Annotated in this window: 50 protein-coding genes and 6 pseudogenes; 31 read left to right on the top strand and 25 right to left on the bottom strand. The window is 70.6% G+C overall.

Annotation, left to right across the window (positions count from 1 at the left end):
- From ACFYOB_RS37655 to ACFYOB_RS37640, 4 genes and pseudogenes are all read right to left on the bottom strand, one after another.
- Positions 1-245: pseudogene (locus ACFYOB_RS37655) on the bottom strand (sulfate ABC transporter substrate-binding protein); the annotation flags it as partial.
- Positions 246-502: 257 nt separating this feature from the next.
- Positions 503-574 (bottom strand): putative leader peptide, encoded by a 72-nt coding sequence (locus tag ACFYOB_RS37650; protein ID WP_353962829.1) that lies wholly within the window; start codon positions 572-574, stop codon positions 503-505.
- A 162-nt stretch (positions 575-736) separates the two neighbouring features.
- Complete coding sequence (locus tag ACFYOB_RS37645) at positions 737-1,195, bottom strand: RrF2 family transcriptional regulator (protein ID WP_388568514.1); 459 nt, start codon at positions 1,193-1,195, stop codon at positions 737-739.
- A gap of 128 nt (positions 1,196-1,323) precedes the next feature.
- Positions 1,324-2,526, bottom strand: coding sequence for an acyl-CoA dehydrogenase (locus ACFYOB_RS37640; RefSeq protein WP_388568511.1), 1,203 nt, complete (start codon positions 2,524-2,526; stop codon positions 1,324-1,326).
- A 765-nt stretch (positions 2,527-3,291) separates the two neighbouring features.
- Between ACFYOB_RS37640 and ACFYOB_RS37635 the strand changes: the two genes are divergently transcribed.
- On the top strand, positions 3,292-3,843 hold the full coding sequence (locus tag ACFYOB_RS37635; RefSeq protein ID WP_388568509.1) for a winged helix-turn-helix domain-containing protein: 552 nt from the start codon (positions 3,292-3,294) through the stop codon (positions 3,841-3,843).
- Between the two features lie 44 nt (positions 3,844-3,887).
- Here ACFYOB_RS37635 and ACFYOB_RS37630 read toward each other — a convergent pair whose 3' ends face one another.
- Positions 3,888-4,457 carry a helix-turn-helix domain-containing protein gene (locus ACFYOB_RS37630; protein WP_388568506.1) on the bottom strand — a complete coding sequence of 190 codons (570 nt, stop codon included), beginning with the start codon at positions 4,455-4,457 and terminating at the stop codon, positions 3,888-3,890.
- Positions 4,458-4,596: 139 nt separating this feature from the next.
- On the opposite strand from ACFYOB_RS37630, the gene ACFYOB_RS37625 reads away from it, so the two are divergent.
- The 11 genes and pseudogenes from ACFYOB_RS37625 to ACFYOB_RS37575 all read left to right on the top strand — a co-directional run bounded on the left by ACFYOB_RS37625 (position 4,597) and on the right by ACFYOB_RS37575 (position 16,833).
- Positions 4,597-5,376: an ABC transporter permease gene (locus ACFYOB_RS37625; protein ID WP_388568503.1), complete on the top strand. Its 780-nt coding sequence runs from the start codon at positions 4,597-4,599 to the stop codon at positions 5,374-5,376.
- Positions 5,373-6,089: an ABC transporter ATP-binding protein gene (locus tag ACFYOB_RS37620; RefSeq protein ID WP_388568501.1), complete on the top strand. Its 717-nt coding sequence runs from the start codon at positions 5,373-5,375 to the stop codon at positions 6,087-6,089. Before ACFYOB_RS37625 ends, ACFYOB_RS37620 begins: the two co-directional genes overlap by 4 nt.
- 55 nt (positions 6,090-6,144) lie before the next feature.
- Complete coding sequence (locus tag ACFYOB_RS37615) at positions 6,145-7,140, top strand: ABC transporter substrate-binding protein (protein WP_388568498.1); 996 nt, start codon at positions 6,145-6,147, stop codon at positions 7,138-7,140.
- Positions 7,141-7,166: 26 nt separating this feature from the next.
- Positions 7,167-8,276 (top strand): aryl-sulfate sulfotransferase, encoded by a 1,110-nt coding sequence (locus tag ACFYOB_RS37610; protein WP_388568495.1) that lies wholly within the window; start codon positions 7,167-7,169, stop codon positions 8,274-8,276.
- Between the two features lie 159 nt (positions 8,277-8,435).
- Positions 8,436-8,915 (top strand): annotated as a pseudogene (locus tag ACFYOB_RS37605) (ABC transporter permease subunit); the annotation flags it as partial.
- Positions 8,905-9,558 (top strand): annotated as a pseudogene (locus ACFYOB_RS37600) (GNAT family N-acetyltransferase); the annotation flags it as partial. The pseudogenes ACFYOB_RS37605 and ACFYOB_RS37600, both read left to right, overlap by 11 nt.
- Positions 9,559-9,710: 152 nt before the next feature.
- Positions 9,711-10,934, top strand: coding sequence for an LLM class flavin-dependent oxidoreductase (locus ACFYOB_RS37595; protein ID WP_388568493.1), 1,224 nt, complete (start codon positions 9,711-9,713; stop codon positions 10,932-10,934).
- Positions 10,935-10,957: 23 nt separating this feature from the next.
- Entirely contained in the window at positions 10,958-12,340 is a 1,383-nt protein-coding gene (locus tag ACFYOB_RS37590) for an NtaA/DmoA family FMN-dependent monooxygenase (RefSeq protein ID WP_388568490.1), read from the top strand.
- Complete coding sequence (locus ACFYOB_RS37585; RefSeq protein WP_388568488.1) at positions 12,337-13,383, top strand: LLM class flavin-dependent oxidoreductase; 1,047 nt, start codon at positions 12,337-12,339, stop codon at positions 13,381-13,383. Before ACFYOB_RS37590 ends, ACFYOB_RS37585 begins: the two co-directional genes overlap by 4 nt.
- A gap of 10 nt (positions 13,384-13,393) precedes the next feature.
- On the top strand, positions 13,394-14,542 hold the full coding sequence (locus tag ACFYOB_RS37580; protein WP_388568486.1) for an LLM class flavin-dependent oxidoreductase: 1,149 nt from the start codon (positions 13,394-13,396) through the stop codon (positions 14,540-14,542).
- A 74-nt stretch (positions 14,543-14,616) separates the two neighbouring features.
- Complete coding sequence (locus ACFYOB_RS37575) at positions 14,617-16,833, top strand: sulfatase-like hydrolase/transferase (RefSeq protein WP_388568484.1); 2,217 nt, start codon at positions 14,617-14,619, stop codon at positions 16,831-16,833.
- A gap of 12 nt (positions 16,834-16,845) precedes the next feature.
- Here ACFYOB_RS37575 and ACFYOB_RS37570 read toward each other — a convergent pair whose 3' ends face one another.
- From ACFYOB_RS37570 to ACFYOB_RS37540, 7 genes are all read right to left on the bottom strand, one after another.
- The gene (locus tag ACFYOB_RS37570) at positions 16,846-17,424 is read right to left on the bottom strand and encodes a hypothetical protein (RefSeq protein ID WP_388568482.1); all 579 of its coding nucleotides are present in this window, start codon (positions 17,422-17,424) and stop codon (positions 16,846-16,848) included.
- A 17-nt stretch (positions 17,425-17,441) separates the two neighbouring features.
- Positions 17,442-18,356: a zinc metalloprotease HtpX gene (gene htpX / locus ACFYOB_RS37565; RefSeq protein WP_388568480.1), complete on the bottom strand. Its 915-nt coding sequence runs from the start codon at positions 18,354-18,356 to the stop codon at positions 17,442-17,444.
- 5 nt (positions 18,357-18,361) lie between these two features.
- A complete protein-coding gene (locus tag ACFYOB_RS37560) occupies positions 18,362-18,640 on the bottom strand; it encodes a hypothetical protein (protein ID WP_388568478.1) in 279 nt (92 codons plus the stop codon).
- Positions 18,641-18,785: 145 nt separating this feature from the next.
- Positions 18,786-19,637 (bottom strand): sulfurtransferase, encoded by an 852-nt coding sequence (locus tag ACFYOB_RS37555; protein WP_388568476.1) that lies wholly within the window; start codon positions 19,635-19,637, stop codon positions 18,786-18,788.
- Between the two features lie 29 nt (positions 19,638-19,666).
- Entirely contained in the window at positions 19,667-21,019 is a 1,353-nt protein-coding gene (locus ACFYOB_RS37550) for a rhodanese-like domain-containing protein (protein WP_388568474.1), read from the bottom strand.
- Positions 21,016-22,131, bottom strand: coding sequence for a sulfite oxidase (locus ACFYOB_RS37545; RefSeq protein ID WP_388568471.1), 1,116 nt, complete (start codon positions 22,129-22,131; stop codon positions 21,016-21,018). The genes ACFYOB_RS37550 and ACFYOB_RS37545 overlap by 4 nt, the downstream gene beginning before the upstream one ends.
- Positions 22,132-22,286: 155 nt before the next feature.
- A complete protein-coding gene (locus tag ACFYOB_RS37540; RefSeq protein ID WP_388568468.1) occupies positions 22,287-22,415 on the bottom strand; it encodes a hypothetical protein in 129 nt (42 codons plus the stop codon).
- Between the two features lie 261 nt (positions 22,416-22,676).
- Here ACFYOB_RS37540 and ACFYOB_RS37535 point away from each other — a divergent pair, with 261 nt between their 5' ends.
- The 3 genes and pseudogenes from ACFYOB_RS37535 (at position 22,677) to ACFYOB_RS37525 (ending at position 25,544) form a co-directional block, all read left to right on the top strand.
- Entirely contained in the window at positions 22,677-23,681 is a 1,005-nt protein-coding gene (locus ACFYOB_RS37535; protein WP_388568465.1) for a BtrH N-terminal domain-containing protein, read from the top strand.
- A gap of 639 nt (positions 23,682-24,320) precedes the next feature.
- Complete coding sequence (locus ACFYOB_RS37530; protein WP_388568463.1) at positions 24,321-25,151, top strand: hypothetical protein; 831 nt, start codon at positions 24,321-24,323, stop codon at positions 25,149-25,151.
- Positions 25,148-25,544: pseudogene (locus tag ACFYOB_RS37525) on the top strand (SixA phosphatase family protein). Before ACFYOB_RS37530 ends, ACFYOB_RS37525 begins: the two are co-directional and overlap by 4 nt.
- A 20-nt stretch (positions 25,545-25,564) precedes the next feature.
- On the opposite strand, the gene ACFYOB_RS37520 reads toward ACFYOB_RS37525, so the two are convergent.
- From ACFYOB_RS37520 to ACFYOB_RS37505, 4 genes are all read right to left on the bottom strand, one after another.
- Positions 25,565-25,720 (bottom strand): hypothetical protein, encoded by a 156-nt coding sequence (locus ACFYOB_RS37520; RefSeq protein ID WP_388568461.1) that lies wholly within the window; start codon positions 25,718-25,720, stop codon positions 25,565-25,567.
- Positions 25,721-26,018: 298 nt separating this feature from the next.
- Entirely contained in the window at positions 26,019-27,731 is a 1,713-nt protein-coding gene (locus tag ACFYOB_RS37515) for a glycerol-3-phosphate dehydrogenase/oxidase (protein ID WP_388568459.1), read from the bottom strand.
- A gap of 37 nt (positions 27,732-27,768) precedes the next feature.
- On the bottom strand, positions 27,769-29,286 hold the full coding sequence (gene glpK / locus ACFYOB_RS37510; protein ID WP_388568456.1) for a glycerol kinase GlpK: 1,518 nt from the start codon (positions 29,284-29,286) through the stop codon (positions 27,769-27,771).
- Between the two features lie 86 nt (positions 29,287-29,372).
- Positions 29,373-30,221, bottom strand: a complete 849-nt coding sequence (locus ACFYOB_RS37505; RefSeq protein WP_388568454.1) for an MIP/aquaporin family protein — start codon at positions 30,219-30,221, stop codon at positions 29,373-29,375.
- 303 nt (positions 30,222-30,524) lie between these two features.
- On the opposite strand from ACFYOB_RS37505, the gene dhaK reads away from it, so the two are divergent.
- Positions 30,525-31,529: a dihydroxyacetone kinase subunit DhaK gene (gene dhaK, locus ACFYOB_RS37500; RefSeq protein ID WP_388568452.1), complete on the top strand. Its 1,005-nt coding sequence runs from the start codon at positions 30,525-30,527 to the stop codon at positions 31,527-31,529.
- A gap of 655 nt (positions 31,530-32,184) precedes the next feature.
- Here the strand turns inward: dhaK and ACFYOB_RS37495 are convergent.
- Together ACFYOB_RS37495 and ACFYOB_RS37490 are read right to left on the bottom strand one after the other, a co-directional pair.
- A pseudogene (locus ACFYOB_RS37495) lies at positions 32,185-32,510 on the bottom strand (ATP-dependent endonuclease); the annotation flags it as partial.
- A gap of 16 nt (positions 32,511-32,526) precedes the next feature.
- Positions 32,527-32,817 carry a hypothetical protein gene (locus ACFYOB_RS37490; RefSeq protein ID WP_388568450.1) on the bottom strand — a complete coding sequence of 97 codons (291 nt, stop codon included), beginning with the start codon at positions 32,815-32,817 and terminating at the stop codon, positions 32,527-32,529.
- Positions 32,818-34,060: 1,243 nt separating this feature from the next.
- Here ACFYOB_RS37490 and ACFYOB_RS37485 point away from each other — a divergent pair.
- From ACFYOB_RS37485 to ACFYOB_RS37470, 4 genes are all read left to right on the top strand, one after another.
- On the top strand, positions 34,061-34,336 hold the full coding sequence (locus tag ACFYOB_RS37485) for a hypothetical protein (protein WP_388568448.1): 276 nt from the start codon (positions 34,061-34,063) through the stop codon (positions 34,334-34,336).
- A 156-nt stretch (positions 34,337-34,492) separates the two neighbouring features.
- A complete protein-coding gene (locus tag ACFYOB_RS37480) occupies positions 34,493-35,227 on the top strand; it encodes a DUF899 domain-containing protein (RefSeq protein ID WP_388568445.1) in 735 nt (244 codons plus the stop codon).
- Between the two features lie 264 nt (positions 35,228-35,491).
- Positions 35,492-35,716, top strand: a complete 225-nt coding sequence (locus ACFYOB_RS37475) for an FAD-dependent monooxygenase (protein WP_388568443.1) — start codon at positions 35,492-35,494, stop codon at positions 35,714-35,716.
- Between the two features lie 43 nt (positions 35,717-35,759).
- Positions 35,760-36,296 (top strand): FAD-dependent monooxygenase, encoded by a 537-nt coding sequence (locus ACFYOB_RS37470; RefSeq protein ID WP_388568441.1) that lies wholly within the window; start codon positions 35,760-35,762, stop codon positions 36,294-36,296.
- Positions 36,297-36,493: 197 nt separating this feature from the next.
- Here ACFYOB_RS37470 and ACFYOB_RS37465 read toward each other — a convergent pair whose 3' ends face one another.
- A complete protein-coding gene (locus ACFYOB_RS37465) occupies positions 36,494-36,928 on the bottom strand; it encodes a hypothetical protein (RefSeq protein WP_388568438.1) in 435 nt (144 codons plus the stop codon).
- 251 nt (positions 36,929-37,179) lie between these two features.
- On the opposite strand from ACFYOB_RS37465, the gene ACFYOB_RS37460 reads away from it, so the two are divergent.
- Complete coding sequence (locus ACFYOB_RS37460; RefSeq protein ID WP_388568436.1) at positions 37,180-37,371, top strand: hypothetical protein; 192 nt, start codon at positions 37,180-37,182, stop codon at positions 37,369-37,371.
- Positions 37,372-37,413: 42 nt separating this feature from the next.
- Here the strand turns inward: ACFYOB_RS37460 and ACFYOB_RS37455 are convergent, their stop codons facing one another.
- Complete coding sequence (locus tag ACFYOB_RS37455) at positions 37,414-38,010, bottom strand: TetR/AcrR family transcriptional regulator (RefSeq protein WP_388568433.1); 597 nt, start codon at positions 38,008-38,010, stop codon at positions 37,414-37,416.
- A gap of 61 nt (positions 38,011-38,071) precedes the next feature.
- Here ACFYOB_RS37455 and ACFYOB_RS37450 point away from each other — a divergent pair, with 61 nt between their 5' ends.
- Both ACFYOB_RS37450 and ACFYOB_RS37445 read left to right on the top strand, forming a co-directional pair.
- Entirely contained in the window at positions 38,072-38,572 is a 501-nt protein-coding gene (locus ACFYOB_RS37450; RefSeq protein ID WP_388568430.1) for a DUF3995 domain-containing protein, read from the top strand.
- A gap of 2 nt (positions 38,573-38,574) precedes the next feature.
- Positions 38,575-38,985: a DUF6463 family protein gene (locus ACFYOB_RS37445; protein WP_388568427.1), complete on the top strand. Its 411-nt coding sequence runs from the start codon at positions 38,575-38,577 to the stop codon at positions 38,983-38,985.
- A gap of 174 nt (positions 38,986-39,159) precedes the next feature.
- Here the strand turns inward: ACFYOB_RS37445 and ACFYOB_RS37440 are convergent.
- Together ACFYOB_RS37440 and ACFYOB_RS37435 are read right to left on the bottom strand one after the other, a co-directional pair.
- Positions 39,160-39,447, bottom strand: a pseudogene (locus ACFYOB_RS37440) (helicase); the annotation flags it as partial.
- A gap of 126 nt (positions 39,448-39,573) precedes the next feature.
- Positions 39,574-41,199, bottom strand: a complete 1,626-nt coding sequence (locus tag ACFYOB_RS37435; RefSeq protein ID WP_388568424.1) for a putative glycoside hydrolase — start codon at positions 41,197-41,199, stop codon at positions 39,574-39,576.
- Positions 41,200-41,406: 207 nt separating this feature from the next.
- Between ACFYOB_RS37435 and ACFYOB_RS37430 the strand changes: the two genes are divergently transcribed.
- The gene (locus tag ACFYOB_RS37430) at positions 41,407-42,414 is read left to right on the top strand and encodes a polysaccharide deacetylase family protein (protein ID WP_388568421.1); all 1,008 of its coding nucleotides are present in this window, start codon (positions 41,407-41,409) and stop codon (positions 42,412-42,414) included.
- A gap of 619 nt (positions 42,415-43,033) precedes the next feature.
- On the opposite strand, the gene ACFYOB_RS37425 is transcribed toward ACFYOB_RS37430, so the two are convergent.
- Entirely contained in the window at positions 43,034-43,171 is a 138-nt protein-coding gene (locus tag ACFYOB_RS37425) for a hypothetical protein (protein WP_388568418.1), read from the bottom strand.
- Between the two features lie 21 nt (positions 43,172-43,192).
- Positions 43,193-43,354, bottom strand: a complete 162-nt coding sequence (locus ACFYOB_RS37420) for a hypothetical protein (RefSeq protein ID WP_388568416.1) — start codon at positions 43,352-43,354, stop codon at positions 43,193-43,195.
- Between the two features lie 15 nt (positions 43,355-43,369).
- Here ACFYOB_RS37420 and ACFYOB_RS37415 point away from each other — a divergent pair, with 15 nt between their 5' ends.
- Positions 43,370-43,546, top strand: a complete 177-nt coding sequence (locus tag ACFYOB_RS37415) for a hypothetical protein (RefSeq protein WP_388568413.1) — start codon at positions 43,370-43,372, stop codon at positions 43,544-43,546.
- A 358-nt stretch (positions 43,547-43,904) separates the two neighbouring features.
- Complete coding sequence (locus ACFYOB_RS37410; protein ID WP_388568410.1) at positions 43,905-46,775, top strand: AAA family ATPase; 2,871 nt, start codon at positions 43,905-43,907, stop codon at positions 46,773-46,775.
- Between the two features lie 22 nt (positions 46,776-46,797).
- Here the strand turns inward: ACFYOB_RS37410 and ACFYOB_RS37405 are convergent, their stop codons facing one another.
- Positions 46,798-48,120 carry a TolB family protein gene (locus ACFYOB_RS37405; protein WP_388568408.1) on the bottom strand — a complete coding sequence of 441 codons (1,323 nt, stop codon included), beginning with the start codon at positions 48,118-48,120 and terminating at the stop codon, positions 46,798-46,800.
- Between the two features lie 1,103 nt (positions 48,121-49,223).
- Between ACFYOB_RS37405 and ACFYOB_RS37400 the strand changes: the two genes are divergently transcribed.
- The 5 genes from ACFYOB_RS37400 to dnaK form a co-directional block, all read left to right on the top strand.
- Positions 49,224-49,736, top strand: coding sequence for a hypothetical protein (locus ACFYOB_RS37400; RefSeq protein WP_388568405.1), 513 nt, complete (start codon positions 49,224-49,226; stop codon positions 49,734-49,736).
- Between the two features lie 15 nt (positions 49,737-49,751).
- Complete coding sequence (locus ACFYOB_RS37395) at positions 49,752-50,126, top strand: helix-turn-helix domain-containing protein (RefSeq protein WP_388568403.1); 375 nt, start codon at positions 49,752-49,754, stop codon at positions 50,124-50,126.
- Between the two features lie 470 nt (positions 50,127-50,596).
- Positions 50,597-51,028, top strand: coding sequence for an Hsp20/alpha crystallin family protein (locus ACFYOB_RS37390; RefSeq protein WP_388568401.1), 432 nt, complete (start codon positions 50,597-50,599; stop codon positions 51,026-51,028).
- Positions 51,029-51,137: 109 nt separating this feature from the next.
- Positions 51,138-51,473: an STAS domain-containing protein gene (locus tag ACFYOB_RS37385; RefSeq protein WP_388568399.1), complete on the top strand. Its 336-nt coding sequence runs from the start codon at positions 51,138-51,140 to the stop codon at positions 51,471-51,473.
- Positions 51,474-51,510: 37 nt separating this feature from the next.
- Positions 51,511-52,685: molecular chaperone DnaK (gene dnaK / locus ACFYOB_RS37380; RefSeq protein WP_388568397.1), on the top strand; the 1,175-nt coding region annotated here is incomplete at its 3' end.

Here is a 52,685-nt window from a genome sequence, read left to right as displayed (position 1 = left end):
CCGCCCAGTTCCTTCTGGATCAGGCCTTCCTGGAGGCCGACCAGCGCGGTGGCGTGCGTCAAGTTCGGGAAGTACCCGATGCGGACCTCGGAGGCCGACAGCTTCTCGCCGCCGGTGGCCGCGACCTTGGCCTTGTCGTCGTCCTTCTTCGCCTCGGAACCGTAGCCGCAGGCGGTGAGCAGCAGGGGAAGCGCCGCTGTGACGGCGATGGCGCGCAGGGTGGTGAGCGGTCTTGCGGCAGACACGGGGGTGTCCTTTCACGGGGTGGTGTTCAGGGAAGTGCGGAGATGGGCGACGCGAAGCCATCGGCACACACGGCACCCGCTCCCGGCCGTCGGCGGCGGGATCGCGGTCGCAGGCTGAGGAACGGAGAAGTGTCGGACGACCGCGCTCGAAGGCGTGCGGTCGGTGAGGTCGGCCGAGGGGCCCGCACGGCCGCCGGTGAGCGGACCGGGGCAGCGCCCAGTGGCGTACTACGCGTAGCCCTGCCCGGCGAAGGGTGTCAACAGGGCTGACAGATGGCGCTGGACGTACGGACCAGGTCGATGTGCCGGCGGGAGGTCAGAGGCAGCATCCGGCTTGCGTGGTGCAGTCTTCGCACGGCCACCTCCCTGATTCCTAGTTTTCCCACCTGGTTGGTAGGCATCCTGGCAGAGGCGGGCACCCGGCCCAAGAGGGTGACCGCATGGTGGACGCCTAGATCTCGCGATGTGAGAAAGTGCTGGTGGGGCGGGGGTCAGGGATTGGACCAGGCCCCGGGGGTATCGGCCAGCGCCGATACGTCAGTGGGCAGGTCGGACGATGCGACATCGGCGAGTGACACGCCGTCGAGGATCTCGCGCACGTTGGCCCGCAGTGCGATCCACAGGGGGAGCAGCGACTCGGCGGGGCCAGTGTAGGACAGGTCCGGTGGGCGGACCCCGCGCACCGAGACGAGCGGTCCGTCCACGATGCGGATGACATCCGCGATGCTGATGGACTGGGCGGGCTTGGCCAGCCGGTAGCCACCGTTGCCACCGCGCTGGCTGAGCACGAGACCGCCTCGGCGCATGTCGTTCAGGATGCCCTCGAGGAACTTGTGCGGGATGTCCTGGGCGTCGGCGATGGCTTCGGCCTTCACTGGCCCGTCATCCTGTGACGCGGCAAGCTGCAGCGCGGCACGTACCGCATAGTCCGCCCTGGCTGAGATCCGCATAGGGACATTATCCGGCATGGACTCGGCCGGCGTCGGTCGAGGGTGGCCGCAGGCTGCCGGGCGGGTGGCCATGCCCGGCAGCCGCGGGGATCAGGTCCGGAGCCGAGTCCTGAGCGGCGCCCTGCGGGTCAATGGAAGGCTGCCGCCACCGCACGGTGGGAGCCGTTGAGATAGTGCTCGCCGATGGAGCGCAGGCGGTGCGCGACCGGGCGGTGGGCTGTCAGGACCCGGGCGTTGCGCCAGAACCGGTCCAGGCCGGGGGCGTCGGCGAGTTCCAGCACCCGGGCGGTGATGTGCAGGATGGCCTTCGACGTCACGGCCTCGGCGGTGGCGACCAGGGCGGCGACGCCCGCGGGTACCTCGGCATCGAGCTGCGCACCCGCGGCGAGGGCCTGCGCCATCACCTCCGTCGCCCGGTCGACCACGGCGGTGGCCGTCTGAGCGGCAGAGGCGAGTTCCCCGTACGTCAGGAAGAGGTCCGGGTCCTCGCCGGGCAGGCGGTGTGCGCGGCCGCCCCTGCTGAGGTCGCGTGCTTCGGTGAGAGCGCCCCCGGCGATGCCGAGGCCGACGTGACACAGGGCGAGCCGGAGCGCCGGCTCCGCGAGCGCGGTGAAGGGCGCGGTCGACTCCTCGTCGTGCGGCCGGCGGCCCAGCACCTGCCCGGGCGTGACGGTGACCCGGTCCAGGACGACCTCGCCCGCCCCGGCGACCCGCTGCCCGAGGCGGTCGTGGGCGGCTTCGACGGTCACGCCCTGTGCGCCGGGTGGGATCCGTACGACCAGGACGTCACCGGTCGAGGCGCAGACGGCGTCCACCACGATCTGGTCGGCCGCGGCCACCGCCGTGTCCACGGACCGGCGCCCGTTCAGCAGGTAGCCGGTGACGCGCGGCCTCAGTGTGAGGTCCGGTCCCTCTGTGTCGCCGTTGGGTGCGGGAGTGCGGACCGCCCCGGTCCATAGCCACCGCTCGCGCACCGACTCCTCTTCGAGGGCGGTCGCATGCTCGTGACTCGCGTAGAAGCGTCCGCTCCAAGTGTGTACGTAGTGGCGGGCGAGTACGTCGCCGACGGAGCTGTCCGCTGCGGCGATCTCCCGTATGACGGCGCATCCGGTACGCCAGTCCGCCCCGCGGCCGGGCCCGGGCGGGGTGAGGGCCGCCGGCAGGCCGGCCTCGCGCAGCCGGGCCGCCTCGTCGGTCGGCGGCCTGCCCGCCTGATCGCGGACGATGGCGTCCGCGGCGAGGTCCTCCGCCACGTCACGGGCGGTACGCAGGAGCGCGCGGCGCCGCTCGTCGGCGGACCGGAAGCCGGCGGGGCTGGGTGTCGTCCGCATGGGCGTCACTGGCAGGCCCCGGTGCCGCTGTGTGGCGCGGGGGCTGGGCGGACAGCGGTGCCATGGGGGATGGCGGTGGTCATGTCGGCTACTCCGGAACGTTGTTGGGTGGCGTCGGCCGGTTGCCGGATCCCCACCTTTCCCATCGGATTGATAGGGATACTCGCCCTGGAGCGGCCTTCGCGGCAAGGCGTGACCGAATGGTGGACACTTCGATCTCGGGATGAAGGACGATGCAGGTCAGCGGCCGGCTCGCGGGGCTGGGTCGTCGCCGGATCCTCCGTCAGGGAGTGTGTGAGCCCATGGAGTTCGCCCGATGCGATACCTGCCGGTGAGCCTTCGCCTAGGCGGAGATCCGCTGCGGCGGCAGGGGTGGCCAGGCTCCTTCGCCGCACATTCCCTATGTAATCAGTAGGGAAGTCTTGACGCGTGCCCGCCGCGCACTTCACGATGTGGCCATGTCCCCGTCGCAGCCGTTGCTCGTACGCCGCAGGCACGTTGACTTCCGTCTCGTCGCCGGCGCCATCTGCCGACCCGTTTAGGGCTTTTTCGACAGGGCATTTCCTCGACGCGCGCCCGGTGTTCCGACTGCCGCTTCTCTCTGTGCTCCGCGCCTTTCGTGCCCCCGGCCCTTTGAGCCGTACGGGTCCGCCCGGCGTGCGACGCGCAGGCCCTCCCGGTCGACTCCGTCACGGAGACCCCGCGCCCCGTCGTGCCCGAACACCGGCATTCGTACCTCGATCCGCGCAGCCGAAGGGGCTCATCGTGACCACCGCAATTCCCGTACCCGCCGTCCACCGTTCCCCGGCCCCGCGCCTCCAGCTGGTCGGCGGCCGTCCGCCCGCTGTCTCCGCCGATGGGACCTATGGCGGCCGTGTCGGATACCTCGTGTTCCTGCCGGCTGACGTCGACCCGGTGGCGCTGATGAAGGCGCACGGCGTGCGTCCCGAGATCCGTTCCCTCGAGCCCGGGACGCTTCCGGCTCCCGAGCCGGAACCGGCCCCGCACCCCGACTCCGTCGAGCTCGACGACGCCATCCGGGTCGACCGGGCACGTCGGCTGGTCGAGGTCGACGGACGCGAACTGGAGCTCACCTACCTGGAGTTCGACCTCCTGGCCCACCTCGTGTCCCATCCGTACACGGTCCACACGCGTGGTGCCCTCATCTCGGGCATCTGGGGCTACGGGCACATCGGTGACGGCCGTACGGTCGATGTCCACATAGCCCGGCTGCGCCGCAAGCTCGGCCCCGCTTACCGGGGCCGTATCTCCACCGTGCGCCGCGTCGGCTACAAGTACGCGCCCGACCACCAGTAGCCCCCCGCCGGTCAGGCGGAACCTCTGTCGCCGCCGCCGGTTTCTCAGGCGTTCGCGATGACCAGCAGGGTTCGGGCGGCGGCGGGGCCCGTCAGGCGGCAGCGGTGCGGGACTTCGCCCCGGTGGTGGGCGCTCTGTCCGGCGCGCAGGGTCAGCGGTTCCTCGCCCTCGACTTCGAGGGCGATCTCGCCCTCCAGTACGTAGAGGAAGTCCTCGCCGGGGTGCTCGAACCAGCCGCGCTCGCCCTGGCCGGGCTCGAAGTGGTGCTCGTAGGCCTCCATCAGCGCGCTGCGCCCGCCGGGGATGAGGACCTGGGCGATCTGCCCGGCCGCCTCGCTGACGCGGATCACCTGCGGGTCGCTCTCGTGGCTGACCGCACCCGGTCGGGCGGGCGGTCGTAGGAAGGTTCCCGGGGTGACGTCCAGCGCCTCCGCGATCCGGTAGATCGAGCTGAGGCTGGGCGTGGCGAGGCCGCGTTCGAGCTGGCTGAGGAACGGCTGGGAGAGGCCCGAGCGGGTGGCGAGGACGGCCATGGAGACGCCGCGCTGTTTGCGGCAGCTCCGGATCACCCGTCCGACCTCGATCGCCTCGGGCGTGGGTTCAGGTCGAGACACGCAGGTGAACGTACCTCATCACCGATCAAGCACCGGGGGTCCCGGCGAGGTTTCGTACTGCCGCAACACTCCCGTCATAAGCGTGGTCAATTATTGACCTCGCTTATCTACGACGAGGAACCGAACGAGGAGCCGCCCCGTGCACGCCACCCCCTCACCGCCCGGCCGGAGCCTCAGCCGGCTCGGCCCGGCCCTGGGCGCGGCAGGTGCCCTGCTCGCGCTGTGGTACCTGCTCGCCTGGTCCGGTGCGGTGGCCCCGGGGCTGCTGCCCACCCCCGGCGAGACCGCGGCCGCGCTCGCGGACAACGCCCGCAGCGGCATCCTGGCCGCTGATCTCGGCGCCAGCCTGGCCCGCGCCGGGCAGGGTTTCGCGCTCGGTGCCCTCGTGGGCAGCGCGCTGGGCTTCGCCACCGGCTATCTGCCGAGGCTGTCCGCCGCCGTCACCCCGCTCGTCTCCTTCCTGCGCCCGATCCCGGCCATCGCGCTGGTGCCGCTCGCGACCGCCTGGTTCGGCATCGGGGAGACCGCCAAGCGCCTGCTCATCGCGTACGCTGTGCTGCTCGCCGTCTGGCTGTACGTACACGACGGGGTCTCCCGGGTGCCGGCGTCCCATCTGCGGGCGGCCCGGTCACTGGGCGCGCCGCTGCACCGGCGGTTCACCGAGGTGCTGCTGCCCGCCGCCGCGCCCGCACTGCTCGCCGCGTTGCGGTACGGGGCCTCGGTGGCGCTGCTCGCCCTGGTGGCGGCGGAACTGGGCGGCGCGGACAGCGGGTTGGCGTACCGGCTCCAGGTGGACGGCCAGTTCCTGCGCGTGGACCGGATGTTCGCCGGGCTGTTCGTGCTCGGGCTGCTCGGCGTGGCCGTCGACCTCGTACTGGCCGCGGTCGGCCGCCGGTTCGTGCACTGGAGCGCCTCATGAGCCTGGGAGTACGACTGGAGGGGCTGTCGGTCCACTACGGGGCCGCCCCGGTGCTGGAGCGCACCGATCTGGAGCTCCCGGCGGGCTCGTTCACGGCGCTGCTGGGGCCCAGCGGGTGCGGCAAGTCCACGGTTCTGAACCTGGTGGCCGGGTTCGTGCGGCCCACCGAAGGGCGGGTGACGGCGGGTTCCGCCCCCGTGCGCGGGCCGGGCCCGGAGCGGGGCGTGGTCTTCCAGCACTACGCGCTGTTCCCCTGGCGCACCGCCCGCGGCAACGTCGAATTCGCCCTCAAGCGGCTCGGCCTGCCGCGTCCGGAGCGCCGCCGGCGCGCCCTCGCGGCAGTGGCCGAGGTAGGGCTGGCGGACGGCGCCGAGAAGTACCCGGCGCAGCTGTCCGGCGGCATGCAGCAGCGCGTGGCACTGGCCCGCGCCCTGGCCGCCGAGCCCGAAGTGCTGCTGATGGACGAGCCGTTCGGAGCGCTGGACGCACTGACCCGGACCCGGATGCAGACCCTGCTGCGTGAGTTGTGGCAGCGCCGCGGAACCACCGTCCTGTTCGTCACGCACGACATCGACGAGGCACTGTCCCTCGCCGAACGGGTCGTCGTCCTCGGCGGGACCCCTGGGCGGGTGCTGGCCGACCACACCGTGCCCGCCGGGCCGCCCGACCCGGACCTGCGCTCACTGATCGCCCGTCATCTCGGCTCCGACTGAAGTTCCCTCGGCTCTCTCCCCTGCTCCCACCTCCGTCCCCGGAAAGGACTTCCCCATGCTCAGACCCCGTGCAGTGGCCGCACTGTTGACGGCGGCCGTGCTCTGCGCGCTCACCTCGGCCTGCGCCGGCGGCTCAGGCCCCGCGGCCGGCGGCCGCCCCGCAGTCTCCCTCGCCGGGAGCGACCACCTCGGCGGCGCGCCCGTCTACGTCGCCCAGGAGCACGGGATGTGGTCCGCCGAGGGCATCGACGCCACCGTGACCGCCCAGCCCAGCGGGCGGGACGCCCTGAACGCGGTGCTCGGCGGTCAGGCGCAGCTCGGCGTCGTGGGTGATCTGCCCGCGGTGACGGCCGCGCTGAGTGGGCGCGAGCTGCGGATCGTCGCCGACCTGTCCCGGTTCTCCGACTGGCGCCTGCTGACCCGGACCGACCGGCAGATCACCGGGTTCGCCGCGCTGAAGGGCCGCAAGGTCGGAGTCCCGCAGGGTACGAACGTCGAGTACGCCCTGTCACGGATGCTCGCCTCCGCGCAGCTGACGGCCGCTGACGTGACCGTGGTCAACCTCGCCCCGAACCAAGTCACTTCGGCTCTGGCCCGAGGCGACATCGACGCCGGGGTCACCTTCCCCAGCTTCTACGACGCCGCCCGCACCACCCTCGGTGACCGCTACGCCGAGCTCCCCTTCACCGGCTACACGGCCCGGACCCTGCTCGTCGCGGGTCCGGCGGCGACCGAGGAGGCCACCACAGCCGTGCTCCGGGCGCTGCTGAAGGCCCAGGGCGAGATCGCCGCCGACCCGGCCGCCGCGCGAAGGGCCGTAATCGCCCAGTCCAGGGGCGCGCTCCAGGCCGGCTACGTGGACGCCTTCCAGCCCCGCTACGGCTACGGCGCGACCCTCTCACCCGAGCTGCTGGCCCAGTTGGAGCACGAAGCCGCCTGGGCGAAGGCCGCCCAGAGCCTGCCGGGCTCCGCCGACCGCGCCGCGCTGCTGAAGCATCTGCACCCCACGCCCTTGACGGCCGTCGACCCGGCCGCCGTCACCGTCCGCTGAACCCGCCCCCGAGACAGGAGATCCCCATGACCGTCGACCAGAACACCCTGCGCCGCCGCGGCGTCGGCCTGATCGCCCATGACCCCGCCCGCAGCTACGGCGGCTACACCCTCTACACGCCCATCACCAGCGCCGGCGAGATCCACCTCGTCGACATCGAGGGCCGGCCCGTCCACACCTGGAACTCCCCGCACCCGCCCGGCCGCCAGGCGCAGCTCCTCCCGGGCGGCAACCTCTTCTACGCGGCCAAGGACACCAGCAGCCCCACCCTCTTCCCCATCTGGGACGTCTACCACGGCGGCATCTTCCAGGAACTGGCCCCCGACTCCACGGTCCTGCGTGAGGTCCGCCACCCCTTCCACCACCACGACGCCTCGATCCTGCGCAACGGCAACCTCATCGTCACCGTCGTCGAACCCCTGGACCCGGCCGACGCGGCCCGCATCCGGGGCGGCATCCCCGGCTCCGAAGCCGCGGGCGGGGTGATCTACGGGGACGTGGTGTACGAGCTGACCTGGGACGGGGAAGAGGTGTGGCGCTGGGCCGCCATCGAGCACCTCGACCCCGAGGAGTTCCCGCTGGACACGCACTTCGCCCGTGAGCACTGGCCCATGGCCAACACCGTCAACGAACGCGCCGACGGCTCGATCGTCCTGGGCTTCCGCAGCGCGTCCTCCACCGTGGCCGTCGACCGCGCCGACGGGTCCGTGCTGTGGCACATCGGCCCCGACGTCCTGGCGCAGCAGCACCACCCGCACGAGCTGGCGGGCGGCAACATCCTGGTCTTCGACAACGGTACCTACCGCGACACCACGTCCGTTCCGTACTCGCGGGTGCTGGAGCTCGACCCGCGGACGGGCAAGGTGGTGTGGTCGTACGAGGACAACCCGCCGCAGAACTTCTACAGCCCGTACATGTCCAGCGCGCAGCGCCTGCCGAACGGGAACACCTTCATCGCGGAGGGCTCCTTCGGCCGGCTCTTCGAGGTGACGCCCGCCGGTGACGTGGTGTGGGAGTTCGTGGTCCCGCAGTTCCGGTCCTTCGGCGAGGGCGTGGGCCTGGAGTCCTCGGCCGGCGCCCAGAACTCCGTCTTCCGCGCCTACCGCTACTCCGCCGACCAGTTCCCCTGGCTGTGAACCACAGTCCGGTTCATTTCACCGGAAGGCGTTGTGTGTACGGCGGATGAAATTGCCGCACGCTTCCGCCAATACCGATATCAAGACCGTTGGCAGCCCTTCTCCAGGCTGTCTGACTCACGCCGCAGATAACGCCATCAGCGGCCTCTTCTGTCCGGCATGACGGCTGCTTTTCGATTCTTCGATTTATCGAATGCTGCTGGAGTGCCCTTGACTGAATCTCTCGTCCTCATCGCGCCCCCGGGACCGCCGGCGCCGGCCGAGCGGGTCCTCCCGCTCCGCCGGCCCGGTCGGTGGGTCGCCACCGCCCTCGTGCTGGTGCTGGTCTCCCAGGCCGCCCACGGGCTGCTGACCGATCCCTTGTACCAATGGGACCGGTTCGGGTACTGGTCCGTCCGGCCGGTCATCCTGGAGGGCCTGTTCATCACCCTCCAGGTGGCCGCGTACAGCTCGGTCCTGGGCCCCGCGGGTGGCATCCTGCTCGCCCTCGGCAGGCTCTCCACGAACCCCGTACTGCGGTCGGTGAGCTGGACGTACATCCGGCTGCTGCGCTCGGTGCCGCTGATCGTGGTCCTGCTCTTCCTCTACAACCTGAGCGCCCTCTACCCCACCCTGAGCATCGGGGTGCCCTCGGGCCCGCCTCTCCTCCTCCCGTGCGATCCGTGCCGCCCGCTGTCCGTCGGACGTCTCGCGGTTCGCCGCCCTCGCGGACGCGGCCGACCCGGACTCCTGGGCCTACCTGCGCAGGCTGGTCGGCGACGGCGGGATCGCCGCGCTCGCAGGCGTGCTGACCCCGCCCGACGGCTGGGAGACCGTCGGCTCGGTCCCCGGCGTCCAGCTGGTCGACACCTCGCTGCGCGCAGAACCCGCCCCGGAGGCGGTTCGGCTCGGCCCCTGTGACGTACCGGAGATCCTCGGTCTGATCGGGCTCACGAAGCCGGGGCCGTTCCTGCCCCGCACCGTCGAGCTGGGCACGTACCTCGGCATCCGGCACCGGGGCCGGCTGATAGCGATGGCCGGAGAGCGGCTGCGGCCGCCCGGCTGGACCGAGATCAGGGCGGTGCGCACTCATCCCGACCACCGGGGCGGGGGGCTGGCGACGCGGCTGGTCCGTGCCGTTGCCGCGGGCATCCGGGAGCGTGGCGACGTCCCGTTCCTCCACACCGTCGCGAGCAACACGACGGCGATCCGACTGTACGAGTCGATCGGCTTCACCTTGCGCCGCCGCCCGTCCTTCGTGGCGGTCCGCGCGCCCGGCAACACCGCTGCCAACTTCTCTTAATGTTCCGGTCATTGTATGGCACCGCTATCGGGCGTAGCGTTTCCAAGGGATATGGGTGATGGGGCCTTTTCTCCACCCCCTCATACACCCTCAAATCCGCGACGCGCGTCGGGCTCCTTTTCGCGCGGCCGATCAGGAAGGCGTAATTCGACGTGTCCGTATTCCCGCCGGAATCCGCATCGACATCAGCATTCTCCGAACCGCTGCACCTCGCCGTCGCGCTCGACGGCGCGGGCTGGCACCCTGCCGCCTGGCGCGAGCCGGGTGCCCGGCCCGGCGAGCTCTTCACGGCCCGCTACTGGGCCGATGCCGTAGCCGAGGCCGAAGCCGGACTGCTCGACTTCGTCACCTTCGAGGATGCCCTCGCCCTCCAGTCGTCCTTGGCGGACGGGCCCGACGAGCGTACGGACCAGGTCCGAGGGCGGCTGGACGCGGTACTCACCGCAGCCCGCGTCGCACCGCTGACCCGGCACATCGGACTGGTTCCGACCGTGACCGCCACCCACACCGAGCCCTTCCACATATCCAAGGCGATCGCCACCCTGGACCACGTCAGCCGCGGACGTGCGGGCCTGCGCATCCAGGTGTCACAACTGGCCTACGAGGAACAGCACTTCGGACGCCGGGCGGTCCCGCTCCCCGATGCGGAGTCCTACGAGGAGGCTGCCGACCACATCGAGGTGATCCGGCGGCTGTGGGACAGCTGGGACGACGACGCCGAGATCCGGGACGTGGCAACCGGCCGGTTCGTCGACCGCGACAGGCTGCACTACATCGACTTCGAGGGCCGCCACTTCAGCGTCCGGGGGCCGTCGATCACCCCGCGCCCGCCGCAGGGGCAGCCCGTTGTCACCGCGGCGGGCGTTGCCGGCGCCTTCGGTGACGGCACTGCCGCGTACGGTCTCATCGCCCGGTCCACCGATGTCGGATACGTCGCCGTGCGCGACGCCGACGGGGCCCGCGCGGCGGTCACGGAGATCCGGCAGGCCCGGGGATCCGCCGGGCTCTCGGCGCAGCCGTTGCACCTCTTCGCGGACATCACCGTGTTCCTGGACGAGGACGCCCCGGCGGCCGAGGCCCGCCGCAGCCGCCTCGACGCGCTCGCGGGCGCCGCGTACACCAGTGACACGACGATCTTCACCGGCACGTCCGCGCAGCTGGCGGACCTGCTCCAGGACTGGCGGACGGCCGGCCTGTCGGGTTTCCGGCTGCGCCCGGGCGTACTCGCCCACGACCTGCCCGCGATCACCCGGGGGCTGGTGCCGGAGCTCCAGCGGCGCGGGGTCTTCCGCCGCGCGTACGAGGCGGACACCCTCCGCGGACTGCTGGGCCTGGAGCGCCCGGTCGGCCGTTATGCCGCCCACCCCGCCGCCTGATCCCGGACCCGGAAGGACCCGTCATGAGCAGCAAGCAGCTCAAGCAGATCCATCTCGCGGCCCACTTTCCCGGCGTCAACAACACCACCGTGTGGAGCGACCCGGCGGCCGGCAGCCACATCGACTTCGCCTCGTTCGTCCACTTCGCGCAGACCGCCGAACGCGCCAAGTTCGACTTCCTCTTCCTCGCCGAGGGGCTGCGGCTGCGCGAACAAGGCGGAGAGATCTATGACTTGGACGTGGTCGGACGGCCCGACACCTTCACGGTGCTCGCCGCCCTGGCGGCCGTCACCGAGCGCCTCGGCCTGACCGGGACGATCAACTCCACCTTCAACGAGCCCTACGAGGTGGCCCGCCAGTTCGCCTCGCTCGACCACCTTTCCGGGGGCCGGGCCGCGTGGAACGTCGTCACCTCCTGGGACGCCTTCACCGGCGAGAACTTCCGGCGCGGCGGGTTCCTGCCGCGCGAGGAGCGCTACTCCCGCGCGAAGGAGTTCCTGGCCACCGCGACCGAGCTGTTCGACTCCTGGGACGGCTCCGAGGTCGTCGCCGACCCCGCGTCGGGCGCCTTCCTGCGGGACGCGCGGGCCGGGGCCTTCGCCCACCACGGGCGGCATTTCGACATCGAAGGCCACTTCAACGTGCCGCGCAGCCCGCAAGGCCGGCCGGTGGTCTTCCAGGCGGGCGACTCCGACGAGGGCCGCGAGTTCGCAGCCTCCTCCGCCGACGCGATCTTCGGCCGCTACGGGACGCTCGACGAGGGCCGGGAGTTCTACGCCGACGTCAAGGGCCGCCTTCCCCGGTACGGGCGCTCCCCGGACCAGTTGAAGATCCTGCCCGCGGCCACCTTCGTACTCGGCGACACCGACGCCGAGGCGCACGAGGCCGCGCACGAGGTCCGCCGCCTCCAGGTCAGCGGGCAGACCGCGATCAAGTACCTGGAGCACGTCTGGAACCGCGACCTGTCCGCCTATGACCCGGACGGCCCGCTGCCTGCCGTCGACCCCGAGGTTGGTGAGAACACGATCGCCCTCGGCCGGGCGAGTGTCCGCCAGTTCCACGACCCGCTCGAAACCGCCCGGCAGTGGCGCGAGCTCGCCGGGGCCAAGAAGCTGTCGATCCGCGAACTCGTCATCGCCACCACGTCCCGCCAGACCTTCGTCGGCTCCGCCGCCACGGTCGCCGAGCAGATCAACGACCTGGTGCAGGCGGACGCGGCCGACGGGTTCATCCTCGTCCCCCACATCACGCCGGGCGGCCTGGACGCATTCGCGGACACCGTCGTCCCGCTGCTCCAGGAGCGCGGCGTCTTCCGCACCGAGTACGAGGGCGCCACCCTGCGCGAGCACCTCGGGCTCGCCGTGCCCGGCGCCGAAGCGGTTGCCCGGCAGGCCGCGACCTCGTGAAGTTCCTGGCCATCACCCTGATCACGGACTCCGCGGATCCGGTGACGGGCGCCCTCACACCCACCCGTGAGCGGTTCCGCGAGGTAGTTGCCGCCGCGCTTTTCGCGGATGAGCTCGGTTTCGACGGCTTCGGGGTCGGCGAGCGCCACGAGCGGCCGTTCCTGTCGTCCTCGCCGCCCGTGGTGCTCAGCCACATCGCCGCGCTCACCCGCAGGATCCGGCTGTTCACCGCCGTGACCACGCTGAGCCTGCTGGACCCGGTGCGGGCGTACGAGGACTACGCGACGCTCGACCACCTCTGCGACGGCCGCCTGGAGCTGATGATCGGCAAGGGCAACGGCACGGCCCAGCGCGAGCTGTTCCACGTGACCCCGGAAGACCAGTGGGAGCGCAACGCCGAGGGCTACGAGCTGTTCCGGCGGATCTGGCGCGAGGACAAGGTGAGCGCCGAGCCGCGCTTCCGCCCCGCGCTGACCGGCGCCGAGGTGCTGCCGAGGCCCTTCCAGCCGGCCCTGCGGGTCTGGCACGGCAGTGCGACCAGCCGGGAGTCAGTCGATCTCGCGGCGCACTACGGAGACCCGCTCTTCTCGGCGAACGTCACCCACCCGATCGGCCCGTACGCCGAACTGATCCGCCACTACCGCGAGCGCTGGGAGCACTACGGACACGATCCGGCGCACGCGGTCGTCGGCGCGGGCACGGCCGGCTACCACGCGGCCCCCACCTCGCAGCAGGCGGTGGCGGCGTACCGGCCCGCGTTCGCCCGGTACCTCGCCTCCCACAAGCAGCAGGGGCTGGATCCCGTCTTCCCGACACTGGAGGACTTCGTCGAGCGGAGCTCGGCGCTGATCGGCAGCCCCCAGCAGGTGATCGAAAAGGTCCACCGCTACCACGAGGCGTTCGGTCACACGGCCCTGCACCTCCAGGCGGAGCCGGGCGGGCTCGCCCCTGCGGAGCACCGCGCCTCCCTCGAACTCTTCCAGTCACAGATCGCCCCGGTGTTGCGCCGCGAGATCCCCGACCCCGCCTTCCCCGACCTGTAAGGAGCCCTGCATGTCCGGCATCGGCATCCCCCTCGGGGTCCTAGACCTCGTCCCCGTCTCCTCCGGCTCCACCGCCGCCGAGGCCCTGCACCACAGCATCGACCTCGCCCGGCAGACGGAGGCGTTCGGCTACGCCCGTTACTGGTTCGCCGAGCACCACCTCAATCCGGGGGTCGCCGGCACCTCTCCGGCGGTCGTCCTCGCGCTCACCGCCTCCGCGACCTCGACCATCCGGCTCGGCTCCGGCGCCGTCCAGCTCGGACACCGCACCGCGCTGTCCACGGTCGAGGAGTTCGGCCTGATCGACGCGCTGCACCCCGGGCGCCTGGACCTGGGCCTGGGCCGGTCGGCCGGCCGTCCGCAACAGCGAACCTCGCAGGACCCTCCGTTCGAGGGGTACACCCCGAACGGGCTGCGCATCCCGGCCCGGTTCTCCTTCGCCCATCTGCTGGGCCATCCGCGGGTCGCCCTCCAGCAGAGGCTCCTGAACCTGCCCGGTGCCCAGCCGCAGGACTACGCCGAGCAGGTCGACGACGTCCTCGCGCTACTGCGCGGCGACTACCGCTCACCGGAGGGTGTGGAGGCGCACGCCGTCCCGGGGGAGGGGGCCGACGTACAGGTATGGATCCTGGGCAGCAGCGGTGGAGTCAGCGCGGAGACCGCGGGCCGCAACGGGCTGCGGTTCGCAGCCAATTACCACGTCAGCCCCGCTTCGGTGCTGGAGGCGGCCGAGGGCTACCGGGCCGCCTTCAAGCCGTCCGCCGAGCTGGACCGGCCGTACGTGACGGTGTCCGCCGATGTCGTCGTCGCCGAGGACGACGCGACCGCCCGCGAACTGGCCACCGGATACGCATCCTGGGTGCGCAGCATCCGTACCGCCGAGGGCGCCATCCCCTTCCCCACGCCCGCCGAGGCGCGCGCCCTGCCCTGGACGGAGGCGGACCGGGAACTCGTCGCCGATCGGGTGGACACCCAGTTCGTCGGCTCGGCACGGACCGTCGCCGATCACCTGGAGCGGCTCCAAGGAGCCACGGGGGCGGACGAGTTGCTGATCACCACCATCACGCACAACCATGCGGACCGGGTCCGCTCCTACCGTCTGCTGGCCGAGGAGTGGCAGCGCCGCCCAGGCGCCGGCCGAGCTGTCACACGCTCTTAATGCCCTGTGCATAGCCATCAGACCGGCGCTCTCCGCATGATCGAATTCCGTCCGCGAGAGCCAAGGAGCCCCCGATGCCCACCCGCCGCCACTTCCTCGCCGGGTCCGCGGCCGCCCTCGGCCTCGCCTCCCTCCCCGCCGCACCGGAGGCTCAGGCGGAGGCTCAGGCCGCAACGACCGCCGGCACGGCGACTCCCAACCTCGTCGTGATCCTCGCCGACGACCTCGGCTACGGCGACCTCGGCGCGTACGGCCAGAAGCTGATCACCACACCGCGGATCGACCAGCTCGCCGCCGAGGGCCTGAGGTTCACCGACGCCTACTCGACGGCCGCGGTCTGCGCGCCGTCCCGCTGCTCGCTGCTGACCGGCCTGCACACCGGCCACTCCACCGTCCGGGCCAACCCCAGCAGCGCCCAGGGCGCGCTGAAGGCCGGTGACACCACCTTCGCCGAAGTGCTGCGCGCCCGCGGCTACCGGACCGCGGTCATCGGGAAATGGGGCTTCGGGCCGGAGGAGGGCGACCAGCCCAGCCACCCCAACTCCCGCGGATTCGAGGAGTTCTACGGATACATCGACCACGGGCACGCGCACGAGTACTACCCGCAGTACCTGTGGCACAACGGCGCGAAGGAGACGATCGCCGCCAACGCGGGCGGCGCGAAGGGGGCCTACGCCCCCCAGCTCATCGAGCAGCGCGCGCTGGACTTCATCGGCGACCACGTCGCCGAGCCCTTCCTGCTCTTCCTCACGCCGACCGTGCCACACGCACCGAGCGACATCCCCGACGTCGGCGCGTACGCCTCCCGTACCTGGACCCAGCAGAACAAGGGCCACGCCGCCCAGATCACCTACTTCGACACGCTCGTCGGGAAGGTCACCGACCGGCTGCGCGCGCTCGGCATCGCCGACAACACCGTCCTCCTCGTCACCAGCGACAACGGCCCGCACGAGGAAGGCGGGGTCAACCCCGACCTGTTCGACGCGAACGGCCCGCTGCGCGGCTACAAGCGCAACCTCTACGAGGGCGGCATCCGCGTCCCGCTGATCGCCTGGTCCCCGGGCCGGATCGGCGCGGGGACCAGCGACCGCCCGACCTCGCTCACCGATGTGCTGCCCACCCTGGCGGAACTCGGCGGGGCACCCGCACCCACGGACATCGACGGGCTGTCGGCCGCCCCGCTGCTCGCCGGAAGCCCGGACGCCGCACGCCACAATCACCTGTACTGGTACCGGGACGAACGCGGCGTCACCGGACGGGCCAACGCCGAGGACGACGGCCGCGCCACCTGGCTCGCCGAGGCGGTACGCAAGGGCAACTGGAAGGCGGTGCGGTTCGCGCCCGTCAGGGACCACGCACTGCCCGATGCACAGTGGCAGGTCGAGCTGTACGACCTCGCCTCCGACCTCGGTGAGCAACGCAACGTCGCCGACGTCAACCCGTCCGTGGTGACCGGCCTGGTCGCCCTCATGCGTTCCTCGTGGGTGGACACCTACCTCCGCAAGCCCTTCGGAGTCCGCGCGCAGATCCAGGGGCCGGCCGTTCCCGGTGAGGCCTTCACGGTCACCGCGACCCTGGGCAACGGGTCGGGCAAGCCCTGGACCCGCGCACTCCTCACGCTGCACGCCCCGGCGGGCTGGCAGGTCCAGGCCACCACCGCGACCGGCCAGGACCAGCTGACCGCAGGCGCCACGCTGACCACGGCCTGGCGGGTCACCCCGCCCGCGAAGGCCACCGCCGGAACGCAGTGGCCGCTGACCGTCGACGGCAACGCGGAGTCACCGACCGGGCCCCTGCGCTACTCCGCCACGGAACGGGTCTCCACGGTGCCGCCGGCGCCGGTCGCCGACTCCTATCTGAGTGATCTCGAATGGGTGTCGGCCACCAACGGCTGGGGTCCGGTGGAACGCGACCGGGCCAACGGGAGACAGGCGGCCGGGGACGGCACGCCGATCTCGTTCGGCGGCGTGACGTACGCGAAGGGCCTCGGCGTGCATGCCCCCTCCGAGATCGTCTACCACCTCGGCGGCGCGGCGGACCGCTTCACCGCGCTCGTCGGCATCGACGACTTCTCGACCAACCAGGCCGCCACCGGCGCGACGAAGGCCTCGGTGCGGGGCGACGGGAAGGTGCTGTTCACCAGCGGCAAGCTGACCGGCGCGGGCGGTCCCGTACCGGTGGATCTCGACGTACGAGGGGTGAAGCTGCTGCACCTGGTCGTCGAGGACGCCAACGCCAGCACGGCGTTCGACCACACCTCCTGGGCCCTCGCCCGGGTGACCGTGCTCTGAGCGTCGGCCTTCTCACAGGCCGGGGGCTCCCCAGAGGGGGAACCATCGGTTCAACTCCGGCTCGATGCGCAGATCGTCCTTGATCACCGCCTTGGCCTGGAGTTCCAGGGGGTTGTCGCGCTTGTGACCGGGCAGCGGAGCGAAGGGGTAGAAGGTGCCGCGCTTGTACAGGTAGACCAGGGCGAGGGAGCGCAGCTCGGCGTCGCGGAAGGAGACGAGGGAACACAGGAGCTGCGGGCCGAAGCCGCTGTCCTGCAATGCGGTGTTGACCGCGTGCAGGTCCCCCACCAGCGCGGGCAGGTCGTCGGGGGCACGGTGGGAGAGCAGCCACGAGTAGCCGTAACTGTCACGGCTGAACTCCACCGGTGCGCCGCCGCGCTCGGAGTCCGCGTCCAGCAGGGCCCGTACCTCTTGCTGTACCTGGGTGAAGGCGCCGCCCTCGATGGAGGCGAAGCAGACCGAGCCCGCTCCGGTCGGGGTGAAGCCAATGGCTGCCTGGAGCGTGATGGCCGCCGAGGGCAGGCCGAAGAGCTGGTCCAGGTCGGGTCTGACCGGCTTGGACCGCCCGAGCAGCGTGTCCCAGAAACCCACGGGGCCTCAACTCCCTCTCACGGTGCCCCGCCGCCCGGTCCGCCCAGCTCGGCGGCAAGCTGCGCGAGGGCCGCGAGCCGACGTTCGAGGCTGGGGTGGGTGGAGAACAGGTTGGCCACCGCCGTGCCGGGGCCGAGGGCGGGGGTGAAGAAGAACGCGTTGAACGCCTGCGCGGTACGCAGGTCCTCCGTCGGGATGCGGGCGATGTCCCCGGTGACCTTGGTCAGGGCAGAGGCGAGGGCGGACGGCTTGCCCGTGAGCATGGCTCCGGCGCGGTCGGCGGCCAGTTCGCGGTAGCGGGACAGCGCCCGGATCAGCAGGAAGCTGAGCGCGTAGACGAGGGCGGAGACCGCCATCACGGCCATGAAGACGACGGCGGTGTTCTGGTCGCGTCCGCGTCCGCCGAACAGCTGGGAGTAGAACGCGAAGCGGACGACGAGTCCCGCGATCACGCCCAGGAACGAGGCGATGGTGATCACCGCGACGTCCCGGTGCGCGACGTGGGAGAGTTCGTGCGCGAGGACGCCTTCGAGTTCTTCCACGCTCAGGCGGCGCTGGAGCCCGGTGGTGACGCACACCACGGCGTGGTCGGCGTTGCGTCCGGTCGCGAACGCGTTGGGCAGGTCCATGCGCGAGACCGCGACCAGCGGCTTGGGCATGTCGGCCGTCGCGCACAACCGGTCGATGATCCCGTGCAGCTCAGGCTGCTCCTCGGACGTGACGATCTGCCCGCGCATGGCGTACAGGGCGATCCGGTCCGAGTACCAGTACTGCGCGCCGAGCAGTGCGGCGGCGATGACGACGACCAGGACGGTGGACTTGAGCAGCACGATCAGCGCGGCGATGAAAGTCACGTACACCAGCCCCAGCAGGAACATCGTGACTGCCATCCGGGCGGTCAGCTGCCGGTCGGGCTCGAAACGGCTGCGCATCGCCATCACCCCGGGATCAGGTCCTCGCCGGACAGCAGTTCGCACACTTGGGCGAGGCTGGTGTCCGCATCGGGAAGTACCAGGTCGGACGGCGTGATCGCCCCGTCCGGCAGCGGTGTGCCCGGCGTGCGCACGGCGTCCAGCAGGGCCGACAACGCGGCCGTGAACGCCGCTTCGTCGCCCGCGTCGGCAGCCGACTGCAGAGCGGTGTCCAGCTCGTTGAGTAGGACCAGGTGCCCTTCGGCGATCTCGTACTGGCCCTCGCCGAGAATCCGCATGATCATGACGCCGCCTCCGGGTCCGACGGTTCCGATCACCCCCGGGGATGATCATGTCCGACTTCAGTGCCGTGTCGCCGCCCTCCGGCGCGGCAGCAGATGTCCGCGCCCTGCTCGACCAGGCCGCTCCTTGCGGACGGGGGCCTTCACGTCAGCCCATCTCGACGGGGGCGCGCACCAGGGAGCCGTACTCGGTCCAGGAGCCGTCGTAGTTCTTGACGTCCGGGTAGCCGAGCAGTTCGTGGAGTGCGAACCAGGTGTGCGAAGAGCGCTCACCGATACGGCAGTAGGCGATCACTTCGCGGTCGGGGGTGATGCCCTTCCCCGTGTAGAGCGCCTTCAGCTCGCCTGCCGACTTGAATGTCCCGTCGTCGTTGGCCGCCTGCGCCCAGGGGATGTTGGCCGCGCCCGGTATGTGGCCGGGCACCTGGGCCTGCTCCTGCGGCAGGTGAGGTGGTGCCAGCTTCTCGCCGCGGTACTCCTCCGGGGACCGGACGTCGACCATGCGGACGCCAGACCCCAGGCTTTCCAGCACTTCACTGCGCATTGCGCGGAACTGCGGGTTCTCCTGACCCGTCACGGTGAAGTCGGTGCGTGGGCGCTTCTTGACCTCCGCAGTCATCTCGCGGCCTTCCAGCTCCCACTTCTTGCGGCCGCCGTCGAGCAGCTTCACCTTGTTGAAGCCGCGCAGCCGCAGGATCCAGTAGGCGTACGCAGCGAACCAGTTGTTGTTGCCTCCGTACAGGATGAGGGTGCTGTCGTACTCGACGCCGCCCTCGGCCAGCAGCTGCCCCAGCGCGTCCCGGTCCAGATAGTCGCGCCCCACGGCGGTGTGCAGGTCCTTGGTCCAGTTCCATCCCACGGAGCCCCGGATGTGGCCCTGCTCGTATGCGGTGGTGTCTTCGTCGACGTCGATGATGCGGACGGTCGGGTCGTCGAGGTGGGCGGCGAGCCAGTCGGTGTCCACCAGTGTCTCCGGATGGGCGTAGCCGTTGCTGCCCATGGTCCACTCCTCTCCTCCTCTTCCCACTGTCATGCGTGTGCCATCAGGTCCTGTACGCCTCCCGTCGTCACCGCCGTGACGGGGATGCCCGCCCGGTCGAGCAGGCTCGCCGCGATGGTCGCCCGGCGGCCGCTCCCGCACACCGTCCAGATTTCCTGGCCCCGGGGTATCTCGGCGAGCCGCCGCGGCAGTTCGGCGAGCGGTACGGCGAGCGTGCCCGGGATTCCGCCCTCCGGGCGCTCCGGCCGTACGTCGACCACCCGCTTCCCGGAGGTGTGCCCGGCCAGCTCGGACGCGTCCGCAGTACGGAAGGCGCGCAGCGGGCGGCCGGCTGCGGCCCAGCTGTTGATGCCACCGGCCAGATACCCGGGGACGTTCTCGTACCCGATCCGCAGCAATTGCAGCAGCGCCTCGTGGGCGGCGTCCTCGGCCGGCTCCGGCAGCACCAGCACCAGGCGCGTGCCGAACGGCACGACCTCGCCGACCAGGCTGGCGAAGCGGTCGTCCAGCTCGTCGCAGATGGAGTCGGGCAGATGGGCCGCGGCGAAGGTGCTGCGGTCGCGCCCGTCGACGATCTGCGCACCGCCCCCGGCCAGCCCCTCCACCACGGCCGGCGTGAGCGGCCGGGGTGTGGGCGGGCCGCCGAGCACGTCCGGCCCGGACCGGTTGATCGGTGCCATGTGGTGGTAGTAGGCGGGGTACGGAGGCAGGCCGGCCAGACGCCCGGTGACGAACTCCTCCTCGTCCTGGGTGGTCAGTGTGGGATTGGTACGCCGCTCGGCGCCCATGGTGGTGGTCCGCTCTCCGGACACCGGGCCGGCCGCACAGGAACTCCCCGCTCCGTGAGTCGGCAGCACACGGGTGACGTCGGGCAGCCGCGCCAGTCGCCGGAGAGTGCGGAACTGCGCCCGGGTGAGCTGCTCCGTGCGGTCCTCGCCGGACAGGTCGGTGCGGCCGACGCCGCCGACGAGGAGGCTGCCCCCGGTGAAGACGGCCGTCGGCGCCTGCCGCAGGTCGTCGAAGACGAGGTACGAGGTGTGTTCGGCGGTATGACCGGGGGTCTCCATCGCCCGTACGGTCAGATCGCCGACGGTGATCTCGTCGTCCTCCGCCAGGGGCAGGTGGTCGAACGCGTACGGGGCGCGGGCCGGGCCGGCCACCGTGGCTCCGGTCGCCGCGCGGACCTCCAGAGCGCCGGAGACGTAGTCGTTGTGCACGTGCGTCTCCAGGACGTAGCGGATGCGCAACCCCCTGGCGGGACACGACTCCATCAGGCCCCAGCTGTCCCGCTGCGGGTCGACCAGCGCGGCCTCGTCACCGCTCACCAGGAGATAGCTGGTGTCACCGAGCGAAGCCGTGGTCATGATCTCGATCTCGTTCATACGACGACCACCTCCACGGATGCCACAGGGTTGCAGCCGTAGCCATGGGCGTTCCACGGTGCCTGCGGCGGCTGGGTGTCGCCATGCGCGTCGGTAGCGCGGGACAGCAGCCGGTACGGGCCGGGCCGCTGCGGCGTCCACCGGTACGACCAGCCGGTCCAGCCGTACGGCCCGGCCGGCGGCTCGAGCACGGCGTCATGCCACTTCCGGCCGCCGTCTTCGCCTTCGCCTTCGCCGTCTCCTTCGGCTTCCTCGTTCTCGGCCCGAACTTCCACCCGCCGCACGGGCACCCCGCCGCCCGACCAGGCGTGGCCGCGTACGACGGCCTCGTGACCTCGGCGGACGGCGGCGTCGGGCTCGGGTTCGGTGATGTGCGACTTGATCCGCACGGTCGTCACGGGGCCCTCGGGGGTGCCGCGCGAGGCGGCGTAGACGTACTGCTCGGCCTGGAAGACACCGGTGAACGGCTCTGTCACGGCCCGTGCCTCGACCAGCCATTTCACGTCGGCTACCGCGTACCGGCCAGGAACCACCAGGCGGACCGGCGCCCCGTGCTCGGGGGCGAGCGGCTCGCCGTTCATGTGGGTGGCGAGGAGGGTGTCGGGGTGCAGGGCCGCCTCCAGCGGCAGGCTGCGTTCGAAGGCCGTCGGGAGCCCGTGCACCGTGCCGGAGTCGGCTCCGGCGAAGACGATCTCCACTGCTCCCGGCTCGATCCCGGCCCGGGCGGCGAGGGCGCGGAACGGCACTCCCGCGAAATGTGCGCAGCCGACTGCCCGCAGGCCCCAGGGCAGGCCCGGTGGACGGGGTGTCATCAGGCTGCGGCCGTTTCCGGCGCACTCCAACACCACGTCGAGCTCCCGGCGATCCAGAGCGTCCAGCTCGTCGTAGCCGATGTCCAACGGGGCGGCCACGGCCCCGCCGACACGCAGCCGCCACCGGCCGGGGGGTGTTCGCGGGATGCCGAAGTGATCGCGTACGAAGAAGGCACCCACGGGCGTGACCGGCTCGGCGAGGGCGGCCGCCGGCGTCTGGGCGTTGTACGGGTCGGCCGAAACCTGCTCCGGTGCCCAGGCCGTCGCACCGGGCCCGCTTGGAATTGGCCATGGGGTCATGCCCGCACCTTCCGTCGGGCTCGTGGCGAGCGCGACGCGGTTTCTTCCAGTCTAGGTCTCTTGACTATAGGGAATGGGGACGAATCGAGCGTTGGTCCATGCTCTGGCCAAGCCCCGGGCCGGCGGGTGGTGGGCATGGTCAGGTGGACTGGTCTTCACTGGTCGAGGGCGCCCTCGGGGGAGTCGGTGTGGGAGCCGCCGCCGGCGCTGTGGGTGCCGCCGTTGCTGTTGGGGGTGTCCTGGAGGGCGGGGTTCGTGGCCGACGTTGTGGGGGGTCTGGGCAACGGTGTGCCGTGGGGAGCGAGACTGCGTGGTCGTGACGCTTGTGACCTGGGGTTGTGCAGGTTCGCCGAGCGAGGAGTGATGAGCGACGTGTGATGTGCGGTGCTTGGCGTCGGTCGTCCGCGCTGGATTCGAATGGCATCGTTCCTGGTCGGAAGGGCCGTTTCCCAGCGAAGTTCTGGTGTCGCCCGTGCCAGCGGGGGCGGCGGAGCGGCTGACGGGGTCGGTGCGGTTCCCCCTGTCTGCGTGGTTAGGCTGATCGCATGACTGTGCTCGTGTACGAAGACTTCGGTACCGGACGCCACCGAGAGGCCTCCCTGATCCGGCATGCTCTGGGCAGTGTCCACGACGAGGAGCTCGTTGCCGGCCTGGCCGGGGGGATCGGCTTCATGTACTTCGTCTTCGAGTACGAGGGCCGGCTGCCCATCGTCACGATTGTGGCTCAGGCCCATCCCGAGCCTTGGGTCCAGGTCGCGCTTGGCCGCCTGGGAATTCCGTACGACGCCACGCGTGCGATGAAGCCCCGCTGGGGCCGGGTCCGTGCCGCGCTCGACGAGGGGCAGCCCGCCTTCTGCGTGGTCGACCGCTCCTCTCTGCCCTGGCACGGGGCCGATCCGGATGCCGAGATGACCGGCACCGACCCGTACACCGTTGTCATCGCCGGGTACGACGGCGACGACCTGCTGATCGAGGACGGTGCCGATACTCCGTACCGGATCGACCGCGAAGAGTTCGGTGCTGCCTGGACCGCGCACCGCAACGGCCGCCACCAGCTGATCGTGCCCACTGGGCCGGCCGAGGGGGAGCCGGACGTGGCAGGGGCGATCGCCTCCACCGTCATGCACCTCACCGGGCCGGTTCTGGGGAACAAGTTCGACGTGAACTTCGGCTTCACCGGGATGGAGAAGCTCGCCGCACAGCTGCGCGACAGCACCACCAAGACGGGTTGGGAGCGCCGGTTCGGCAGCTCGCCCGAAGCCTTCCGTGCCGGCACAGGGCGGCTGCATGCCTGCTTGGAGGAGGAGTGGACCACGCCGGGCGCGACCCGGCCGCTGTACGCGGACTTCCTCGACCTCGTCGGGCGCCCAGAGGCCGCCGGACTCTTCAGGGAGTCCGCCCGGCACTGGTCGGAGCTGGCCGTGCTCGCCCGGGACGCCGCCCCGGATGCCGGTGCCCAGGCGCGGCGAGCGCTCTTCGACGCGTGTGCGGAGCGTGTTGACCGCTGCCTGGACCTGGAGCGGCAGGCGGTGCGGGCGCTGCAGAATTAGTGCCCGCCACATGGTCCTGCCGGGCGCCGCGTGCGCACACGCGGGGCCGTGGGCACTGTAGCGGCCGGAACGCTCACATCACAGGGGCGCGGTGCCACCTGCCTCGGCCCCGGTCTCACCACTGCCTGCTCACCCGGGGGCGGACCCGCCACCGAACGGAGGAAGTCCGTGGACGGGCACCGTGCTGTCGGCGGCGCTCGAATGGTGGGGGTGGCGATCGCGGCGGCGCGGTTGCGTGGGGAGGTGCGCAACGACTGCGGGGCCGGCGCGCCCGTGCTGAGCTGCCACAGTGCCCATTCGGCGTGTCGTGAATCCTGGAGGGTCACGTCCAGCCGTCCGGAACCTCCTCAGTGACCAGCCGGCGTGAGAGCAGGTCGGTCTCCGGGTCGACGAGAAATCGCCGGGCCGCGGTGGCTCCACGACGTCGAAGCCGACGGCTACCGAGCCGATCGGCGTACGCACTCCCGATGAAGGGTTCGCCGAGTCTTCTCGTGGTCGCCGAGGTCCGGGATGGGGCTCGCAGCCCACGTTGATCGCGGAGGAGCCACGTGACCGCGCGGCGCGGGGGTATGCCACAACATTGGCGTCATGGTCAGGTCCTCCCCAGTTCCGGGGGTTTGCGCGACTAGCCTCCGCATCATGCTGCGCATCGCTGACACAGGCACCGGCCGCCTCGTGGAGATTCCTTCCGCACACCGTCACCTGTTGCGCATCTGCGTCCACCTGCCGGTCACCGACTCCGGGATCGGCACGGTGCACCTGCGGGCACCCCTGGTCGGCGACGTCCTGGCACGCACCGCGGAGCTGCATGGTCTGGCGTCCCACACGGTCCTCACCACGCCAGACCTGCCGCGTGAGCAAGCCCAGGCGCTCGAACGCGCCATGTCCGATCTCGGCATCCACCCGCCCGCCAGCGTCGGTGTTCACGATCTGACCGACTCGCTTTGCGACGCTGCCGATGTGCACGTGCTCGCTCACGGCACCCCCGGACAGGACACCGCCGGCGGGGTCTGGATCTACGTGGGCCGGCTCAGCCCAGCACCCCCGGACCAGGGCGTCCCCGACCGTGGAGGTCTCCTCGCCTCCGGTCTCTTGGACGCTTTCGCCCCGGAGGGGACCGATCCGCTGGCTGTGCGGATGCTGCTGCTCGGCCACGCCTACCGCACGCCGGTCACGGTGACCGGCCCCGCGCTCGCCGAGGCCTGGCGGACGCTGCGGCACTGGCGGCAACAGGTGGCCGACTGGGCGCAGGAGCCGTCCAGGCCGATCCCTGCCGACGTGCTGCGGCAGGCGCATGCCGTACTCGCCGATGATCTCGGCGTTCCCGCCGTCCTGGACATGCTGGTCGGCGTGGCAGGGCGCGCCGACGTGCCGGCCGGAGCCAAATTCGAGACGTTCGCCTTTCTCGACCGCGTACTCGGACTGGACCTCGTGCGCGAGGTCGGCCGCCAGCACCGGGCGACGCCATGACTTCACGCGACTCCCGGCGCCTGGTCGTCCTGCGGCACGCCAAGTCCGCCTGGCCGGAGGTGCCCGACTCCGAGCGGCCACTCGCCCCGCGCGGACGCCGGGACGCCCCTGCGGCCGGCCGATGGCTGCGCGAGGCCGACTGCGTTCCCGACTTGGTCGTGTGTTCCTCCGCCCGCCGCACGCGCGAGACATGAGCCTCGTCGCGGCCGAGCTCGGCGCCGCCCCCGCGCCGGTCACCTACGAGGCACGCCTCTACGGGGCGAGCGCGGGGGAGTTGCTCGGTTCCCGACGTCCGCAATCGCCGTGCTGCACGTGTCAGGGCACTGGGTGTCCCTCGAAGCAGGTGCTGCCCGGCTGACCGACATGGTCGTGCCCCGCGGCGCGAAGCCCTGACCGGTACCGAAGGACCGGGCTCAGCCGCTCGCTTCGTCCTCGGCCTCCGTGCGCCGGATTCCCTCGCGCGTGAGGGCGACCATCGCGGGTGTGTTGCCTCGCTCCCGGTCGACGGTGATCAGGCCCTCGCCTGCCCGTACCGGCTGCTGATCGAAGCCACGGTCCGACTGGGCCATGGCCGGGCGCGAACGACTGGGCGCACAAGATCTCGGCGGCCCGGCGGCGGGCGCGGCCCGGGTCCTCGCCCAGACCGCCGGGGCGGCGGACGTTCGTGAGCCCTTGCCCGAGAGCGACGTCGAGGACGGCTGCCCCCGCGGTACGGCCAGGGGCCCGTGCAGCTCGTGATACGCGGGCGGCGACGATGTCGGTTTCGAAGCCGACGTCGGCGGTGTCCCACACGATCCCGAGCTCTTCCAGCTCGGCCGGGTGTTCGCCGCTGATGGTCCCAGAGTAGGGGCACCCGCGTGCGGCCGTTCAGTTCACCGGGATGATGTCGGGCGCGCCGAGCCGCACCGCGTCGGCGGTCCGGTCGTCCGGCTGCTGCTGGGCCTCGCGCTCGGCGGCCACGCGCTTGAGGTAGTGGTCGATCTCGCGGTCCTGGTGCGCCCGGTCCCATCCCAGGTGGGGCGCCATCAGCTGGGCTACGGTCGGCGCCGCGTCCACCCCGCGGTCCCAGGACTCGATGGAGATCCGGGTGCGCCGGGCGAGGACGTCCTCCAGGTGGCGGGCTCCCTCGTGGGTCACCGCGTACACGGCCTCGACCCTCAGATAGTCGTCGGAGCTCGGCAGTGCCTCGCCGAGAGGGGGGTCGGCCGCGACCAGGGCGAGCAGTTCGGGTGCCAGGGAGCCGTAGCGGTTCAGGAGGTGCTCGATGCGGGCCACATGGAGCCCGGATTGCTCGGCAAGCCGGTGCCGCGAGTTCCACAACGCCGGGTAGCCGTCGGCGCCCAGCAGCGGAACGCGGTGCGTGACGCAGTCGGGCACCTTCTCGTCCAGGGCGCGGGCAGCCTCGTCGACCGCGTGCTGGGCCATCACCTGGTACGTGGTGTACTTGCCGCCCGCCACCACGACGAGTCCGGGCACCGGATGGGCGACGAGGTGCTCCCGGGACAGCTTGCTGGTCTCCGCCGCCTCACCGGACAGCAGGGGCCGCAGGCCGGCGTAGACGCCCTCGACGTCCTCGGGGACCAGGGGGGTGGCCAGGACGCTGTTGACGTGTTCCAGCAGGTAGGTGACGTCCTTGGAGCTGAGGGCGGGGTGGGCCTTGTCGAGTGTCCAGTCGGTGTCGGTGGTCCCGATGATCCAGTGCCGGCCCCAGGGGATGACGAACAGCACGCTCTTCTCGGTGCGCAGGATCAGACCGGTGCGGGAGTTGATGCGGTCACGCGGGACGAGCAGGTGGACGCCCTTGGAGGCGCGGACGTGGAACTGGCCGCGGGTGCCGGCCATGGCCTGGGTGTCGTCCGTCCACACTCCGGTCGCGTTGATGACCTGCTTGGCCCGCACCTCCGTCTCGTCGCCGCTCTCCAGGTCCGTGACGACGGCGCCGACCACCCGCTCGCCCTGTCGCAGGAAGCGGCTGACGCGGGTGCGGTTGGCGGTCAGTGCCCCGTACGAGGCGGCCGTACGGGCGAGGAACAGGGTGTGCCGGGCGTCGTCGACCTGGGCGTCCCAGTACTGGATGGCGCCCACCAGGGCATCGGAGCGCAGGGCGGGCGCCTCGCGCAGGGCCCGGTGCCTGCTCATGTGGCGGTGGTGGGGCAGGCCTGCGGAGGTGCCGGAGGCACGGGCCATCGCGTCGTACAGCAGCACGCCGCTGCCGACGTACGGGCGCTCCGTGACGCGGTGTCGCAGGGGGTAGAGGAACGGCACCGGACGTACCAGGTGGGGGGCCAGGAGCCGGAGCATGAGGCCCCGTTCCTTGAGGGCTTCGGCGACGAGGCGGAAGTCGAGCATCTCCAGGTAGCGCAGGCCGCCGTGGATGAGTTTGCTGGAGCGGCTGGACGTACCCGAGGCCCAGTCGCGGGCTTCGACGAGTCCGACGCCAAGGCCCCGGGTGGCGGCGTCCAGGGCAGCCCCGCTGCCGACGACGCCGCCTCCGACGACGAGGACGTCGAGCTCGCCCTGTCCCATGGCGGCGAGGGCCTGCGTGCGGGCTTGGGGCGAGAGGGCCACCGGATCGACCATGGTCTCCTCCTCAGTGCTGCGGGCCCGCGGCCGGAACCTATTCGACCTTGGCCCAGTCGAGCGTGCGCTCCACCGCGCGCTTCCAGCCCGCGTACCCTTCCGTGCGCCGTTCCTCCGACCACTCGGGGTTCCACCGCTTGGACTCCTGCCAATGGGTGCGCAGTTCGTCCGTGTCCCGCCAGAAGCCGGTGGCGAGCCCGGCCGCGTAGGCGGCGCCGAGCGCGGTCGTCTCGGCGACCACGGGACGGCTGACCGGTACGCCGAGGACATCGGCCTGGGTCTGCATGCAGAGGTCGTTGGCCGTGACTCCACCGTCGACCTTGAGAACGTCGAGGTGGACGCCGGAGTCCTGTTCCATGGCTTCCACCACGTCGCGGGTCTGGTAGCAGATCGCCTCCAGGGTGGCTCGCGCCAGGTGGCCGTTGTCGTGATAGCGGGCCAGGCCGACGATCGCGCCGCGGGCGTCGGAGCGCCAGTACGGGGCGAACAGGCCGGAGAAGGCGGGGACGAAGTAGATGCCGCCGCTGTCCTCGACGGTGCTTGCCAGGCGCTCGCTCTCGGCGGCGTCGCTGATGATCTTCAGCTGGTCGCGCAGCCATTGCACGGCGGAGCCGGTGACAGCGATGGACCCTTCGAGGGCGTAGACGGCGGGGCTGTCGCCGAACTGGTACGCCACGGTGGTCAGGAGGCCGTGCTGCGAGCGGACCAGTTCCGTCCCGGTGTTGAGCACCAGGAAGTTGCCGGTTCCGTACGTGTTCTTCGCCTCGCCGGGCGCGTAGCAGACCTGCCCGACGGTGGCCGCCTGCTGGTCACCGAGGACACCGGTGATGGGAATGGCCTCGCGCAGCGGCCGGGAGGTGCGGGTCCGTCCGTACGCCTCCGGGTGGGAGGACGGGTTGATGGCGGGCAGCATGGCCCGGGGTACGCCGAAGAAGCCGAGCAGTTCGTCGTCCCAGTCGAGGGTCTCCAGGTCCATGAGCATGGTGCGGCTGGCGTTGGTCACGTCGGTGGCGTGCACGCCGCCGTCCGGCCCGCCGGTGAGGTTCCACAGCACCCAGCAGTCGGTGTTGCCGAAGAGGGCGTGGCCCTGCTCGGCGGCCTCCCGGACGCCGTCGACGTTCTCCAGGATCCACTGGATCTTGCCCCCGGAGAAATAGGTGGCCGGCGGCAGCCCCGCCTTGCGGCGGATGACGTCGCCCTGGCCACCGCGCTCCAGGGCGGCGGCGATGGAGTCGGTACGGGTGTCCTGCCAGACGATGGCGTTGTAGTAGGGGCGGCCCGTACGGGGGTCCCAGACGACGGTCGTCTCGCGCTGGTTGGTGATGCCGACGGCCGCCAGGTCGGAGGCGTCGAGGTTTCCGTGCCGGAGGGCGTTCTGGATCACCGAGTTGGTGCGTTCCCAGATCTCCACCGGGTCGTGCTCGACCCACCCCGAGCGCGGGAGGATCTGGTTGTGCTCCAGCTGGTGCCGCGCCACTTCGTTGCCGGAGTGGTCGAAGATCATGAAACGGGTGCTCGTGGTTCCCTGGTCCACTGCGCCGACGAAGTCAGCCATGGGTGCCGCCTCCTCTTGGGATGCCGTGTGCGGGGCTGGCGTCCGGGACGGGGCGGGCGGTGTCCGCCCGCCCGCCCCGGATCAGGTCAGCTCTCGTCCGGAGCCGGGACGCGTCCGGGAGGCTCCGGTTCGGCGGTCGGCAGGAACCGGCCGATGAGCAACTTGTAGATACCCGCTCCCAGCACACCGCCGATGAACGGGCCGATGATCGGCACCCAGAAGTAGAAGTTGCCGTACTGATCTCTCCATGCCGTGCCGTATCCGGTGAGGAAGCTGGCCAGACGGGGGCCGAGGTCACGGGCCGGGTTGATCGCGTACCCGGCGTTCGTACCCCAAGCCATGCCGATCGCCACGACGATCAGGCCGACGATGAACGGGGCCAGGTTGGCGCCGGGAGGTGTGCCCAGCAGGTCCGTGACCGCGAAGATCAGCAGGAGCAGGATCGCGGTGCCGATGATCTGGTCGCGCAGTGCGCCCCACTCGGTCACCGGCAGGTTCGGGTTTCCGTTGGCCGGGAGCGTGGAGAAGACACCCTGGGTCTTGATGGTGTGGCCGGGGTCGGCCTTCGCCAGTGCCTCGGTGTAGTTCCAGCGGACGATCAGGGCGGCAACGAAGGCTCCCGCGAGCTGGGCCAGTGCGTACGGGGCCACCCTCCTCCACGGGAAGCCCTTGAAAGTGGCCAGGGCGACGGTCACCGCGGGATTGAGGTGGGCGCCGCTCAGCCGTGCCGCGACGTAGACGCCCAGGGTCACGCCGAGACCCCAGGCCCAGGCGATGCTGTCGTGGTTTCCGAGGCCGCCTGCCGGGTCCGTCAGGGCTCCGCCGGCTACCACCTGGGCCACGACACCGCAGCCGAAGAGGATGAGGATCATGGTGCCTGCGAATTCTGCCGAGAGTTCGCCGACCAGCCCTGATGCTTTGAGGCGCTCCTTCATGGGTGCCCGCTTCCCGCCGGTCCGAAGACCGGCATTCGACTGCCCCGAGCCCCCGGTTCAGCGTAAGACGGGTCGCCTGTACTGGAAAGGCGAGCGCGGTCCGTCCCGCGGAGGCCGGTGCCCGCTTCGGGTATCCCGAGCCCTCTCCGAGGCGGTCGTCCCAGTTCTCGCGGATGTCCGCGGCTTGGCAGCACACTGTTCGTATGGCGTGCCCTCGCGGACGTGCCTGCCCGGCGCCCGGTGATCGGTGCTCCGTGACGGCGCCGGACCGCTCACCCGTCGGCTCCGACCGGGAGGCACACGATGAAGATGCTGATCAACAGTCCCCAGACCGTGGTCGCGGACGCCCTGCGGGGGCTGGCCGCAGCCCACCCCGAGCTGGACGTGGACGCCGAGGCCCGGGTCGTCGTACGGCGGGACGCTCGGCAGGGCGGGCGGGTCGGTCTCGTCTCCGGTGGCGGCTCCGGACACGAGCCCTTGCACGCCGGCTTCGTCGGACACGGAATGCTGTCCGCCGCCTGTCCGGGCGAGGTGTTCACCTCCCCCGTGCCCGACCAGATGGTGCGGGCGGCCAAGGCCGTGGACTCCGGGCAGGGGGTGCTGTTCGTCGTCAAGAACTACACCGGGGACGTACTGAACTTCGACATGGCCGCCGAGCTCGCCGAGGAGGACGGCATCCGGGTCGAGCGGGTGCTGGTCAACGACGACGTCGCGGTGACCGACAGCCTCTACACCGCTGGGCGCCGCGGCACGGGGGCAACGCTCTTCGTCGAGAAGATCGCCGGGGCGGCGGCCGAGGAGGGCGCGCCGCTGGAGCAGGTCGCCGCACTCGCCCGGCAGGTCAACGAGGCCTCGGGCAGCTTCGGCGTGGCGCTGAGCGCCTGCACCACCCCCGCGAAGGGCGGTCCCACCTTCGACCTGCCGGACGGCGAGCTGGAGCTGGGCATCGGGATCCACGGCGAGCCGGGCCGGGAGCGGCGCCCGATGATGCCGGCGCGGGAGATCGCTGAGGTCGCGGTGGGTTCAGTGCTGGAGGACATGGCGAACGCGGCCCCGGTCGACGGGCCGGTACTGGCCCTGGTGAACGGGATGGGCGCGACGCCGCTGCTGGAGCTGTACGGCTTCCACGCGGAGGTGGCCCGGGTGCTGGCGGCTCGGGGCGTCCCGGTGGCCCGGACCCTCGTGGGGAACTACGTCACCTCGCTGGACATGGCGGGGTGCTCGGTGACGCTGTGCCGGGCCGACGAGGAAATGCTGCGGCTGTGGGACGCGCCGGTGCAGACGGCAGCGCTGCGCTGGGGCCGCTGACCCCCTCATCACCACCAATTACCTTGCAGCGGTGGATTGTTAACGCGGGCAACCCTGGTCGCCGTAGACGCAGTCGGCGGCCACGGCCCGGAAGGCCACCCCGGCGGCCTCGGCGGTGCGGGCCAGTCCGGCTGCGATCTGCAGTTGCGTCCGGAAGCCGGGGTCACTCTTGCCGGCGGGGAAGTGGTGGGCGGGGCAGCCGGACGGGCCAAGCCCGCCCAGGACCTCTAGCCGCCCACCACGGGGACATAAACGCCGCGATCGCCAACCGCCGGCCGCTACTCCCGGTCCGGGCCCAAAGCCTCGGGCCAAAGCCTCGGGCCAACGCCAAGTCCGTCCTGACGCCCGAGCAGGTCAGCGTCATCACCGATCGCCTCCTACGCGCGTCCTGGCTGGCGGTCGGCTACCGGTTGTGGAGTGGAGGACCAACCGGTTCTCTTTCACCACTCAGTGCCGCTGGTTCTGAGGGCCGACTACCCCTGGCAGATCCGGTCCGCTGATGCAGGAGAGATTGACCGACCTGGTCGCGGTTGCCGAGCGGCCGCCCCAACGGAGTTGGCAGGTGCTCCTGGACCTGGTCGGGTCCGGTATCCGTTTCTCGCGGGACTTCGGCGGGCCGCTTGGTCCCGGCGTCCCTGCCCGTGGGGACCGACCATCACAGGCTGGCGAGGAGGTTGTCCAGCGGGGCGGGCACTTGGGCAGGGGGCGATGGCTTCGACCAGGAGGCGGCCATAGCGGATCTTGCGGCCCTTCTTCGTGCCGATGAAACGCCGCAATTCCGGTGGCGGGGCCGGCCGCGCTGCTGTATGAACGTCTCCCAGGGCGCGCGATTCGTCCTCGGTCTGGACGATCTGCTCGACCCGCGCCGGGTTGAGGCCCCGGTCGAAAAAGGGCTTCTCGCGCTCGTCGACAGACCGATCAGACGCAGACTGAGACCCGACGGCCCGAGTAGGCCGTGTAGCGGCCGACACTCATCGCCCCGCGCCGCCGGGCAGGATCAGGGAGGGCCAGTGCTCAGGGGAAGGCTCGCTCCGGCACGTACGGAATGGATGACCGTGTCATGCAGGGCCCGGCTCGCCTCCTCGCTGGGGCACGGGACGGGGCTTCCGGCGAGGGGGAACCAGTCGGACCCCCCGCTGTACTGCACTGTGACGTGCGCCAGACCATCGGCCTCGGTCCACGTGGTGTGAATGTCGAGCTCACCGGTGAGGACGGGGCCTGCCTCGCCGGTCTGTACTCCGTCCCGTCCGGCGAAAATCCCGCGTGTGGTCCATGATGCCCAGCTCATCCGGCCTCCCAGCTGCGCTCGTCATCCTGCCAGTGTGCACGAGCTGGCCCTGCCGCGCCCGTGCGGGCCGGGGATATCGGTCCGGCTGTAGCAGTCCGAACGGCAACCGGTCGCGCCCACTGCCAGCCCCTGCAGCGCCGAGGCGTGACAGCCGTGGTTGGAGGCCGCGATGGCGGTGCACGAGGCGATCACCTCGTAGCGAAGGCGACCGGACCAAGCAGTTTCGCGGTCTTGGTCCGCCCGGAGCTGGGGTCCGAGATCAGAGCCGACCCGGCCGGGTATCGACCGCGGTGGTATCCATCGCGCCGTGTCCGGCATGTTCGCGTCCGGACCCGGGAGAACCGATCTCAAGGATCAGGGCCTCTGCCTTGTCATGGCTGCAGAGACCTCGGCGTTCACCGTCCAGCACCCCAGCAATGCGTTCGAGTGCCCGTTGGGACAGGCCCCCGTGGTCACCGTCAGCGGTCGGCTTGCCGCCCGCATGAACCCAGCAGTGCGATACGAAATCCCACGCAATCGACCCATCACCTCTGGCGTGCTGCCAGGCCATTCGAGCCTGCTCCCAGTTTGAGCAAAATTGGACATCCGAAGGGGTCCCATCAAGCTCGCGCTTCCTCGCCTTCATCCACAGGATCCCCCGCCCGAACCGGTACGCACCCGATGTTGGGCCGACTGCCCCACTTCTGCCGACGCCGCCGGCTTGGCCCGGGGCGACCGGTGTAGGGCGCTCGGTGGCAGCCGTGACCATGAGGAGGTGCGCGTCGGTACTACGCCCGATGCAACGGACAGGCATCGACGGGTTGTGCGAGCACATCCGGGGCGCCTTCGCAGGGACGATGGCGATGATGACCGCGACCGGCGTGACCATCGCGGATGGCGGGTGAGTGCCGACTCGCAGGCTCAGTCACAGGTTTGGTGGCACAGAGCGGTGATCTCGGGGCTGGTTACGCCGTGCGCTGCGCGGTCGTCCCTCGGCTCTGAGCTGGGGCGCCGGCTGGGCGTGCCGACTCTCGCCGGATGCCTGTCGGGTGGCCGGCGCGCCGCGGGCAGGGGCGGGCGAGCGGTCGGCCTCGGGCGCGGTAGGCGGCTCGGGCAAGCTGGAGAGGGGCAGTCCCGGCCCGGTATCCGGCCGTACGGGCGGTATAAAACTGCGGTGGCCGGAGCCGCGGTGATTGGCCGGGTTCGTAGCAGGCACCGCGCCGCTGTTCGCGGCCCTTGGCTGTCTGTTCCGCGCAGCAGCCAGGTGCTCTCGGGAAAGCTGGCCGGACTCACCGGTGTCGTCGTGCTTGCCGTCGCCGCCTGGACCATGATTTCCGCAGTGCAGGCAGGCGGCTGGGTCACCTTCGACGCACCGGACCGGCAGACCACGGCGAGCGGTCCGTTCATCGTCGAAGGCGGCGGCGGCAGCGGCTCCGGGGACAGCAGCGGCCCGTCAGAGGCCGTGACGCCCGACGACGGGTGGCCGCTGGGTTTCCCCGGCACGTCAGGGCTCCCGCCGGTCTCCCGCCCGGGGTCCTGACGGTCGGTTCGGACGCCCCGCAGCCCGCGCGATGGCTCGAAGGTCCGCCGCCACGCGCGTACGGTGGACGTAGAGCCGGGCGGGTACGCCGTGGCAGACGCTGCGGTCGAACGCCTGTGCAGTGTGGTGTTCTGCTCCCGCACACGAGGAAAAGCCATGCCCGAGCACAAGGTCGGCACGCAGGAAGAATTCGAGGCAGCCCGAGCGGAGCTGCTTGTGCAGGAGAAGGAACTGACGCGGCGCGGCGACGAGCTCGTGCGGAAGCGGCGGGAGCTTCCCTGGGTACGGGTCGAGAAGGACTACCGCTTCGAGACCGAGGGCGGGACCAAGTCGCTCGCGGACCTCTTCGACGGGCGCTCGCAGCTGCTCGTCTACCACTTCATGTTCGGCCCGCCGTACACGGCCGGATGCCCGGTCTGTTCCTCGATCGCGGACACCCTCGACCCCAACGCGGTCCACCTCAAAGCCCGCGACGTGACCCTGACCTGCTCTTCGCGGGCGCCCGTCGAGAAGCTTCTCGCCTACCGGGAGCGGATGGGCTGGAGCTTCGACTGGGTTTCCGCCGGCGGCAGCGACTTCCACCGCGACCTCGGCTTCATGTACACGGAGGAGGAGCTGAAGCCGTTCCTCGAGGGTGAGATTCCGGGGACCGTGAGCCAGATGGCAGAGGCATGCGGCACGGACGTCCTCGGGTATGTCACCGAGGGACCCGGGCTGAGCTGCTACGCGCTGGCGGACGACGCCGTCTACCGGACGTACGTCACCACCGCGCGCGGCCTCGAGCCGGCCATGGCCTACTACGGGCTCCTCGATCGCGCGCCGATGGGCCGCCACGAGGAGGGCGAGGAGACCCACTGGCTGCGCCGCCACGACGAGTACGAGGAGACCTGAGCGGCAACGGTCACCGGCGTCAAGTGGTGCACTTCGTGGTCGGCTGCATGATCACAGGCCGGCCTGGAGGCGAGCCGTAATGCACTCCGCATCGTGCTCCTCTCGATCGGGTCCGAGTGGTGCGCCCTGCCCGGGCAGTGGTGCTGTAGGAGGCGCTGGGCAGCAGAGCCGGTGGGGGCCTTCATGCGCGGCCGACCGGGCGGCGCATCGGACGGACAACCGCCGTGCACGCCACCCAAGTTCGCCGGACACTTCGGCGGGATCATGCTGAGCGGAGCTCTGCTGGACGAGGCCGACCCCGACTTCGCGCATGCCGGGCCCGGTGACGTGGGCTTCGTACCCCAGCAGGATGTCGAGTGGCTGCTCGCCGAACGCGCGGCACAGCTCGGCGTCGATCTGTGCCGCGGCCTGGAGTTGACGGGCTTCGACGCCGAGGACGACGGGGTCAGGTCCGCACGGCCCCGGTGGGCGGTAGGCCGGACCGTATGATACGCGCCAGCTGGCTCGTTGGCTGCGACGGCGGCGCAATACGGTGCGCAAGCTCGCGGGCTCCGCCTTCCCCGGATCGGATCCGCGGATCACCGGCCACCAGGCCGTCGTCACCATGACCGGCGCCGAAACCCTGAAGACTGGCTGGAACCACACCGGCACCGGAACGTATATCCACGGCCCGGTCCCCGGCCGCATCCTCATGGTCGAGTTCGAAGGACCGCCCTCCGACCGTGAGGCACCCGTCACCGTCGAGGAGTCGCAGGCGAGCCTGCGGCGTGTAACCGGGTTGGCGGACCTCGCGGTCACCGAGGTGCACACCGCCACCCGCTTCACCGACAACGCCCGCCAGGCGGCTGACTACCGGGCCGGTCGGGTGCTGCTCGCGGGGGACGCGGCGCACGTCCACTCGCCGTTCGGCGGCCAGGGGCTGAACCTGGGCATCGGGGACGCGCTGAACCTCGGCTGGAAGCTCGCCGCGGCGGTCCGGGGGCAGGCCGGGGGCCATGGCCTGCCGAGGCCTGCCGGGCGAGTTGCCCACCAGCTGCGCCCTGAGGATTGGCCAGTTCAGGCGACCTGAGCAAGGGCTGGTGTGGTGGTCAGCGGGCGGAAGAGTCCCCGGCTGAGGGCCCTCCTGGGCGACTTCGGCACCAGGACCGACGCCATCGGCGGATGAGCCCCTGTCCCGATGTGGCGGTGGGGCGGTGCCGCAGGCCTTCCCCGGCGGACCACTGCGGACCGCCGGGGAAGCCCCTGAGCTGCTGCTGCGTCGGCAGGTCAGCGGGCCTGGGCGGCCGCCTCGGCCTCGGAATCAGTGATGCGACGTCGGCAGAGTCCTCGCCACGGGTGAGGCATACGCCCGGCCCGCGCATCACCCAGAACCGCGCCCGCGGGCTCCCTCGCCAAGACGGTCGGCGGTGGCGGCCAGCCGAACCAGGGACCGCTGGGTGTGTTCCAAGAGCCGTATGTACGGATCGAGGCCGGCGGCACCCGGCGCCGTCGCGTCACCTCCACGGGCGTGCCGCTCTGCGGCAACGGCAGGAGGTCCCGTCCGGCCATGCACTGCTGAGCGGCGAGCATCGCCTGAAGCTCGTCGCTGCCCTCCTCGAAGGTGATTGCGTCAGCCCCCTTGGTCGCCACGGTGAACATGTCCCAGACCGCGGACAGAACTGCCGCCGTGTCCTCGGAATCGAGCTGGGCGTCGAGTTCCATCAGGGCTGCCGTGGTCATCCGACCGCGACCCGGGGCCGGCCTGTGGACAAGACCAACCTTGTGGACAGCCCTCGGGATCGGCGCCACGAAGGTGTGCTCGCTTGTCGAAGCGGACTTCGCCGCGGAACCGTGTCGCGCCCGCGTCCGTCGCGGGTTCAGGGACCTCCGTGCCGCCTGCCATGTCCGGCCCGCGCGCCGCGCACAGCCCATCGCCGCGACGGGAGGCAACCCCCTACGGTCACAGCCGGGAAATGATCCAGGCCGCCATCACCTCACTCATGGACGTGTGCGACGCCGCCGGGATGATCCGTACCGACATCGGGCCCACCGCCATCGGCGCCGCCCTCGAGGGCATCGCCCTCACCTCGGCCAGCGCTGAACACCGGCAGCAAGCTGAGCGCCTGCTCGACCTCACCCTGGACGGCTTCACGGTCCGCTCGTGAGGGCACATGCGGGGGCGCCTCGTCCTCGTCCAGCTCAGGCGTTTACTCCAGCTCCGCCTGGTGCATGGCGGATCGGACCAGCCCGGTGATGAGGTGCTCGAGCGCGGCGGTGGCGGTGGTGCCCGTGGCGGCGACTTCGGGCACGATGTCGCAGGCGGAGCGCCGCAGTTCGAGCCATCCAAGGAAAGCGGCGTACGCGGCGACTGCCTGAAGCCGGGCTGGGGCGGGGGCCAGGCCCAGGTCGCTATAGAGGTCCGTGAGGTAGGCGATCCGCCGCTCGGTGACCCGGCGCAGGACCGGGGCGACGGCGGGGTGGTCGGCGTGGGCGACGATCGCGGGCTCCAGGCCGTTGATGTCTTCCTGTCCCAGCGCGATGGTGAACAGGGTCGTCAGCCGTTCCCGGGGGTCGGTGACATCGCTCAACTCTGCGATCAGTGCCGCGGTGTCGTCCCGCTCCCACACCTCCAGCGCGGCCGTCAGCAGCGCATCGCGATCCTTGAAGTGCCAGTAAAAGCTGCCCCGTGTTGCCTCCAGCTCGCCTGCCAGCGCGTTGATCGACACTGCGGCGACTCCGCCACGTGCCATCGCGCGCAGTGCCGCGGTCGACCAGTCCTGGGGGGTGAGGCGCCTTCTAGCCATGTCCGTACAGTACTGTATGGTTAGTCCATACAGGGGTGTATGTAGTGGCTGGGGGAGCGGTATGACGCTGACGAAACTCGCTGGTGGGATGGCCGCAGTCGGCCTCGGCACGGTCGGGGCACTGCACGGGATCTGGACCTTCTCTCCCTGGCCACTGGCCAGCCGCGCCGAGTTCGCCCGTACGGTCGTTGGGGTCACTGAAGGCGATCTGCCCACACCGGAGTTGACGGCCGCCGTCGCGGTGGCGCTCGGGGCGGCGGCCTACGTGACCGCGGCCCAAGCCGGCTTGTTCCCGCGGGTGCGGCCGCGTCGTTTGGTGCGCCAGAGCGTATGGGGCGTCGCAGGCGTGCTGCTTCTGCGAGGTTCGATTGGTCTGGTTTCCTCCGCTCTGACCAGCCGCCCGACCGCTTTCACCCGATGGGACCTGGCGCTGTACTCCCCGCTGTGTCTGGCGCTTGGGGGGCTGACGGCATACGTCGCTGCCGCCACTCGCGCCCCTCGCCGCCCAGACCGGCGCCATGTCATCAAGAGACTCAAGTACTCTGCGAATCGAGGAAGCTGACGATGACCCGGTTGGTTCCCCGACTGGTGATCGGACTGACCGCAGTGCACTTCGCGGTCGCCCTGGTCGCCTCCAGCACCTTCGGTGATGTGGCCCACGACGGATTCTGGAACGCCGTCCCCGGAAACCCGCAGCGCGAGTACGAGATGTGGTTCTTCCTCGCCGGGTTCGGCCTCCTCGCTCTTGGCACACTCAGCCTACGCATCGCCCGTGACACCGGCAGGCTTCCGGCACAGCTGGGCTGGTACCTGCTCGCCATCGGCGTGCCGTTGCAGATTCTCTGTCCCGTCTCCGGCGCACCCGGACTGATTGTGCTCGGGGTGCTGGCCCTGATCGCGGCCCGGCGGGACAGTGCGGGGGAGAGCCGTCGGACACCGCTACCGACAACTACCGACCGTGAGCAGCGCTCGTGATCACCCGGAAATGCTCGAACGGATCTCGTGATCACCTGGAATTGCTCACCGCCGAGGGCCTGATCGAAGGCCATCTGGTCAACGAGCGTGAACTCGTCGAAGGCCGAGCCCCAAGGAAAGCCAGCAGCTGGCATCACTGCTCCGCAAGCTGCTGATGTCCTTCGAGGGCGACTCCCGCGCTTCCACGGAGAGGCCGAGTATGGGGGAGGGGTCGCAGATCTCCAGCACGTCGATTTCGAAGGCGGCGAGGATCTCGCGTGTGATCGCCTCCGACAGCCCGAGCTCGTGGATCCATTCGCCGTACGGGCCGTCCGGGTCGGAGACCATGGAGGCGATCTGCAGCTCGCGTCCGTCCTTGCCCTTCTGCGGCCGCGGGGAGGCGAGGATCCGGGGCGTAGCCGTCAGGTACAGCCGGAAGTCGATCGGGATGCGGGTGTTGTCGTGTATCGCAGACCAGGGCTGGGGCCGCTGCCGCCCGGCCCCCGCCGGCGGCGCCGGAGGCCGCCGCGGTAAGTCCCCTGGGAGGCGAGCCGGGCGCCCCGCCTCCCACACGGCCGACGGGCACGCAGACACGCGCGGCCGGCCCCGTCAGCGCGTGTTGATCTGCTGGAGCGCCGCGCCCTGGTAACGGGCACCGGCGTTCCACAGGATGAATGAATTCATCTTGTTGGCCGCTGCGGCCTTGATCTGTGCGGCCACCTCGGCCGGGCCGTAGGTGCTGCCCATCGAGAAGTCCTGGAGCCACGGGACGATTTCGGTCTGGGTGCCCTTCGCCTGGCGGGCGAAGTCGGCGAGCGAACGCTGCACGATCGCATACGGGGCGGTGTCGGGCTGCGTGACGCCGTATTCCCCAGGCCCCCAGTGGGACGGGTAGACCATGGGTGCGATGTAGTCGGTGACCTTGACCAGGGCCCCGATGTCCTGCGCGATCTCGGTGGGCCGGGTGGCGGCGATACCGAAGACGGAGACGCCGAGGTACTTGGCGTGCGGACGAAGTGCGGTCCGGGTGTCAGCGACGAACGAGGTGATCGACTGCTCGGGTGTGGCGGTACCGATGCCCGGGAAGCGCATGTGCGACAGCGGGCCGTCCGGGCGGCGCACGTAGTCGTAGAGGACGTCGTCGAAGCCGAGCCGAGCCGCTTCGACGGCGAGGTCCTGGTTGTACTTGCGGACCGCGGGGCTGGCGAAGTTGGTGAAGGAGAGGGCTCCGTAGTGGCCGCCGTCGTAGGGCTCTCCGGCAGGGGTCAGGACGAGCTGGTCGCGCTTGCCGGACTTCCAGGAGGCCGAGGCGAGCTTGGGGTCGCGGAAGGCTACGATGCGGCCGATGACCTGGGCGCCGGCGGCGTGGATCTCGGCGATCGCCTTGCGGGCGTCGTAGTAGCCCTTGGCCGCGCCGATCTGGCGGGCCAGCGGCACCTGGGACGCGTACCCGACCTCCCCGTCCTCGTCCTTGACGTCCAGCTCGACGGCGTTGAGCTTGCCGCTGCGGACCAGGGCGAGGATGTTGCCGCGCAGGGTGTCGTCGCCCCACCCGATGGCGGTGATGTGCGCGGCTCGGATCATGGGGCGACGCCCCCGGGCGGACACGTCCTTGGTGGTCGTGTTTCCGGCGCGGTCAACTGCGGTGACCGTCGCGATGGGTGTGCCCTGGGGTACCGTGATCTTGAAGATCCCGGCCTTGTCGACGGGGACCTTCTTGCCGTTGACGGTCACCTCGGCGTCCGTGGAGGCTTTGCCGGTGATGGTTACGGGGGCGGCGACGTTCTTGATTTCGGGGTCGGCCACCTCCAACTCGGGAGCGGTGGCGTCCACCCTGAATCCCACGACCGTGCGGTACGAGGCGAAGGGGAACCTGCCGTCGCCCGCGACCGCCAAGGTGTGCCGGCCCTCGGTGAGGTGCGGGAGGGCGAGTTTCAGGCGAGCGCCCTCAGCGGTGACGGGGACCGCCGTGCCGTCCAGGGTGGCGCGAAGCTTGTCCCGACCGCCGGCTTCCTCGGCGGCGAGGTAGGCCCTGACCTGTGCGGCTTTGCGCCCGTCGAGAACGGCGCCGTCGCCCAGACCCTGGATGCCCGGACCCGGCGAGAGGAACGTCCAGGCTCCGACACTCGCTCCGGCCAGTGCGAGCGCCCCGGTCGTAGCTATCAGGGCGCCCCGACGGGCCGGGCGGCGGAGACGGAGGGAAGGGGCCGAGTGGGATATGCGTTTGGGGGACATGATGACGTCCTTCGTGCCGTGGGCGGGTCCGGATGCTGCCTCCATTCATTGCCGCACGGTGTCCCAGTCGTCACGGTCTGGCCGTATTTCACACGAATGGCGCGTTCGGCCCCCGGCGTGGCTTCTACGCCATGCAGGGGGAGTGCGGTACAGGGGTTCCCCTCAGAGGTAGGTATGGCGCGACACGTTCGCCTTGGAGGGCTTCTCATGCGCCACCCACTCGTCCCGCTCGGCGCCCTGGCCGGCGTCGCCCTGCTCACCTCCGGCTGTTCCACGGGGCCGTCACCGGCTGCCGGGGACCACGCGGCCGCCTCACCCGCGGCGGCCAGCCCCGTCGCCGCGAAAGCGCCGGCGGAGGTCGGCGCCAACGAACTCGGCCAGGTGCCGGTGTTGATGTACCACCAGCTCACCGAGACCCCGGCCAGCGTCTACGACCGCACCCCGGCCGATTTCCGGGCCGAACTGGAGCGCCTCGCGCGGGAGAACTACGTGCCGGTGTCCGCCCGGGACTTCCAGACGGGCCGCATCGACATCCCGGCCGGCACGCACCCGGTCGTCCTCACCTTCGACGACTCGACCAACAGCCAGGTGCGCCTCAACCCTGACGGCACCCCGGCGCCGGAGACCGCCGTCGCCATCCTGACGGAGACGGCGAAGAAATATCCGGCGTTCAAGGCGGTGGCGACCTTCTTCGTCAACGCGGACGCCTTCTCGGCGACAGGTTCCGCCAAGGCCCTGACCTGGCTGAAGGAGCACGGCCACGAGGTCGCCAACCACACCGGCCGTCACGAGAACCTGCGGTCCCTGGACCAGGCGGGCGCCGCGCGGGCGATCTCCGCCGGACAGCGGGCGATCCAGAAGGCAGTGCCCGGGACGCAGGTCAACTCGCTCGCCCTGCCCTTCGGTGCCATGCCTCAGCCGGCCGACATCGCCACGCGGGGAACGGACTACCGCTACGACGGGGTGTACCTCGTGGGAGCCAACCCCTCGGTCTCGCCGTTCGCGAAGGCGTTCACGCCCGGCGCGATCCCCCGGATCCGCTCGGCGGGGCCCAAGGACGAGGACGCCGAGTTCGGTTCGTCGCGCTGGCTGGACAAGCTCGCCGCCGGGAAGGACCGGTACGTCTCGGACGGGGACCCGAACACCGTCGCCTTCCCGAGCGCCTCGCAGAACGAGCTGTCTCCGGCCTTCGCGAAGCGGGCCCGGCCGTACTGAGCCGTGAAGGCCGACCAGTACGTTGCGGTGGCCGGGAAGGGGGGAAGGCGGTGGGCGTCGCCCGTCGACCAGCCACTGCGACCTCCCGGCTCGCGCGGACGGCTCTGTCTCGCCGAACCGGCCCCCACGCCGTCCCTTGAGAGGGACGTCAGGCCGTTCCGTCTTGAACCGGGGGAGAGCGGTCCGGAAGGCGAAGACGGCCCCGCCGCCGGTCGGGATAGCAGGGCCGTTACACGGATACCGGCCCGGGGTGGTGGGCCGGCGGGCACACGTGTCACCGCACTCAACGCCCACGGCCGCCGCACGTCACGCAGGTTGGGCCATCAGGTGCGCAAACGGCTCACCTTCGGCGCATTTGACTTCGCTGTAACAGCCGCCGGGCACTGGTACTTCCTCGAATGCAACCCCAACGGCCAATGGGCATGGCAGCCCGCCTCGATCACGGACTCGATCGCCCATGCCATCGCTGATCAACTCCACATAGCCCCTGCGGCGTGAAAAAGACCGCCCTCCGCACCCCAGGCCACAGCACCACAGTGCGCCGAAGGGCGGCACCGGCCTGGATGGTCCGGTGCCGCCCTTCGGCGTAATGACGCCCCGGGGCGTGCGCCCCGGCGGGCTACTCGTCGTCCTGTTCGCCGTCCACCGCGGCCGGGTCGCGCAGCGGGCGCAGTCCGTTTTCTGGCTGGGAGGAGGCGAAGGCGTACCGGCCGAGCACGTTCACACGGCCGGCCTTCAGCGGGGACAGGCATGCCACGTCCTCGTCCAGGACGCCGTGCTAGCGCTGGTCGGTGAGCAGCCCCCGGAGCGTGGCGATGGCGGCGTCCAGGTAGCGCGTGTTGCACAGCACCACGGCGTTCAGCACCAGCCCCATACTGGCCAACTGGTCCTCCGCCAGACCGTCGACGGTTGGGCCGTCGACGGTGAGCTTACCTTGCACGGCATCACACGGCAGGTGCCGCTGACCCTCAAGGTGAACGCCTTCAGCTCGGACCAGCGGGATGGACAGCGGGCCAGCTTCTTCGCGACGTCGGAGATCAACCGGCGCGACTTCGGCATCAACGCCGGTGGCGTCGCGCTCAGCGACAAGTCGTCGATCAGCCTCGAAATCCAGGCCGTTCTCCACAATTGACCCGCCCAGGACGGGCCGCCAGGCCCCCATCCACCGATCGCACGGTGTCCCGATTCCGCACTTCGACCGAGCGGGATCGGGGCACCCCCGCCACCCTTCACACAGTGGACACGTGGAATCACCATGCCCACCTGGACCAGGTCGCCGTCGCCCTCGACCAGCAGTAATGGCAGCACACGAACGCAGCCGGAGGCGAGTCCTGAACGCGCTCGAAACGCCAATTCCCTCTCATAAGCGACCGAATGTGAGACAGGGCCGTTCACTGGACAGCCCCCAGTGTCGGGTGGGCCGCCTGCCGAGGGCGCGTGAGCGTCGATACCATCGCCTGGTCGCGGACGGAAAGTGAGTCGACGCCAGCATGACTGACGAAGTGAGAGGGGAGCCCGTCGGCGGATTTCCTGGCCGGGCGCGAGAAGTCGCGATCCTGCGCGCGATGCTGGCGGGCGAAGGGGCTACCCGGTGCGTCGCGGTCACCGGCGAACCGGGGATCGGCAAGAGCCGGCTGCTGACGGAGCTGGGGAAGCTCGCGGACACAGCGGGATGGACGGTCCGTAGCGCACGCGCGGCGGAGTTCGAGACCCACATCCCGTTCGGTGTGTTCGTCACCGCGCTCGACGACCAGCTGGCCGAGCTGGGCCCGGAGCGTCTCGCCTCCCTCGGACAACAGCAGCTCGCACTTCTCGCGACCGTGTTCCCCGCGATTCCCGCCCCCGGTCCCGCCGACCTGGTCGACGCGGAGCGGTACCGGTTGCACCGGGCGGTTCGGGCGTTGCTGGAGCTGGTCGCCGGCCCGTCCGGGCTGGTGCTCGTCTTCGACGACCTGCACTGGGCGGACGAGGGCTCGGTCGAACTGCTCGACCACCTTCTGCGCCACCCGCCCCAGGCGCAGCTGGTCTTGGCATTGGCGGGCAGGCCCCGGCAGACGTCACTGCGGCTGTGGCACGCGCTGTCCCGCGCCGCGGCCGACGGGGTGGCCGAGCTGTTGGAACTCGCGCCGCTGAGCCAAGCCGACGCCGGCCACATCATGCCGGAAGGTCTGGGCCGTTCCCGGCGGGAAGAGCTTTACCGGGCCAGTGGCGGAAACCCGTTCTACCTGGAAGCCCTGGTGCGGGCCGGTGAGCGGGGCATCGCCGTCGGTGATGCGGCACTCCACCCCGACGGGGCGATCCCGGTGGCGGTCCACGCGGTGCTCGCCGCCGAGTTCGCCGCGTTGACCCCGCAAGAGCGGGTCGTCGCGCACGCCGCCGCGGTCGTGGGCGACGACTTCGAGGCCGGTTCGCTCGCCGAAACGGCGGCAATGGAAGCCGGGTTCGCACTCTCCGCGCTCGACCGGCTCGCCGAGCGTGACCTGGTGCGGCTGGACGGTGCGACCGGCCGGTTCCGGTACCGGCATCCGCTGGTGCGCAGCGTTGCCTACCAGGACGCCGGTCCTGGCTGGCGGCTTCAGGCACACGGCCGGGCCGCGTCGGCACTCCGGACCCGGGGCGCGCCGCCGGCCGAGTTCGCCCGGCACGTGGAGCGATCCGCCGTCCGCGGTGACCTCGAGGCGGTCGCGGCGCTCACCGAGGCCGCCGAGGCGACGATGCACACGACGCCGGCGACCGCCGGGCACTTCCTGCGGGCGGCCATCCGGTTGCTTCCCGACGCGGAGTCGGCCACGCCGCAGCGCCTGATCCTGCTCGGCCGGCTGGCACACGTACTCGGCGCCACGGGCGACCTGCGGCAGGCCAGGGAAACCATGCACGAGGTGCTGCGGCTCCTGCCTGCCGAACTCACCCAGATCCGGGCACAGACAGCGCGGGCCTGTGCGACGGTGGAGCAGGTTCTCGGGCGCTACACCGAGGCCAGGGCGATGCTGCACAGCGAGTGGAAACGCGCCGAAGGTGTTGACGCCCACTCGGCGGCCGTCCTGCTCGTCGCGCTCGTTGCCGGTGAGAGTGTCGAGCGCGAGCACGGACAGGAACGGGTGGCCGAGGCGATCGCCGCCGCGCGGGAAGTCGGGGATCCGATGCTGCTGGCGACGGCGTTGTCGGCCGCAACGCTCATCGACCGGCGGGCGGACCGGCTGGACGAGGCGGCCGCACTCCTGGACGCGCTGCCCGACAGCGACCTGGTCCGCGACATCGATGCGGCGTTCTGGCTGAGCTGGTCGGAAGTCTCCGCCGACCGGCTCATGGAGGCGAGCCGGCACATGAGCCGTGGCCTTCAACTGGCTCGCGCGAGCGGGCAGTCCCACAAGATCGCGCTGCTGACCGCGATCCGCGGCATGGTACATGCCTACCTCGGCGAGCTGGCGGCGGCGACGACCTGCTTCGACGACAGCCTGGAGTCGGCGGAACTGACCGGCAGCGAGGAGCTGCGCGTCATGGCGTTGACCTTCGGGTGCTGGATCACCACCTGGCGCGGCGACCTGGCCGAGGCGGTCCGCCTGGGTAAGGAGGCCATCGTCGTCGACGACCAGGCGACGGCCATGAGTTCCTGGCGCAGTGGCCAGGCCGAGGCGATGCTGGCGCAGGCGATGTTGCACTCGGGTGATCCGCACGCTTGCATCGAGCTGCTGCTCACCAGTGGCGGTGGGACCGAGCTGCCGGCGGTGGGCCTGCGCACCAGGCCATTGGTGTACCTGATGCTCACGGAGGCGGAGGTCGCGGCCGGCCGGGTTGCCGCGGCTGCGGCATGGGCCGACCGAGCGGAGGACGCGGCCGGCCAGCTCGAGCTTCCGCTGCGCACTGCCATGGCACAGCAGGCCCGCGCGATCGCCACGCTGCCAACGGATCCGGCGGCAGCCGCACCGCTCGCTGTCGCCGCTGCCGGCACGTTCGGCCGGATCGGGGCGGCCGTGGAGGCCGGGCGGGCGCACTTGCTGGCCGCGACGGCGTTCGGCGGCAGCGGGGCGATCGACGTGGCCCGTGCGCACCTCGTGTCTGCCCGCGCGTTGTTCACCCGGTGTGACGCGCAACTGTTCCTGCCGCAGGTCGCGCGCGAGGAGCGGCGCCTGAACGCCCGCGGTCCCCGGCCCGAAAGCGGCGCCGAGCGCTTCGACTTGACGGCCCGTGAGGTCGAGATCGTCAACCTGGTCTCGGACGGCCTGACCAACCGGGACATCGGTCTGAGGCTGCACCTGAGTCCCAAGACCGTCGAAGTCCACCTGGGCCGGGTCTACGCGAAGGTCGGTGTCTCCGGTCGTGCTGCTCTGGCCGGCGTGTGGGCCGCCGCGGCGCGCGATTGAGGGCGCCGCGGCGGCCAATAACTCAGTTGCCGAGGTCGCGCACGTACAGGTTGTACTTCCGGCCGGTGCCGTCACCGCCCAGGTTCGTCGCGCTGGTCGCGAAAGCGACGTGGTGGCCGTCGGCCGAAATCGAGGGGCTGTAGCTGTACCCATCGCTCTGCGAGCCGTCATTGGCGACGCTGACCCTGGTCGTGGTGGCGGTCACCCGGTCTCGCACGAACACGTCCCACCGCGCGTTGGTGTCGCCCGTCACCAGCTTGTCCTCGCCGGACACGAACGCGATGTAGCGACCGTCGGCGGAGAGCGTCGTCCGCTCCTGGCCGGGGGTTCCGCCGTCGCTCAGGCCATCGGGGCCGAGGTTCACTTGCGTCGTCGTCCGGGTCACCCGGTCGTACAGGAAGAGGTCGGTGTCGATCGGACCGCCGGTGTCACCCGCCACCAGATTCGACGCCGTGGATTCGAACGCGACGTAGCGGCCGTCGGCCGAGATGGTCGCCGTGCGACTGGCGGAATTTCCTTCGTTGCCGTCGGGGCCAACGCTGATCCTGTCGGTGTACCCGGTCAGCTGATCGTGCACGAACACGTCGTCCGCGCGGTTGTTGTCGGGGAACAGGGACAGTGTCTTCGCCCCGGAAGAGAAAGCGACGTAGCGCCCGTCGGCCGAAATCGACGGCAGTTGGCTGGCGTCGTCGCCCTGGTGACCGTTCGAATCGACGCTGACCCTGGTGGTCCCACCGGTCTGCCGGTCGCGCACGAAGACGTCATGGACGTCGTTGGTGTCGCCGAACACCAGGTTCGACGCGGGAGAGTCGAACGCGACGAACCGGCCGTCTGCGGAGATCGACGGATGAAAACTCTCACTGTCGCTCTGCTCGCCGTGGCTTCCGACGCTGACCCTGGTCGTCTCATCGGTCTGCAGGTCGTGCACGAAGACGTCGCGGTAGCGGTTGGTGTCACCGGCCACCAGGTTCGTCGCGACGGACTCGAAGGCGACGTAGCGGCCGTCGGCGGAAATCGACGGATTCCGGCTCACGTTGTTGGCCTGGTTGCCCGCGGAGTCGACGCTGACCCTGGTGACGACGCCGGTCTGCCGGTCGCGCACGAACACGTCTTCCGCCCGGTTGGTGTCGCCGGCCACCAGATCCCTTGCCGGCGAAGCGAAAGCCACGTAGCGGCCGTCGGCGGATATCGACGGCCCGCTGGCAGAGTTACTGATCGGTGCCGTGCCTGCCGGCTCCGGTTCGGCATCCGTGGCATGCGCGACGCCGCCCGCTAGCAGCGCCGCGACGATTCCCGGCGCGAGCACTGCGCGCCCTGCGTTGCGGATTACGGAGAGACGTCTCATGGGTGTCCTTCTGTTCGGTTCGCCGCCACGGCAGCGAATTCTTGCCCTGATCAGCGTTCCGTGTCGGACCGGCCGAAGCATGAGGGAACCCCCTACACCTTCGGCGTCGCGTTCTGCGCGGCATGCGTGTGGATCTTGCACGGCTACATTTCAGCGACCGCCTCCTTGACCGGTTCATCTCGGGGTTGAGGTTCAGATCGGCCCCGTTCGATCGACAAGCTCCTCGGTCGGCGCGACAACGGTTTCTTACCTTGGCTGGGCGCACCCACCGTGGTCCTCCAGCTGGGCTGACACTCACGATGCGGCCTCCCCCAGACGGGGGAGGCCGGGTGATCCGTGGGACGGATGTGATCAGCGCGGGTGACGGGGAATCTTGGCGTGCCGGCAATCCGGATTTACGGGGGTCACGGTGGATGTTCCTCGAACTCGGAGGTAGGCGGCGTTCCTAGGCCACCGACCGCAAGCTTGGGGCGGATGTTGTGGTGGCGGCGGTGGCCCATGTGGACGCCGATGCCGCTGCATCGTGGGGCGTGCTGTACGCCGCTGTCGAAGTCGCGTGGGCGGTGGCATCACCGTGCCGTTGAAGGAGCATGCCTCGTACGCGCCGTCGTTCCAACTTTCCTGGCGGCCCTCGCCGTCCTGGCCGGCGGGGCCTGCCTGGCCAGCACACCCGACCACTTGCCAGCCCGGCCGGGCCGCGGTGGCGACGGCGCTGATCGTGACGATCCCGGTATTCGTCGTGGGGACGAATGGACTGCCGATCTACTTCGTGACGCTGGTAACGCTCTCGGGGATCGAGAGCGCCACCGGTTTGGCTCAGGTGCTGTTGAACACGGTCGGTGCCGGGCTTCACTCCTCGTCGGCTTGTCGTACCGTCGACGGCTGCGTGGCGACTGCCCGCGATGCGGGCGGCCGCACGCCGGCGCCAGTGACGGCCCGCTTGCTCACCCAGCTGTCTCCCCGGCCTCGAAGCGGACCCGCTGGCGGTGTACCTGCTCATGTGCGGACTCTTGCCGTGGGCGTCGGCGCATCGGGGCCGTCGAAGGCAGCCGCGGCGGCGGGGATCGACGTGACCGTGCCGGCCGCGATGGTCGGGATGGGCGGTGTCCGCAGTACGCTCGCCATACAGCAGCGGTCAGGATGGCGGTCCCGCACCGAACGCGACCGCGATCGACGGAACGCGCTGCTGGACGCCCGGTTCCGGGGTCGGCACCGGGCTGCTCTCCGAAGCGGCCGCGCACCTGGCCCTCGCCGAACGGGGCCGCTACGCGGTCGCGGTCCTGCACGGCGGCCCAGGCCACCGTCCGACGGCACCTCCGGCCACCACAACCGCACCCACCCGGCCCACGCCACCGCCCGTCACCGCAAACACACCCACACCGCCCCCTGACGGAACCGGGCCGGACCTGCGTACTGACCCGCCGCACCCGGGCACCGCGCCCGACGGCCGACCCACCGACGACAACGGCCCGCGGCTGCTCCGGCGGGTACGGGCGGATCGCGAGCTCGCGCTCGTCGACCTGCGAGGCCGTCCGCTCTCGGAGGCAGGCCGGCTGCTCGCGCAGGAGGAGGGCCGGGCGGGGGTGGGAGTATCCGGTGGCCGGTTCGCTGGCTGAGCTCGGGCGGGGCCGGTGGCTGGCCGAGCCGGCGCTGCGCACGTGTGCCGCCGGCGGGTCCGCCGAGACGGCGCTACTGGACGAACGGCTGCCTGCCTCGCTGCCCGCGACCCAGCCGGAGCTGGCCCGCAGACTGGCGACCGTGGTACTGGGCGGAGTGCTGGGGCTGCCGCATGCCGAGCGCGAGTCGCTGCTCGGGAGGGACGCTCGAAGCGTGGCTGGCCGAGGGCGGATCGGCGACGGCGGCGCGCCGAGCGTCTGTACTGCCACCGCAACCCCGCGCTGAACCGGATCCACCGGCTTGAGCGGCTCACCGGGCGGCGGCCCACCGACCCTGCGGACCTGGTCGAGTTGTCGCTGGCCATGACGGCCGTCCGACAGCACCGATGAGACGCCACTGAGAGCGTGGTGGTGCACTGTGCTGTGGCTCGCTGAGCTGCGGTTTTCTGGTCGGGGAGGTGCGGTGACGGCGAGGTCGGGGCAGCCGGCGGACACTTGGTCTGTCCAGGAGATGTGCAGCGCCGTCGGTGATCGCTTTGCTGGAGTGCTCGTGAAGCACGGGCACGGGAAGAGCTCGAGTCCTGGCTGGAGGTGGTGCGCGAGGCCGAGAAGCGCGGTTTTGCGGCCCAGCAGCGTGCGGACCACCTGTGGGACGGAACACGGCACGAGGGAGGTCCGACGAGCAGTGATCATCTGCATCAACGGAGCCTTCGGCAGCGGGAAGGGCGCCCTGGCAGAGGGGCTGCGCCGCACCCTGCCGGCCCGGCCGCATTGAGTCGACTCTTGTCAAGTTTATTGCAGCGCGCTATATAGGTGGTGTCGCCATGTGCATCCGTGACGAGTCGGGAGAGGAGTGAACGATGATGCTCACGCGGACTGATCCTTTCCGGGAACTGGACCGGCTCACTCAGCAGGTTCTGGGAACCGCGGGCCGGCCGGCGGCCATGCCCATGGATGCCTTCCGCGAGGGTGATGCCTTCGTCGTCGAGCTGGACCTGCCTGGCATGGACCCCGGGTCCATCGATCTGGCTGTCGAACAGAACGTGCTCACCATCAGGGCTGAGCGGCGGACTACCGCCTCCGGAGACGACAGCGACGTGCTGATCACGGAGCGCCCTTCCGGCACCTTCAGCCGCCAGCTGTTCCTCGGGGAGACGCTGGACACCGAACGGATCGAGGCCTCCTACGAGGGCGGCGTTCTGCGGCTGAGCATTCCGGGCGCAGAGAAGGCGAAGCCCCGGAAGATCGAGATCCGGGCCGCAGGCGGCTCACGCAAGGAGATCAACGCCTGACGGACGCGCGGCAGGAATGCGGAGGGCGGCCCGGCCACCCCCTGGCCGCCCTCCATCCTCGGTCCCGCGGCTGCCACGTCCGGCGGTGGAGGAAGAGAGGTACGCGGTCATGTCCGAAACACCACCTCTCGCGGCCACGGTCAGGCAGCGCGCCGACGGGCACCTGAAGGTCGCCGTGTCGGGAGAGATCGACATCCTGAGCGCGCCACAGCTCCGGGTGACCCTCGATGAGGCGTTGTCCGATGGTGCGCGGATGGTGGAGGTCGACTTCAGCGGAGTCGAGTTCTGCGACTGCTACGGACTCGGCGTCCTGCTGGAAGCCCGGCGCCGGGCATCGGAAAGGGGCACCGTTCTGCGCTTGGTGAGCGTTACCTCACCCCTGGTACGGCGCCTCCTGCACCAGACCGGTACAGCCGCGCCCCTGCTGGGGACGTCGGCGCATTGACAAGCCGAAAGGTTCACAGATCCGAGAGGAGTCGATGATGGCACGCGCAGTCGGGATCGACCTGGGCACGACCAACTCCGTCGTTGCAGTCCTGGAGGGCGGCGAGCCCACGGTCATCACCAACACCGAAGGAAACAGGACCACCCCTTCCGTGGTGGCCTTCGGCAAGGGCGGAGAGGTCCTGGTCGGAGAGATCGCCAAGCGGCAGGCGGTGACGAACGTCGACCGCACCGCGCGGTCCGTGAAGCGCCACATCGGCGAGGCGGACTGGCGTTTCCCGGATGCCGGCGACATCGACGGAAAGCGGTACACGGCGCAGGAGATCTCGGCACGCGTCCTGCAGAAGCTGAAGCGCGATGCCGAGGCATATCTCGGTGAGGACGTCACGGACGCCGTGATCACCGTTCCGGCGTACTTCAACGACTCCCAACGCACCGCGACGAAGGAGGCCGGTGAGATCGCGGGGCTGAAGGTGCTGCGGATCATCAACGAGCCGACGTCCGCCGCTCTGGCGTACGGTCTGGACAAGGAGAACGACCAGACGATCCTCGTCTTCGACCTGGGCGGCGGCACCTTCGACGTGTCGCTGCTGGAGATCGGCGAGGGCCTGGTGGAGGTCAAGTCCACCAACGGTGACACCCACCTCGGTGGCGACGACTGGGACCAGAAGATCGTCGACCATCTGGTGAAGCAGTTCCAGAACGCCTACGGCATCGACCTGTCCCAGGACAAGATGGCGCTCCAGCGTCTGCGCGAGGCCGCCGAGAAGGCGAAGATCGAACTTTCCGCCGCGACGGAGACGACGATCAACCTGCCCTACATCTCGGCGTCCGCCGAGGGACCTCTGCACCTCGATGAGAAGCTCACGCGCTCGCAGTTCGAGCAGCTGACCGCAGATCTCCTGGAACGCTGCAAGGCGCCCTTCCACAACGCGGTCAAGGACGCGAAGATCAAGGTCTCGGACATCGACCACGTCATCCTGGTCGGCGGGTCCACCCGTATGCCGGCCGTGACGGAGCTGGTCAAGGAGCTGACCGGGAAGGATCCGCACAAGGGCGTCAACCCGGACGAGGTCGTGGCCATCGGCGCCACCCTCCAGGCCGGTGTGCTCAAGGGCGAGGTCAAGGACGTCCTGCTCCTCGACGTGACCCCGCTGTCCCTGGGTATCGAGACCAAGGGCGGCATCATGACCAAGCTGATCGAGCGCAACAC

Origin of the sequence: Streptomyces sp. NPDC006463 (genome assembly GCF_042870715.1) — a bacterium.
Lineage (GTDB): Bacteria > Actinomycetota > Actinomycetes > Streptomycetales > Streptomycetaceae > Streptomyces.
The sequence above is the reverse complement of the archived record's forward strand: the minus strand, read 5'-3'. Positions and strand labels throughout refer to the sequence as shown.

Coding starts and splice junctions, on each gene's coding strand:
- ACFYOB_RS37610 (WP_388568495.1), top strand. CDS start 7,167: ATGACCGTCGACCAGAACACCCTGCGCCGCCGCGGCGTCGGCCTGATC.
- ACFYOB_RS37490 (WP_388568450.1), bottom strand. CDS start 32,817: ATGAGCTGGGCATCATGGACCACACGCGGGATTTTCGCCGGACGGGAC.
- ACFYOB_RS37645 (WP_388568514.1), bottom strand. CDS start 1,195: ATGCGGATCTCAGCCAGGGCGGACTATGCGGTACGTGCCGCGCTGCAG.
- ACFYOB_RS37535 (WP_388568465.1), top strand. CDS start 22,677: ATGACTGTGCTCGTGTACGAAGACTTCGGTACCGGACGCCACCGAGAG.
- ACFYOB_RS37390 (WP_388568401.1), top strand. CDS start 50,597: ATGATGCTCACGCGGACTGATCCTTTCCGGGAACTGGACCGGCTCACT.
- ACFYOB_RS37620 (WP_388568501.1), top strand. CDS start 5,373: ATGAGCCTGGGAGTACGACTGGAGGGGCTGTCGGTCCACTACGGGGCC.
- ACFYOB_RS37455 (WP_388568433.1), bottom strand. CDS start 38,010: ATGGCTAGAAGGCGCCTCACCCCCCAGGACTGGTCGACCGCGGCACTG.
- ACFYOB_RS37435 (WP_388568424.1), bottom strand. CDS start 41,199: ATGTCCCCCAAACGCATATCCCACTCGGCCCCTTCCCTCCGTCTCCGC.
- ACFYOB_RS37615 (WP_388568498.1), top strand. CDS start 6,145: ATGCTCAGACCCCGTGCAGTGGCCGCACTGTTGACGGCGGCCGTGCTC.
- ACFYOB_RS37450 (WP_388568430.1), top strand. CDS start 38,072: ATGACGCTGACGAAACTCGCTGGTGGGATGGCCGCAGTCGGCCTCGGC.
- ACFYOB_RS37515 (WP_388568459.1), bottom strand. CDS start 27,731: ATGGTCGATCCGGTGGCCCTCTCGCCCCAAGCCCGCACGCAGGCCCTC.
- dhaK (WP_388568452.1), top strand. CDS start 30,525: ATGAAGATGCTGATCAACAGTCCCCAGACCGTGGTCGCGGACGCCCTG.
- ACFYOB_RS37590 (WP_388568490.1), top strand. CDS start 10,958: ATGAGCAGCAAGCAGCTCAAGCAGATCCATCTCGCGGCCCACTTTCCC.
- ACFYOB_RS37560 (WP_388568478.1), bottom strand. CDS start 18,640: ATGATCATGCGGATTCTCGGCGAGGGCCAGTACGAGATCGCCGAAGGG.
- ACFYOB_RS37385 (WP_388568399.1), top strand. CDS start 51,138: ATGTCCGAAACACCACCTCTCGCGGCCACGGTCAGGCAGCGCGCCGAC.
- ACFYOB_RS37530 (WP_388568463.1), top strand. CDS start 24,321: ATGCTGCGCATCGCTGACACAGGCACCGGCCGCCTCGTGGAGATTCCT.
- ACFYOB_RS37405 (WP_388568408.1), bottom strand. CDS start 48,120: ATGAGACGTCTCTCCGTAATCCGCAACGCAGGGCGCGCAGTGCTCGCG.
- ACFYOB_RS37545 (WP_388568471.1), bottom strand. CDS start 22,131: ATGACCCCATGGCCAATTCCAAGCGGGCCCGGTGCGACGGCCTGGGCA.
- ACFYOB_RS37475 (WP_388568443.1), top strand. CDS start 35,492: ATGCTGAGCGGAGCTCTGCTGGACGAGGCCGACCCCGACTTCGCGCAT.
- ACFYOB_RS37550 (WP_388568474.1), bottom strand. CDS start 21,019: ATGAACGAGATCGAGATCATGACCACGGCTTCGCTCGGTGACACCAGC.
- ACFYOB_RS37555 (WP_388568476.1), bottom strand. CDS start 19,637: ATGGGCAGCAACGGCTACGCCCATCCGGAGACACTGGTGGACACCGAC.
- ACFYOB_RS37505 (WP_388568454.1), bottom strand. CDS start 30,221: ATGAAGGAGCGCCTCAAAGCATCAGGGCTGGTCGGCGAACTCTCGGCA.
- ACFYOB_RS37580 (WP_388568486.1), top strand. CDS start 13,394: ATGTCCGGCATCGGCATCCCCCTCGGGGTCCTAGACCTCGTCCCCGTC.
- htpX (WP_388568480.1), bottom strand. CDS start 18,356: ATGCGCAGCCGTTTCGAGCCCGACCGGCAGCTGACCGCCCGGATGGCA.
- ACFYOB_RS37445 (WP_388568427.1), top strand. CDS start 38,575: ATGACCCGGTTGGTTCCCCGACTGGTGATCGGACTGACCGCAGTGCAC.
- ACFYOB_RS37430 (WP_388568421.1), top strand. CDS start 41,407: ATGCGCCACCCACTCGTCCCGCTCGGCGCCCTGGCCGGCGTCGCCCTG.
- ACFYOB_RS37640 (WP_388568511.1), bottom strand. CDS start 2,526: ATGCGGACGACACCCAGCCCCGCCGGCTTCCGGTCCGCCGACGAGCGG.
- ACFYOB_RS37460 (WP_388568436.1), top strand. CDS start 37,180: ATGATCCAGGCCGCCATCACCTCACTCATGGACGTGTGCGACGCCGCC.
- glpK (WP_388568456.1), bottom strand. CDS start 29,286: ATGGCTGACTTCGTCGGCGCAGTGGACCAGGGAACCACGAGCACCCGT.
- ACFYOB_RS37575 (WP_388568484.1), top strand. CDS start 14,617: ATGCCCACCCGCCGCCACTTCCTCGCCGGGTCCGCGGCCGCCCTCGGC.
- ACFYOB_RS37520 (WP_388568461.1), bottom strand. CDS start 25,720: ATGGCCCAGTCGGACCGTGGCTTCGATCAGCAGCCGGTACGGGCAGGC.
- ACFYOB_RS37410 (WP_388568410.1), top strand. CDS start 43,905: ATGACTGACGAAGTGAGAGGGGAGCCCGTCGGCGGATTTCCTGGCCGG.
- ACFYOB_RS37480 (WP_388568445.1), top strand. CDS start 34,493: ATGCCCGAGCACAAGGTCGGCACGCAGGAAGAATTCGAGGCAGCCCGA.
- ACFYOB_RS37465 (WP_388568438.1), bottom strand. CDS start 36,928: ATGGAACTCGACGCCCAGCTCGATTCCGAGGACACGGCGGCAGTTCTG.